The sequence below is a fragment of the Burkholderia sp. Leaf177 genome (genome assembly GCF_001424345.1).
Classification (GTDB): Bacteria; Pseudomonadota; Gammaproteobacteria; order Burkholderiales; family Burkholderiaceae; genus Caballeronia.
In genome coordinates, this window is record NZ_LMPF01000023.1 from 684259 (window position 1) to 741781 (window position 57523).

Below are 57523 nucleotides of genomic sequence, written 5' to 3' on the forward strand. Positions count from 1 at the left end.
CTCGTAGCAACCCGCCGTGTGCGGACTTCCCTGACCTTTGCGCGTAACCGCGCGGCGGCCGCCGGCGTTCGCCTTGAGCGCGGAGCCGAACAATTCGCCCAGGTCGATCTTCAATCCGTGGACGATCTTTTGCAGCACGTCGAAGGTCGGCGACATCAAGCCGTTTTCCACCTTCGATAAAGTCGAACGCGATACGCCGCACACGCGGCTTGCGGCTTCGAGGGTCAGGCTTTGCTGGAGACGCGCAGCTTTGACCCGGCGCCCGAGATCAGTTGATGACTGCTCGGCGGGCCTCAAGAGATTTGTATCCATGGATCGCGGAAAGATAAGCGGAACGGCGCGGGTGTTTCCGATAATACCATCGGCTTAATCGCGCTTTATCAAGCCGTCGAGAATGCGTCTGACACGCCGTTTTAGCGGGGTAATCCTATCAATCCTTGCAATATTGCCAACAAAAAAACGGCATAGTATAGTTTCCGAACTTACAAAAGTTTCGTATCGGAAACTTGGTGAGGATCGAATCCGCTAGCCATTCCTCCTTGGTCTTCCCGTCTTTTGCGTCTGGAGCAAGTCGTGAGTTCAAAAGTCGTTATCGTCGGCGGCGGGGTGATCGGCAGTTCGGTTGCCTATTTCCTGCGCGTGTCGGACCCGAGCGTATCGGTTACCGTCATTGAACGCGACACCACTTACGCCCGGTCATCGTCCGCGCTCTCGGCTGCATCCATTCGACAGCAATTTTCCACGCCCTTGTCCGTGCAAATGTCCTTGTATGGGATCGAGTTCTTGCGCGGGATCGGCGAATTGCTCGAGGTCGATGGTGAGAAACCATCCATCGATTTGCATGAAGGCGGCTATTTGTTCCTTGCCACGCCGCCAGGCGAGTCCACGTTGCGTGAGAACCACGCCATGCAAACGAGCCTTGGCGCGGACATTTCCTTGCTCGACAAGACGTCGTTGAGCGCGAAATTTCCGTGGCTGAATACGCACGATCTGGCCGCGGGCGCATACGGCAATTCGGGCGAAGGCTGGTTCGACGGCTACGGCCTCGTGCAGGCGCTCAAGAAGAAAGCGCAGGCGCTCGGCGCGCGTTATGTCCCTGCGAACGTCACGCAAATGGAAATGGCAGGCAACCGTGTGATGAGCGTGAGCACGCATGCGGGCGAGCGCTTCGAATGCGATACCGTGGTCAACGCCGCGGGCCCGTGGGCGCGCGATATTGCGTTGATGATGGAAATCGATATCCCCGTTCGCGCGCGCCGCCGGAGCATTTTCAACGTGTCGTCGCCGGCTCGGCTGAGCGCGTGTCCGCTGCTCATCGATCCGACAGGCGTCTATTTTCGTCCCGAGGGGAAAACATATATTTGCGGCACGTCGCCGGACGCCGGCAACGATCCCGACGACTTGCCGCTGGATCAAGTTGATCACGCCATTTTCGACGACGTCATCTGGCCGACACTTGCGCATCGCGTGCCGGAATTCGAAGCGTTGCGCGTGGAAAATTGCTGGTCAGGTTATTACGAGTACAACGTGCTGGATCAGAACGCGATCATTGGATACCACCCGCAAATCGACAATTGCGTGTTCGCCAACGGCTTCAGCGGTCATGGCCTCCAGCAAGGACCGGCAACCGGGCGCGGTGTCAGCGAATTGATACTCGGTGGAAAGTACGCCTCGCTGGATTTGTCTTCGCTGGGCTGGTCACGGGTTATTGAAAACCGGCCGATCGTAGAGAAGAATGTAGTTTGAATTTTCCTGTTTGAAGACACACGTAGCGTTTCCTTTGGTGAAAACCAATTGCGCCCGGCTCGATGCCGGGTTTTTTTCGTGCGATGGTTTCAAGAAAATGCGGCTTGATACACCTTTGGCGTGACGCCGGTCTGCTGCTTGAATACACGCGTGAAGTGCGATTGATCCGCGAAACCGGTTCGTGCGCCGACTTCGGCTATCGGCCTTCCGCTGCGCAAAAGCGGCATTGCGCTGCGCACGCGTTCCTGCTGCAAGAACGCGTGTGGGCTGAGGCCGGCTTCGCGGACAAAAGCACGTAAAAGCACGAACGGGGTGACATCGAAATCTCTTGCGAGCGTGGATAACGTCAGTCCCGCATGCAAGTCGTCACGCAGCCGATCCTTGACCGCGCGTACGAGCGCCGGTTCATTGCGAACGATGGGCAACGGGCTGACACGTCCCGCGTGCCGCGCATACAAACCGGTGACGGCGGCGGCCAGGACCTCGCTGCGCTTGAACGCATCGTGGTCCACTTCGGAACACCAGTTCACGCCGTAAAGATGCTGCGACAGCGCGGGATCGGCAATGAAAGGGCTGGGCAGGTCGAACCGCTCGCGCTGCGTGATGCCAAGACGTTCGCAATAGGCGCCGAGCGCGGCCGGTTGAACGTGCGCCACGCGCATTTTCCATTGGCCATCGCCAGCGGCGAGACCGGCGTGGACGAGATCGGCATCGATGACAACCACATCGCCGCGACGGCATAGGCGCCGCTGCTGCCCGACTTCGACTGCGAGCACGCCGCCGGTGATGACGGCGAGGCAATGTGTATCGTGAGAATGAGGTGGATAGCGATGGCCAATAAAGCGGCCTTTCAGCATCACGGCGTCCATGACGTCGGGCGCGTGCCAGAGCTTGATCGATTTGATGGATTTGGTGGGCGCGGTTGCGTTCACGAAATGCGGCCTGTGAAAGAGGCGGAAAACGTCATGATATGCGCTGGCTTTCCAGGCTGCAGGAATGCGCGCAAAGCCCGGGCGTCGCTCAAAAAGAAGCTAGGCAAAAAGCGCAAGTCCGCCGACAAGTTTGCCGACCTTTTTCTTCGGTCCGACCAGACCGACCGCGAGATATTCCAGCGACTCGCCCGGCAGCGAACTGACGGCGCTTAGAAAGGCCGCGTAGTCGGTCGTGGTCTGGCCCTGCACGGGAAAGTCCACGACATCGCAATGCGCGAGCGATTTCTGGCGAAGCGCGCTCAATTGCTCGGCTGTGGCCTTGAGCACCGGAATGCCGATAGGAATGAGGCCCGGGTGCGCGGTTCCATCGAGTTCGCGCAGCGCTTCACCGACCAGATGCGTATGCCGCTGGCCGAGCGTGAACGCGACCACGGCGGCGGCGTTCGATGCCTTGCCCGGCGGCAGCGTTTCATCCACGACGATCACACAACGTTCCGGCTCGGCGGGCGCTTGATCCGCGATCGCGGCGATGGTTTCGTTTTGCGCTAACAAAGCATTTCTCCTGAAGTACACGCAGAAACGACAATGCTAGGGAAACGCCCGCGCAAAGTATTGGACGATTTTGCAGGGAGGTAATTTTTATCCGGCAACCGCCGCGTGCGACGAATCGGCTTTGGCAACTAGTAGGTTTTCGCGCATCCATTGCCGCAAGTCGCAAACCGGTTTTAGCTGCAATCCATAAACGTAAGCAAGTTTTGTTTATCGAGAACAATCCCGCAGATGCATTGAAAAAAACCCGCGCGCGTGTTTAAGTGCCCGCTGACGTCTTTTTTCGCGCTCGAGCAGAGCGCCCGAAAACGACGGTCCCCTGGCCGCCAACGTGAAATTCAATGAACGCCGTCTTCAAGACTTTCCTTGCGCTGATCCGTCTCCCCGGTTATGCCGGAATTTCTCTCGCGATGTTTCTTTCGGGCATTGCGTCGTCTTTCGCAGTGCCGTACACGTCGCTGTTCGGCGCAACCGAAGCACATATGACACCGCTGCGCCTCGGCATCTTCATGACGCTGACGGCCGTGAGCAGCGTCGTGGTCAGCGCGTATCTCGGGCGTATCGCGGATAAACGCAGCGATAAAAAACGCATCGTCCTGCTTTCGATTGCGGGATCGGCGCTCGGTTACGCGCTGCTGTGCGTGACGCGTAACTACATTCTGCTGACCATTTTCGGCTGCGTGTTCCTCAGCATCGGCGCGGCCGTGTTTCCGCAATTGTTCACTTTCAGCAAGGCGCGGCTGCACGCGGAAGGCATCGAAAACACCGAATTGCCGATGGCGACGCTGCGCACCACGCTCTCGTGCGCATGGGTGTTCGGGCCGGCGGCCGGGGCGATCGTGCTGGGCGTATCGGGGTTCAACGGGCTGTTTTTATCGGCGGCGGGCGCGTTTGCGGTAGCCGGCGTGATCGTGTTGTTCATGCGCGAGCCGAAGGTCTACGACGCGCTCGAAGCCGGCGATAAAACCAGCAGCGAGATTCCGCAACAGGGAAAGAACGCGCACGTGTACGCGGCGCTCGTGAGTTTCACGCTGATTGGAATGGGATCGGCAATCGCGACCATCATGCTGCCGGTGTTGATCGTGGACCAGTTGCACGGCACGACGGCGCACGTGGCGCAGATGGTCGGCCTCGGCGCGTTCGCCGAAATCCCGATGATGCTGATGCTCGGCGGTGCGTCACGGCGCATCAACAAGGCGAACATGATCGCGTTTGCATCGCTTTCGCATATTGTTTATTTCGCGGGAATCGCAATCGCCCCAAATCTGTGGGTGCTCGTGCCGCTGCAAATCTTGAACGCGGTCGTGGTCGCCGTGACGTCGTGCCTCGGCATGTCGTATTTTCAGGAAATGATGCCCGGCGCGCTGGCCCGCGCGACCACGCTGTTTTTCAACACGATGCGTACAGGTTCAGTCATGGCGGGCGTGGCGTCGGGGTTTGTCGCGGCGACCTGGGGGTATCGCGCGGTATTCGTGTTTTGCGTGATGCTCGCGACGACTGCATCGGTCGTGCTGTTTATCTTCAACTATCAGCGCGGGGCGAAGGTGTTCATCGATCCCATTGCCGATCTCCCGGCCGAACCGGTGATCGATCCGGTTGCGCCTGGAACAGCGCTCGAAGTCGCTGCGCCCGCGCAACCGGTGAACAACGTCTGACGCTCAGATGCTCAGATCGGATGGCCGTCCGGCGGCGCGTCGGGTTGCTGCGGTTCTTCCGGCCGATGCCCCGGTGACGGCGGCGAAAGCGGATCGGCTTCCGGGTCGCGGTTTGGATCGGCGAGGGGATCGGGAATCGGATTGGTCTGCATCCGGTAGCTTGGGTATTGCATTGTCTGCGTGTTCATGGCTCGCCTCGGTGGTTCAATATCGTCCGTGGATCATGCTGCATCCTTGAGCATAGGCGTATGCAGCGTGAAAGGCAGCCCGGGATGCGCCGCGCCTTGCGTATGAAGTTCGGCAAGTGCAGCGCCAACAATGGTCTCGGCGCGCCCGCCAAAAATTACGCGGTCGATGCTTATTAAAGGAGTGCCGCGTTCACGCGCAATACGCGCAACCGCCGATCCTTCAACGCGCTCGCTCAGGATCAGTCTGGCGTTTCCTATCAAGGCTGCCCGGACTTCGGCTGTGATCGCTCCAGCGAGATACAGCGCGCCGGACTGCATCGCGCCGAGAACCGCGCCGGTGGTTTCGGACTCGCAAGCATCGCCGATGATCGCGATTTGCCAGCCGTCGGCGGCGAGAGTGTCGCCAATATCGGCGAATAGCTGACCGTTGCTGGAGGCGCTTGTATCGTGCGGATCGATCAGGACCAGCCGGTCCGGTTCTATGCCATGAAACGCAAGCAGCGCCGCATAGTCGTTCTCGGGATGCACGACGGGTTCGAAAGCGCAGGCGCCCGAAGCGGAGAGCTCGGCGCTTAAGGGTTCGTCGAACGTCGGGAAGGCGGAAGCGGCAAGCATGGGTCGGCTCCGGAGCGTTGATTCAAGCAGATGGACAGTGCGCATGCACTGCGCGCGCCGGGAGCGTGCAGCATGGTTCATGCCTGTTTTCCGATTTACGCTCAAGCAGCGACCTTTCGCAATCGGATCGGAATTGCCTTGGCGGCTGGCACCTTGCTGCGTTTTGCGTGATGCGACAAGGGAATCAGCCGGTTGCATTCAGGGTAGTAGCCCATCACGCAACCTGCCGGAATGTCGTAGGCGTGAACTTGCAGGCCATCCAGTTCGCGCACGACGTCGTCTTTCGCCACCGTGCTGGCCGTTACCGTGTCGTCCTCGGCGAGCCCGAGGCGGATCATGTCGTCCTTGTTCATCAGCAATACATCGCGCGATTTGGTGATGCCGCGAAAGCGGTCGTCGAGGCCATAAACCGTCGTGTTGAACTGGTTGTCGCCGCGCGTGGTCATCAGGCGCAGCGTGCGTTCGCCATCGAATTGCATGTCGGGGTCCTCACCAAATCCTTCCGGGACGATGAAGTTCGCCTTGCCCGTTTTAGTTTTCCACTCACGCTTCGCGGCAGGAAGCGGCCGATGAAACCCGCCCGGCTGCCCCATGCGCTGATTGAATTCCTTGAACTGTTCCGGGTACGTCTGTTCGATAGCGCCGCGCACCAGCCCGTAATCCGCCACCCACGCGTCCCAGTCGATCATCGGATTCGGCGGCAAAATCGCCTTTGCCAGCGCCGCGACTATCGCCGGTTCGGACAGCAAATGTTCGCTCGCTGGCTCGACCATTCCCTTCGATGCATGAATGCAAGCCGTACTGTCCTCCACCGTGACAGTTTGTTCACCGCTGCTTTGGCGATCGACCTCGATGCGCCCAAGGCACGGCAGCAAATAAGCCGCGCGCCCATGAACGATATGACTGCGGTTCAGCTTGGTCGCGATCTGCACGGTCAACGGCAGTTTCTTCCACGCCGGATCGAGCACGCCTTGATCCGGAATCGCGCGCGCGAAGTTACCTCCAAGTCCGATAAACGCATCGATACCGCCGCTCAGCACCGCCTCGCAGGTATCCACGGTCGTCAGTCCCGTCTCCTTCGGCGGCTCGAACTTGTATAGCTCGGCGAGCTTGTCCATGGGCACGAGTTCGGGCTTTTCCGTGATGCCGACCGTGCGTTGTCCCTGCACGTTCGAGTGGCCGCGAATCGGGCAAATCCCGGCGCCTTTCTTGCCGATATTGCCGCCCAGCAGCATCAAATTCGTAAGCATCTGCACGGCGAGCACGCCCTCGCGATGCTGTGTGATGCCCATGCCGTAAAGAATGATCACGGCCTTGGCGCGAGCATATTCGGTCGCGGCCGCTTCCAGCGCGGAACGCGTCAACGCCGATTCCAGCTCGATATCTTTCCAGTCCGCCGCGCGTATTGCATGGGCGAATGCATCGAAGCCATGCGTATGTTCCGCGATAAAACCCGCGTCCAGCACGCGCGGCGTGTTTGCCGCGATGGCTTTATCGTCGGCTTCGATCAGCGCTTTGCAGATTCCGGTGATCGCTGCAATGTCGCCGCCGATCTTCACCTGGTGATATTGCGTGCTGATACAGGTTTGTTCAGTGGAAAGCATTTCCTTCGGCGATTGCGGGTTGGCGAAACTCACCAGACCCCGTTCGCGCAGCGGATTGAACGTGATGATCTGCGCGTTGCGTTTGCGCGCTTCCTGCAGCGGATGAAGCATGCGCGGCGCGTTCGTGCCGGTGTTGTGGCCGAAGAAAAACATGCAGTCGGTGTGATCGAAATCTTCGAGCGTCACGGTCCCAACCGGCACGCCGATGGTCTCGGGCAATGCCACCGACGTACTTTCATGGCACATGTTCGAGCTGTCCGGCAGGTTGTTGCAGCCGTAAAGCCGGGCCATCAGCGCATACATATATGAGGTTTCGAGCGACGCGCGTCCCGACGCGTAAAACACCACGCGTTTCGGATCATAGCCGCGCAGCTTTTCGCCGATTTCATCGAACGCTTGTTGCCATGGGATCGGCAGATAACGATCGGTCTCGGCGTCGTATCGCATGGGTTCGGTCAGCCGTCCTTGCGATTCCAGTTCCATGTCGCTCCACGCTTCGAGCGCGGCGAGCGTGTGGTGATCGAAGAATTCCGGCGTGGCGCGTTTGGTCGTGATTTCCCAGGCCGTGGCTTTTGCACCGTTCTCGCAAAATTCGAACAAATGCGGGTCGGCGGGTTTTGCCCACGAACAACTCACGCACGCAAAGCCGTCCGGTTTGTTCTGCTTGAAAAGGACGCGGGTTCCGCTGGTGGCGACGTGTTCTTTGAGAAGGATCGACGTGACTGCTTTTACCGATCCCCATCCGCCTGCCGGATGGTCGTACTGCTTGATATTGGGTTGCTTGCTCATGCTTCGAAGCTCCGCGGATGGACAAGAAGCGAACGGCTCAAATGCGTTCGCTGGCGGAGTTTCATTCAGCAAGAAACAGGCTCAAGACGGAATCGGAACGGATTTAGAAAACTGAAAGCCGCCGGCCCGCGATTGCGGAGCGGCGGCTTTCAATATTCGATGCAGGTTTTCGCGGCTCGGTTTAATCGTTGGACCCAATCACCAATATCAGGCTTCTCCAGCTTGTTGACCTTCGGGCGCGGGTTTGAATGCATCGGCGCGGCGGCGGATTTCTTCCACTTCTACCGTCACGAAAGTGCGGTTCTCGGCGGCGAGCGCGCTTTGATACGACGCACCTTCCGGCACGCGATGCAGCAACGCGCGCATTTCGCCCTGCGTGGTCTGTTCGACCGGCTCGAAGTTATACAGGCGCAGCATCAGCTCGGCGCGCTCGTGCAGCAGAAACAGGCACGCTGCGAACACCGCCACAGCGACCACTTCCTGCGCGCCGAAGCTGAAATCGTCCGGGATCGGCGAGAACGGCATCGCTGCAACGGCGATCAGTCCAGCGATGGCCAGCACGACCGTCGCGTACAGAAAAAACTTCGCGCGCCCGACAATTCGATCATGTTCCGTCTTGATTTGGACAGCCGTGCGCGGGATGAGCGCCGTATGGCCATGTTTTTGTTCGCGTTGCTGAAGTGCTGAAAGCGGAAGGGCGGCCATGAAGTCGAGTGCCTTGAAGTTCGGTAAGTTTGTCGCCAGGAATTGGCGCTGTCACCGGGTTAACGCCAAGCTTTCAGGAAAGTTGACGGCGGTTACGTGTTGTTTCAGTCGGGTCTCAAAATGTTTCTGCGTTAGCGGTGCGGAATACTGTTTTTCTGTACAGGTTTCGTTCGTCAACTGTGGTTTGTTCATCGATGCAAATCTCTGTTTTTGCTCGGCTTTTATTGGCTGGATCTTCCTTGGGAATGCCTATTGCTGTGGGCCTTTAGCAACTGTCCGGAGCTTGCCGGACAACGGAAAAGCAAACGGAGAGAAGAACATGATTGGCATTGTCATTCCGGCTCATAACGAAGCAGAGCAGATCGGGGCATGTGTCACAGCAGCAAAACGCGCGGCAAGTCATCATCAATTGCTTGGCGAAGAGGTACGCGTGATCGTGGTCGTCGATCATTGCACTGACGAAACGTCAGCTATTGCCCAGTCGCTCGGGGCCGAGGTGATTGCCGTGAACGCGCGCAATGTCGGCATTGCGCGGGCGGAAGGCGCGCGGCGTGCGTTGTCGCTGGGCGCGAGATGGCTTGCTTTCACCGATGCCGACAGTGTCGTCGCCGATGACTGGCTGGTGCGCCAGCTCGATCTCTGCGCCGATGCGGTGTGCGGCGTCATCGCGATTCACGACTGGTCGCCACATTTGTCGGCCATGCGCGAGCATTTCGCGCGCAACTACACGGACGCCGATGACCACCGGCATATTCATGGCGCAAACATGGGGGTGTCGGCGGCGGCTTATTTGCGCGTCGGCGGATTCGCGCCACTGGAACATAGCGAGGACGTCGCGCTGGTCGAGGCGTTGATTGCCGACGGCGCGTCGATTGCATGGAGCGCAGCGCCGCGCGTGGTGACGAGCGCGCGGACGGACTTCAGGGCGCGCAAAGGGTTTGGCGCCACGCTGGTCGATATGAGCCGGCGGTGTTTTTCGGTATCGACGGATGAGGAAGGGGTATTGGCGGCTTGAGGCGGGCGATGCGCGGTGGCGTTAGCCAATTGGTCAGGTTGTGGAGCATGTGCGTTCCCTCTATGCTGTCTTCACATCATTCGAGCAACCTGAAGCATCATGAGCAAACCAGTCACAATTCGTCACGCGCGGGCCTCAACGTTATCTGCATCCACCGTCTCTGCTTCGACCGAACCCAAGCCGAGGTCGAAACCTCTGCATGCGAAGGTCCGGGATACCGCGATAGTAAAATCCATTTCGGAGCGTTCGAGCGTCAACCTACGTGCAGTTGATCTTGACCGCTTGATTTCAGTTGAGGTCACGCGCCAGCTACTGCAATCCGGCGTTGAGGTCCCGGTACCCGACGCTACTAATCCGCAAGTGCGCGAACTTCGCGACTATGCGTACAAAGTTTTCGGCAATACGGCAAAGGGCGATCGCTGGCTACTGAGGCCATCGACAAAACTGAACGGCGTTCGCCCTATCGATCACCTCGACACACCCGAAAACTCAAATGCCGTCTATTCTGCGCTCGATGCCATAGCGTACGGCTTCCCGGTTTAAGTCATGGTTGTGTACCGATTATGTTCGGCGGCGTTTGCAACTCGGCAGTTGGCTCTGGACGGCGAAGGGGCGGCGTTGCATGGTCAGCGCTGGAATGCACGGGGACAGCGGGCAGCATATTTCGCTTCGTCGCGCGCGTTATGTGCCCTTGAGTACCTCGTACACATTGAAGATGTCGCTGGCGTGCCCGACTTGCGAATGTTGCGACTGGAATTGGCGATCCGTCCAGATTCCTTGCACGATTTCAGCAGCGGCAAAGGCTTGCCACACGCCTGGAAAACAGCCGCAGCGCTCGGCCGATGTCAGAAGTTTGGCGACGGTGTTTTGACACAGACTGACTCGCTCGGATTCAAAATTCCGTCCGCCTTGATTCCAGCGGAATGGAACGTTGTATTGAATCCAAACTTCGCGGCGTTTCGGACATCTATTTTGTCGTTTCGCAGCGAGGGTCGTTTCGTCTACGATCCGCGATTTTTCGAACCCGGCCGACAACGATCTGCAATCGCCGATTGATTCGCGCGGAGAATAGTTGAGGTGAAGGGAAACCACACCTCACCGTTCCAGCAAATCCTCTGGAACATCGACATCGCGTAAGATATTCGCGTCTTCCACATCGATCTTTTCCACCGTCTCCGACACGAATAACGCCCGCGCTCCGGCGTCACCATCGAGCGCGCTGAGCGTCTCAAGATGCATTGCGCCGAATCCCGCCGGATGCCCACGCTGCCCGCGATAAAACGGCGCCACGATCGACGCCCCCGCGTCCAGCGATCGCGCAACCGCTTCCACCGTCCCGGGCTCGATCCACGGCATGTCGCCAAGCGTCACGAGCCAGCTTTCCGCCTCCGGCGTTGCGCGCACGGCTGCGGCGAGCGCGGCGCCCATGCCACGTTCGGCATCGATTGAAAACATCACGTTGCATCCCGCCTCGTTCAGCACCTCGGCGAGCTTCTCCGATCCTGGCCGAACCACGGCGAGTACGCTCGATACCGCCGACAGCAACCGCCGCGCGGACTGGAAGACCACAGGCGTGCCGTCGGGAAGCGTGGCAAGTAGTTTGTTGTGAAGGCCACTCGGGTCGAAGCGGGAGCCATAGCCGGCGGCAAGCAGGATGCCGGTAGCGCTCGATGAATAACTCATGGCCGGCGTCCTGACGAAAGGGAAATAGAAACAAGCGTCGATTTTGACAAGCCGCATTGCGCGCGGCAAGCACGAAAAAAACCGCGCGGCGTTGAAAGCCGCGCGGTTTCCGGAACGACCCACCATCAAACCATCGTTTTCGGCATGACCTTGTCGAGCGTTATCGGCAGATCGCGCACGCGCACGCCGGTTGCGTGATACACGGCATTCGCAATCGCGCCCGCCACGCCCGTAATGCCGATCTCGCCGATACCTCTCACGCCCAGCGAATTGATATGCGGATCGGCCTGGCCGAGCACGGTGATATCGATTGCGTTGATATCGGCGTTCACCGGCACGTGGTATTCCGCGAGATTGGCGTTCGTGTAGCGGCCGTAGCGCGGATCGAGTTCGCTTTTCTCCGTCAGCGCCGAGCCAATGCCCCACACCACGCCGCCCATCAACTGGCTGTGCGCGGTTTTTTCGTTGAGCAGATTGCCGACGTCGTAGACGCTCACCACGCGTGCAACGCGGATTGTGCCGAGATCGGCATCGACGTGCACTTCCGCGAACACCGCGCCGAACGAGTGGAACGCGTACTCCTTTTTCTCGTCGCCGGGCTTGACGGTCGCCGTCGCTTCGATCGGCTTGCCGCCGTTTCTTGCAATGATCGCCGCCGCCGGATCGCGCTTCGACGGATCTGCCCGGCTGATCACCCAGCCGTTGTTGACGGTCACGTCATCGGGCGATGCGCCGCTCAACGGCGAAGCCGAATCCGCAAGGGTCATCGCGATCAACTTGCCGCGAACCTGCGATGCCGCTTCGCGAACCGCCGGCGATACGCTCGCCGCCGATTGCGATCCGCCCGATACCGGCGCTTTCGGCAACGACGAATCGCCGAGCGCGAAGGTCACCATTTCCATCGGAAAGCCGAGGGCATCGGCGGCGACCTGGGTCATCACGGTGAACGTGCCGGTGCCGAGATCCTGCGTGCCCGATGCCGCCATTGCCGTGCCATCCGGCAAGATGCGCACGACCGCCGACGCCTCGCTGCGATTCGCCGGATACGTTGCCGTTGCCATGCCCCAGCCAATCAGCGTGTTGCCCTCGCGCATGGAACGCGGTTTTGGATTGCGCCGCGACCAGCCGAATTTCGCCGCGCCTTTTTCGTAGCATTCGCGCAGCGATTTCTCCGACCACGGCTTTTTCTCTTGCGGTTCCATGTCGGCGTAGTTCTTCAGGCGGAACGCGAGCGGGTCCATGTTCAGCTGGTACGCCATTTCGTCCATCGCGGATTCGAGCGCGAACGAACCGCTCGTTTCGCCCGGCGCGCGCATGAAGGTCGGTGTGCCGACATCGAGTTTCACGAGCCTGTGCGTGGTCGCCTGGTTCGGCGTGGCGTACAACATGCGCGTGAGAATGGCCGAGCTTTCGTTCCAGTCCTCGAACGTCGATGTCGTCGATATCACGTCGTGGCGCATGCCGGTCAACGTGCCGTCATCGCGTGCGGCAACCTGGAAATGCTGTTCGGTGAACGGCCGGTTGCCGACCATGCCGAACATGTGCGGGCGTTCCAGCACGAGTCGCACGGGCCTTCCGGTTTGCTTCGCGGCCATCGCGGCGAGCACGACGTGCGACCAAGCCGATCCTTTGCAGCCAAATCCGCCGCCAACGAAAGGGCAGATCACGCGAACGTTGTCTTCGCTGATGCCGAGCGTTTTCGCCACCGCGCTGCGTTCGCCGGAAACACCCTGGGTTGCATCGTAGAGCGTGAGTTTCGGGCCGTCCCAGCGCGCCAGGGTTGCGTGCGGTTCCATTGGATTGTGATGCTCGTTCGGCGTGGTGTAGACCACATCGAGCCGGGTTGGGCCTTGCCTCAAGCCTGCCGCGACATCGCCGCGTTGTGTATCGATTGGCCGGCCCATCATCTTTTCCGGCCGGTACGCGCTGGATTTCGCGCGCTGGTAGTCGGCGTTGGGCGTTGCGGCTTCGTACTTCACCGATGCCTGCAATTTGCGCGCGCCGTCGGTTGCGCGTTCGAGCGTGTCGGCCACGACGACCGCGATCGGCTCGTTGTTGTAGCGCACTTCGTCCGTCTGCAACAACGATAACCGGCGCACCGCTGGCGGCGACGCATCGGGCTTGCCGCCATTGGGCAAACGCATCGCGGTTTCGTGCGTCATCACGAGCAGCACGCCGGGCATGGACTGCACGCGGGCGGTGTCCATCGATACAACCCGGCCGCGCGCAATCGTGCTCATCACGAGCACCGCATGCGCGAGCTTGGCTTCGGGGTTATCGGCGGAATACCGGGCTTGGCCGGTAACTTTTAGAAGACCGTCGGTGCGATCGAGCGGTTGTCCAAGAACACTCATGCCATACCTCCAGCGGTGGAAACCGCGCGGATGATCGCGCGTTGAGCCAGCTCGATCTTGAAGCTGTTTTCGCGATAACCCCTGGCATCGCGCACGGCGAGCGCCGCGGCACGTTGCAAGGTCTCGTGCGATAAAGGCTTGCCCACGAGCATCTGTTCCGTTGCCATCGCGCGCCAAGGTTTGTGGGCGACGCCGCCCAACGCAATGCGCGCCGTTTTCACCGTGTTGCCGTCCATCTGCAACGCGGCCGCAACCGAAACCAGCGCGAACGCGTAACTCGCGCGGTCGCGCACTTTCAGATAATGCGAATGCTCGGCGAACAAGGGCGGCGGCAGATCCACCGATGTAATCAGTTCGCCCGGTTTCAGCGTGGTATCGACTTCCGGATGTTCCCCTGGCAACCGATGAAACTCCGCGAACGGAATCGCGCGTTCGCCTTGCGGACCATTCACGCGCACGACGGCATCGAGCGCGGCGAGGGCCACGTTCATATCGGAGGGATTCGTCGCGATGCACTGGTCGCTCGCACCGAGAATCGCGTGAATGCGATTGTTGCCTTCCAGCGCCGCGCAACCGCTGCCCGGCGTGCGCTTGTTGCATTGCTGGAAGCCGGTGTCGTAAAAATAATAGCAGCGCGTGCGTTGCATCAGGTTGCCGCCGACGGTTGCCATGTTGCGCAATTGCGCCGATGCACCCGCCAGAAACGCCTCCGACAAAAGCGGATAACGCCCGCGAATCCATGCGTGATTCGCGGCGTCGCTGTTGCGAACCAATGCGCCAATACGCAAGCCGCCATCGGGTAGCGAAGTCACGGCGCCGAGACCGTCGATATGCGTGATATCGACGAGTTTCGACGGCCTTGCAACGCCGCCTTTCATGAGGTCGAGCAGATTTGTTCCGCCGCCGATAAACGCAACGCCCGGCTGCTGGGCAGCCTTGATTGCCGCGCTGACATCGGTGGCGCGTTCGTAGGAAATGGCATCCATGTCGCGCTCCTATGCCTTGGTGATGGAAATGGCTTTCACCGCCGAGACAATGTTCGGATACGCGCCACATCGGCAGATGTTGCCGCTCATGCGTTCGCGGATTTCGTCGTCGGAGAGTTGGGGCGGGCGGAAGCGGACATCGGCGGTGGCGGCGCTGGCATCGCCGGCACGGAATTCATCGAGCAAAGCCGTGGCCGAACACAGTTGCCCGGGCGTACAGAAACCGCACTGAAAGGCATCGTGCTCGATGAAAGCCGCCTGTATGGGGCTCAGCGTTTGCGCCGTTGCCAATCCTTCGACTGTCGTGATCGATTCGCCTTCGTGCATGACGGCAAGCGTGAGGCATGAGTTGATGCGGCGGCCGTTGGCGATCACCGTGCATGCGCCGCATTGCCCGCGGTCGCAGCCTTTTTTTGTTCCGGTGAGGCTCGCGTATTCGCGAAGGGCATCGAGCAGCGTGGTGCGCGCCTCGAGCTGCATTTCGTAAGGATGACCATTGATGATCAGCTTCACGGGCATCAACGGAGCGGCTGCGCTTGGATTGGTAGATGGCACAGGCGCTTCGGCGCTTGCCGGTTGCTGCTGCGCATGTGCCAGCGGAGCGGTGGACACAGCCGCGGCCGCTGCGGCGGATTGCAAGAAGCGGCGCCGTGAAGGTTTGGCGATATCTGGATCTGGAGAAGACGTGGTGCTGTCGGTCGTGTGGGGCATGGCGATGTGAAGCTCCTCGCTGAGTCGGTCGGCGTTGGCTCGACGCACTCAATGTCGTGATGCGTCTGGCTAACAGCGGTGCTGTCCGCATTCGCCTTGCGGCAGGTGGAAGACAAATGGAGACAAAGGCAGTGAGCAAGTCCGGTGCCATCGGCGTGCGCCGCGCTGCGGCGGGGCACGGCTCGAACAATTGCAGGTAAGGGCTACATTCAACGGTAAAACACACGAGGTGTTAACTGGCTGCTTTCCCGGACGACCATCTCGAAAATTGTCTATACTAACCAAGTAGGTTAGTGTGAGCGGATGGAGAAAAGCGTCCCTCACTGCCGGCTTTCTATTGTTTTTGCCCTCATCGAAGCGGGCCAAGTGCGCTCGACCGCGTCCGCGCTTGGCGGCGCTGCAGCGCTGGGCTTCGATTTCGACGAGATGATGCGAGTGGTTAAAGCGTTGATGCCAAGTGACTTCTATAAAAGCATGACGACGTATGCCGATCACCGCGTCTGGCAAGACGTTTATCAACCAACCACATCCGCCGGACCGGTCTATTTGAAACTGACGGTTATCGATGACGTCCTTGTGGTGTCCTTCAAGGAGCTAGGAGCATGAAGTGTCCGGTCTGCGGCGCAGCAGCACTTAAGCGCGACACACGCGATCTGCCGTATTCGTACAAAGGCGAGTCGACAATGATTCCCGACGTAACCGGTGACTTTTGCCCGGCTTGCAGCGAGGCAATTTTCGATTCATCCGAGTCTTCACGGATCAATGCGGCGATGCTGGAGTTCAACAAACAGGTGAACGCGACTATCGTCGATCCAGCGTTTATTGCGAGCGTCCGAAAGAAGCTTGCGCTCGACCAGCGCGAAGCGGCCGAGATATTCGGCGGCGGCGTCAATGCTTTTTCCCGATACGAAAATGGCAAAACAAGGCCGCCATTGGCGCTCGTCAAGCTGCTGAAACTGCTCGATCACCATCCCGATCTTTTAGAAGAAGTCAGAGCGGCATGAGCTGAAACGCAAACTGCCGCCCAAGGGCGGCAGTTCAAAAAATCAACCTCAAGCCAGCTTACAGATCGCTCGGATACGGCGCTTTCAACCACTTCGTGGACAGCTTGTTCAACGTGCCATCGTTCTTGGCTTTCAGCACGGCTGCATCGACTTCCTTCAACAGGCGTGTCTCGCCCTTGTTCACCGCCACATGATCGGGCGAGCTGAATAGCTGGAACTTCTGCTCCGGCGCGATCGGCGGATTACGCGCGATGATCGTTGCGCCGACATCATTACCCACCACCATCAACTGAACCTGGCCCGACAAGAACGCCGAAATTGCGCCGTTGGGGTCATCGAAACGCTTGATGGTCGCATCGGGCGGCGCGACCTTCGTCACGCTCAAGTCTTCCAGCGTGCCGCGTGCAACGGAAATCGTCTTGCCCGCCAGATCCTTTTCGCTCTTGACGGGCAGCGACTTCGGTCCGAACACCGCCAGGTAATACGGCGCATACGGCCGCGAAAAATCGAGGACCTTGTCGCGCTCGGGCGTCTGACCCACGCTCAGCAGAACGTCGGCTTTGCCCGTCGCAATGTACGCCATGCGGTTTTCGCCGGTAATGGGCACGAGCTCGACCTTGACCTTCATCGCTTTCGCCAGATAGTCGGCCATTTCAATGTCATACCCTTGCGGCTTCATATCCGGCCCGATGGACCCGAACGGCGGGTAATCCATGAACACGCCGACCCGTACGACGCCGCTTTTCTGCACGGTATCGAGGGCGTCGGCATAGGCGAACGAGGCAGCGCCGGCGAGCGGCGCGGCGAAAGCGGCGGCCACGAAAATGCGCCGGGCGAGGCGTGAAAGACGAAGGGTCATGATGGTGGCCTTGAGCAGAGGTCGAAAATCTGTTGGATCGCGATTCGAATGATCGCGGACATGAATGGACTGTAGGGAGGCCAAAATCCCGTAACAATCGAAATCTGCTCATGCCAGCCATGACGGCCAAGCATGGCTCGCACTTCACTTCACGAGCGCGAGGACGTCCTTGAAGCGCGGATGACGGCAGCTTTCGAGCCAGCCGAAAATCGCCGTTTCGGCCGTGGTGGGAAACGCGCCTTCGTGCTGTGCTCTTGCTAGCGCGATTGCCTTATTCTCCGGCGCGCGTGAACCGGTGGCATCGGCGATGAGTTCCACCGTGTAGCCGAGTTTCAGCAAACCGCGCACGGTCAGCAGCACGCAGACGTGCGACTCGCAACCGGCCACGAACAGAACCGTGTCCTTCGACGGCAACGCGGCGACGAAATCCGGACAGAGGGTGGCATCGAAGGTATGTTTTTCGATTACACGATGCCGCTCGCCAATCAAGCCGTCCACCGTTGCCCCCAGTCCGCGCGGATTCTGTTCCGTGAAAAGCACGGGGATATCCAGCAAATCCGCGGCGGCGATCAGCGCGGCGCAACGCCGGAACACGTGTTCCGCGCCGTCGATATGTGGCATCAGTTTCGCCTGCATATCGACCACGATCAGCATCTGGTCAGGCTCGCCGTCAGGCTTCACTTTCCATGATCCGGTCGATCAAGCGCGCGTTTTCGCCCGCCGATCCTATGCCTTCGTGCTTCGCCATCGGTATGAAAAAGTGCGTCTTCACGTTCGGCAGGTCGGCGGTTTCGAGCCAGCCGGTCAGATGCTGCGAGAGGCGCCGCGCGGGGACATCGAGTTCCTCGCGCAAGGCTGGCGGCAGTTGCTCCAGATAGCGCGCTTCGGTTTGATACGGCTCGGGCGCGACACACAAAGCGTCGGGGCGCCCGTCCGGATCGGCCGGCAGGCGTTCGAGCGCCTCGCGCAGGAGCGCAACGCCCAGACCTTCGCCGCGCCACGGCTTGCGCACTTCCCATGTGCCGATAAACACCACCCGGTGCGTATTGAACACCGAGCAAAGACGCTCGGGCCCAAGCGCTTCGGTCGCGGCGAGCGCAAGCGACAGCATCTCGCCGGAATACGTGTCCAGCACATAGACGAGGTCGGCGCTGCTTTGAATCGGCGGCACTTTCACGAGTTTCAACTCGACGGCAGCCGCCACGATATCCGTGCCCGCCTCGTGAAAAACGGCGAAAGCGGTGCCGAGGCGTTCGTCGTCGACCTGGGGATATTCATGGCGATACGTCATGGTCAGCAGGAACGGGCCGATCTTTTCCCCGACTTTCTCGCGATAGGCAAGCGGCTTGTCCACGTCGTAATCGCTCGTGCCTTCGAGCCCGTACGGATCGTAATCCTGCGCGGCGGTGTCGCTCGGCGCGCGCAAGGCACCGACGGCAGCGGCAGGCCGACGGGATTTCGGCACGAGGTCTTCGGGCAAACCTTCCCAGCTCAGCCGGAGAAATTCGCGGCCGCCGCGGTAATGCGTTTCGAAAAGCGATGCGACCGGCGCGCTCGAAAACGGCGCGAGAATCCGCTCGGCGGATTCCATTGCACGATCCATGAGCTGGTCGGCTTCGTCCGCGTCGGGCATGTGGCGGATGGTGTCGTCGGCGGATCCGCTTTCTGCCGCGTGTTGCTGCCGCGCCAGTTCGAGCCATTGGTCAGCGGCGCGTTCGGCCAGGAAACCCGCTGCAATCTGGGCGCCGGACAGCACGATCGACTTGCCGGTTTCTCCGAGCGGGAAAACGTACTCGTCGGTCATGACATCCGCGACGCTCACATTTTTGTAATCCGTACGAGGCGAAGGTGCGCCCGCGGTTGGGTCGTATCGTTCATGCGAAAGCACGTGGGCGGCAAGATCCGCGGCGCCGGGTGCAGCGTTGGGACTGGCGGCCGTCGCGAATGCGGAGGCGCCAGTGGGGAGCAGAGCCAGCAGGGAAACGTGCTTCATGAATGCCATCTCCGTCTCGTGAGGGTGTCATCGTAGCAAAACCAGTGCTTTTTGCCGCGGTCGCCTGCGGTTCGGCGCGAGAGTTGCTACATCTGGACCTATTGGTACGACCGTTGTCATTGCCCGGCAAAGTGCCGACCAGCTTACAGGGAGCCGCGATGAACCGCCTTATGAGCAACTCTAATGATGAAGCGCATGACAGGGAAGCGTTGCCGGCCGAACGTGGCGAGCACGGCGAAGCCATTCACGAAGGCGGCTGCGCGTGCGGTGCATGGCGCTTCGTGGTTTCGTCGGAACCCGATCGCATCGGGCTGTGCCATTGCATGACATGCCGCAAGGTGCATGGCTCGGCGTTCGGCGCGTACGCAGTTTATCTCGCGGAGCAAGTCAGCATGTCGGGCGCGACGCGTGCCTGGCAAAGTTCCGCCGATGGCCGCCGCCACTTCTGCGCGGTGTGCGGGTCGGTGGCGTACATGGCGTTTGTAAATAATGACGAGATCGAACTGCCAATCGGCGCTTTCGATGAAACCGGCTTCCTCGAGCCGACTTACGAGCTGTTCTGCGTGCATCGCGAGCCATGGTTATCCGCCGATGGCCGGCGCGAATATCCCGAGGACCGGCCCTGAACCCGTCCTTCCTCAAGCCGGAATTGCCCTCGCATGACGCGTCCTGCGGTTGATCCTTGCCGTGGAAGGCAATCGTTTGCCGCGCCGGAACTGCGGGAACCCTCGCATGTCGGAAGAAAGCTTTCTGCAAATCACGCGCTTCAATTACGCAAAGCCGCATTTCAAGTCATCTCGAACGCCCATTCCCGCGACACGAATTTTGCAACAACAAGGAGCCCGAGCACCATGACCGGTACAACACCCCCTGCAGACCATCCCATTCCTGGCAGCGACAAATCGCAACCCGACGGCGCGCATTGTCTTGGCGCATGTAATCCGGCTGAAAAGATCGAAGTAGTGGTCATGCTTCGGCGGCAGAACGACGGCGAGTTCAAGCAGTTGATGCAGAAGATCAACGAAGGCGCCGCCGATGCCGCGCCGGTTTCCCGCGATGAATTCGGCAAGCGCTTCGGCGCATCGCAAGCGGATGTGACGCGCATCGAAACGTTCGCGAAGGCGCACGGGCTCGATGTCATCCGCGCCGATGCAAACTCGCGCAGCGTGGTTCTGTCCGGCACGATCGCGCAGTTCAGCGCGGCGTTCGCCGTCAAGCTGGAGCGCTTCGAGCACCACGCCATCGGCGAATATCGCGGACGCTCGGGCCCGGTGAACGTGCCATCGGACATGAAGGATATGGTCACCGCAGTGCTCGGCCTCGACAGCCGGCCGCAAGCGCGCCCGCATTTTCGTTTCCGTCCGCCGTTTCAGCCCGCGCGCGGCGGCACGAGCACTTCGTACACGCCGCTCGACCTCGCGCGCCTTTACAACTTTCCCGCCGGCGATGGCAGCGGCCAGTGCGTCGGGATCATCGAGCTGGGCGGCGGTTACGATCAAAGCGATCTCAGCGCGTATTTTTCGAAGCTCGGCGTGGGCAAGCCCGACGTGGTATCGGTTGGCGTCGATCAGGCCAATAACGCGCCGACCGGCAATCCCAACGGCCCGGACGGGGAAGTAACGCTGGATATCGAAATTGTCGGCGCAATTGTGCCGGGCGCGCGCATCGCGGTCTATTTCACGAACAATAGCGACGCGGGTTTCGTCGATGCCGTGAATCGCGCCATCCACGACGATGCCAACAAACCCTCGGTTGTATCCATCAGCTGGGGCGGCCCGGAATCGAACTGGACGGCGCAGTCGCAAAACGCGTTCAACGACGTGCTGCAATCCGCTGCGGCCATGGGCGTGACGATCTGCGTGGCTTCGGGCGACAGCGGCTCGAACGACGGCGTGGCCGATAATCGCGATCACGTCGATTTCCCCGCGTCGAGCCCATATGTGCTCGCGTGCGGCGGAACGCATCTGAGTGCATCGGCAAAAGGAATTGGTAGCGAAGTCGTCTGGAACGACGGCGATCAGGGCGGCGCGGGCGGTGGCGGCGTGAGCGCCGTATTTGCGCTGCCGGTCTGGCAGAGCGGCCTGAGCACGACGCGCACCGAAGGCGGCAAGGCTGCGCTGACAAAACGCGGCGTGCCCGATGTTGCCGGCGACGCGTCGCCGCTTACCGGCTACGACGTGCTAATCGGCGGCACGGAAACGGTCGTGGGCGGCACGAGCGCGGTCGCGCCGCTGTGGGCGGCCTTGATCGCGCGGATCAATGCGGCGGCCGGCAAACCCGCGGGTTTCATCAACCCGAAGTTGTATCGTGCGAAGACGGCGGGGCACGACATCACGCAGGGCAATAACGGGAGCTTCGAGGCATCGGCGGGATGGGATGCATGCACGGGTCTCGGCAGTCCCGATGGCGCAAAAGTCGCGGCGGCGCTTAAATAGGTAAAACGCAAACAAGGTAGAAGGCCAAGAACTCCAACAACAAAACCAGGAGCAATCATGACGAATTCACCGGCGGCAGAGAAGTCTTCCAGTGCGCCTTCCAGCAAGAAAGATCAGCCGTATTTCGATCCGACGCCATACGGCAACGGTCCCGATGACGCCATCGATTCAACCCTCACCGACGAAAGCGCCGCGATCACGCATCACTCGACGACTATCGGCGGGAAGAAGATCGATTACACCGCGACGGCGGGGCATCTGGTGATCGTGGATCCAAGCAGCTCGAAGCCCGCCGCCAAGCTCTTCTACGTTGCGTTCACGCAGGACAACCAGACGGAGGAAGCGCGTCCGCTGACGTTCTTCTATAACGGTGGTCCGGGTTCGTCAGCCGTGTTCGTGTTGTTGGGTTCTTACGCGCCAATGCGCATCAAGACCTCGACGCCGGACTTCACGCCGCCCGCGCCGTACCAGATGGAAGACAACCCGGACAGCTTGCTCGACAAGAGCGATCTGGTGTTTATCAACCCGGTGGGAACGGGATATTCGGCCGCGATCGCGCCGAACAAGAACCGCGATTTCTGGGGCGTTGATCAGGATGCCGATTCAATCAAGCAATTTATCAAGCGCTTCCTGACCAAGAATAATCGATGGAATTCGCCGAAGTTTTTATATGGTGAATCGTATGGCACGGCGCGCAGTTGCGTGCTTGCATACCGTTTGCACGAGGACGGCGTGGACCTGAATGGCGTCACGTTGCAATCGTCCATTCTCGATTACCGGCAGACGGGAAATCCCGTGGGCGCCTTGCCGACCGCCGCCGCCGATGCGTGGTTTCACAAAAAGCTCGGCGTGCATCCGCGACCAACGGACTTGTTGGCATTCTCGGAAGAAGTGGCGCAATTTGCGCGCACGGATTACATCGCGGCGTTGCGCAAGTTTCCGCAAACCGACGACGACACCGTGGAGAAATTATCGGAATACACGGGTATCGATAAAGCCACGCTGATTGCGTGGAGCCTAGACATTGCGTCTTACGACAGCCGCGGCAATTCACTTTTTCTTACGACGCTGCTTAAATCGAGAGGCGTGGCGCTCGGTTCCTACGATGGACGCGTCACCGCCATTTCAACGGGCATTGCGGGCAAGATCGATCCGAATTCCGGCGGCAACGATCCGACCATGACGGCCGTGACCGGCGTGTACACCGCGATGTGGAACCAGTACTTGAACGAGAAACTGAAGTTCACCTCCACGTCGTCGTTCACCGATCTCAACGACCAAGCCTTCCTCAACTGGGACTTCCATCACAAGGACCCGACCGGCGCGGAAAAGGGCATGGACGCCAAGGGCAACATCGTGCTCTACACGGCGGGCGATCTTGCTGCGGTGATGGCGCTGAATATCGACTTGAAGGTGTTGTCGGCGAATGGATTCTATGACTTCGTGACGCCGTTTTATCAGACGGTGCTGGACTTGCAGCAAATGCCGCTCATCGATAAAACCGTGCGCGAAAATCTGACCGCGAAATTTTATCCATCGGGGCACATGATTTATCTCGATGGCGGATCGCGCACGCAATTGAAGGCGGATCTTTCGACCATGTACGAAGCCGCAACCGCGAACCACGAAGCAATGAGCCGCATTCGCGCATTGCAGCAACGCAAGAAAGACTGACGCCTTTGGGCAAAAGGCATTGGCGGGAACACGGTTTGCGGAAGAAGGGCGAGCGCATGTCAGGTGCGTCAGTTCAATTGCAAACCGGAGTTCCCCTCAATGCCTACATCGAAGAAGAATGGAGGCGCAGCAGCGCCTTCACCGACCAGCGCCGTTGCGCGGACACCCTCGCAAAACAACACGAATCCCAAGCTGGACAGCCTCGAACAATTCCGTTCGGACGCCACCAACCAGGCGTTGACGACCAATCAAGGCGTCAAGGTCGCCGATAACCAGAACACACTGAAAGTCGGCCCGCGTGGCCCGTCGTTGCTCGAAGATTTCATCATGCGTGAAAAGATCACGCACTTCGACCACGAGCGCATTCCTGAACGGATCGTGCATGCGCGTGGCTCCGCCGCGCACGGCGTGTTCAAACCATACAAAGCCCATACCGACTTGACGAAAGCCGCGTTCTTGTCGGACCCGAACAAGGAAACGCCGGTCTACGTGCGTTTCTCGACGGTCCAGGGATCGCGCGGTTCCGCCGATACCGTGCGCGACGTGCGCGGTTTCGCCGTCAAGTTCTACACGGACGAAGGCAACTTCGATATGGTCGGCAACAACATGCCGGTCTTTTTTATCCAGGACGCCATCAAGTTCCCGGACTTCGTGCACGCGGTCAAGCCGGAACCGCACAACGAAATGCCGCAGGGCGGATCGGCGCACGACACGTTCTGGGACTTCGTCTCGCTCGTGCCGGAATCCGCGCACATGGTTCTGTGGACCATGTCGGATCGCGCGATCCCGCGCAGTCTTCGCACCATGGAAGGCTTCGGCATCCACACGTTTCGTCTGGTGAATGCAGAAGGCAAAGGACGCTTCGTGAAATTTCACTGGCGTCCGACTATCGGTTCCGCATCGCTTTTGTGGGACGAAGCGCAGAAACTCGCGGGCAAGGACGCGGACTTCCACAGGCGAGATTTGTGGGAAGCCATCGATATGGGCGACTATCCGGAATGGGAACTGGGCGTTCAGATCGTGGAACAGGATCAGGAGCATTGGTTCGACTTCGATATTCTCGATCCGACCAAGATCATCCCCGAAGAAATCGTGCCGATCACCATGCTTGGCAAGCTCACGCTGAACCGGAATCCCGATAACTTCTTCGCTGAAACGGAACAGGTCGCGTTTTGTCCGGGGCACATTGTTCCGGGTATCGACTTCTCGAACGATCCGCTGCTGCAAGGCCGTTTGTTTTCCTATACCGACACGCAGATCAGCCGGCTCGGCGGCCCGAACTTCCACGAGATTCCGATCAACCGCACCATCGCGCCGATGCACAACAACCAGCGCGACGCGAAGCACCGCATGACGGTGAATCGCGGACAAGCTTCGTACGAACCGAATTCCATCGACAGCGGCTGGCCGAAAGAAACGCCGCCGGCGGCAATCGGCGGTGGTTTCGAAACGTATCCGGAACGCGTCGATGCCGTGAAGATCAGGCAACGCAGCGAGTCTTTCGCCGATCATTATTCGCAAGCCACGCTGTTCTGGAAGAGCATGACAAAGCCGGAGCAGGATCACATTGTCGGCGCGTATTCGTTCGAGTTGAGCAAGGTGGAGCGCAAGTTCATTCGCGAACGGCAGCTTGGAATCCTGGCGAATATCGATAGCGAACTGTGTGCGCGCGTGGCCGACAACCTTGGCCTTCCCGCGCCGCAAGCGAACGCTACGCCGGAGCAGCTGGGCAAGTCGTCGCTCGCGGAATCGCCGGCGCTGAGTCTCATCGCGAAGGCGAAACCTTCGGTGAAGACGCGCAAGGTCGCGATTCTCGCCGCGAAGGGCGCGGACGTTGCGAGCATCAAGGCGATCAAGGATGCGCTGACGGCCGAAGGCGCGCATGCGAAAGTCGTTGCGCCGCAACTCGGCACCTTGGGCGAAGGCGTTGAAGTCGATGCAACCATCCTCGCGCTGCCATCGATCATGTTCGACGGCGTAGTTGTTGCCGGCGGCGCGGCGAGCGCGAAGCTTCTGTCCGAATCAGGCGATGCGCGTCATTACGTGCTGGAAGCGTTCAAGCATTTGAAAGCGATTGGCGCAGTGGGCGACGGCGAGGACGTGCTCGCGGCCGCGCACTTGCCAACGGGCGACGAAGGCGTGAGCGTGGGCAGCGACGTTAAGAAAGTCATGAAGGCGTTCATCACGGCATTGTCAGGCCACCGGGTCTGGGCGCGGGCTGAAAAGGCGGAAAGCGTGCCCGCCTGATTCAGCGGTTCAAAACAGGCAGGACGCATGAAATAAAATGGCCGCCGATCTTCGATCGGCGGCCATTTTTCTTAGGCGATTTTGGCTGGAGCTACGCGGGTTTATTGCCCGAAATAAGTCGACCGTGCGCCGTCAGGCTGAGCGACGATCGCTCGCGTTCCCGCTGCGGAAGAACCATTGACGCTCGGTCCGTACGATGTCGCCATCACACCGCGGTTTGTTTCCACGCGCGTCTCCGCCGCTTGCGTTTGTGCGGGGTACGTCGTGTGATCGCCTTCTACGTTATAGCCCGACTGTTCCATCTGGACGAGATCCGCTTTCACGGCCGCGCGCGTGACCGTATCGCTGGACTGCTGCGCATTCGCTAGCGCCGGAGCGCCGATTGCCGCCACCAAAACGATTGCGGGAATGATTGCTTTAAGCATGGTGGTGTCTCCTCGATTGTCCTCGTTGCTTGCTGGCTTCATCGACTACCGGTTGGTTAGCCGGTGTCGCGTGACAGATCCAAGTGTAGGCAAGCAAGGCCGATTCTATTAACGGCGATTTTCGCTAAATATTGTTGTGAGACTCGCAATAATGACCGCATTGCTTCCAGCTTGTTAAACGCTTACGGCTGGACTGTATCGGCTTGAGCGAAGTGATGTTTCACGATCCTGCGTTGGCCTCGCGACGTGAATTTGCGACACTGGCGAACTGCTTGAATCAGGCGTGTATTGCGTCGTTCTTTAGGGAATTGCAATGGCATTACCAAGGACGCTCGTCACGATAAAAATGCCACGCTATTCACGTAGTGCCTGGTCGTTTTGCGCGGCGTTATTATTTTGTTTGCTTTGTGCCTTATGTGTTTCAGCAAATGCCGGGCAATCAAAACCATTGGTGGTGGGCGTTATTCCTGGCGCGTTGCCGCCCATGGAAATGAGTAATCCGAATGATCCGGACAATGCGGTGCGCGGTGTGTCGGCGGATTTTGCGCAACGTATTGCGGGCGCGTTGCAGCGGACGGTTCAATGGCAGGCTTTCGCCGATCGCGCTGCGATGATCGAAGCGTTGCGGCAGCATCGAATAGATGTGGCGACCAGCGCAACGGGAAACGACAGCGGCGGCCCATTGCTTTACAGCAGGCCGTATGTCGCGACCAAGCAGGTCTACGCGGAGCGCCGGGTCGCCGGCACGCGTAATGGCAAGATTGCGTATGTTGAATCGCAGACGTCGCCGCAGCGATTGCAAAACGCGTATCCATCGATGCATCCCGCCGCTTATCGCAATACGTTGAGCGCATTGCTCGCGGTATCGCTGGGCGACGCCGACGCCTTTGTCGGCGACCTGATCACAGCGGGTTACGCGGTCGATCATTTCGATCTGGTCAACCTTACGCTTTCCGGATTTGCTCCGTTCGATGAAGCCGGCTACAGCTTCGCATTTGCCGCCGACGCAACCGGCGAAGCCTTGCGTCGGCGCGTGGATGCGGCACTCGCTGCATTGCCGCCGCGTTTCCTGATGGAAGTGCGTGCGCGCTGGGCCGTCGACGCAGCCGTCACATTCAATCAGCCGCTCAGATTGAACGAAGCCGAGCTAGCCTGGATCGCGGCGCATCCGGTGATCGACTATTCCATGTATGCAAACGCTGCGCCCCTGACGTTCCGCGATTCCAGAGGCAAGCCGGCGGGACTTGCCATCGATATGTTGTCGGCTATCGGCGCGTTGACGGGGCTCACGTTCGAGGGACATTTGCGCGATTCGGTCAAAGCCGTTACCGACGATATCGCCGATGGCAACTCGGCCCTGATTCCGTATGGACTTAGCATGGGGCAGATTCCGCCGCAGTTCGTGCAGGCCAAACCGTATGGCGAAGGCGTGCTCGCAATCGTGACGCGCGCCGGCACCACGCCACTTCACGACGCCCGGGCGCTCGACGGAAAACGCGTTGCGTTATGGCCTAACCATGTGCTGATCAGCATGTTGCGCGAACGCGTGCCGACGGCGCGAATCGTGGAGACATCGCCTATCAATGGCCAGTTCGACGCCGTGCTCAACGGCGACGCGGACGCGACGATCGTCGACATGACCTTCGCGAACTATGCAGTAGGCAATACGTATCGCGGCAAGCTTGCGATCACCGGCGCGTTCATCGATCAACCCGTGCAGCACGGTTTTCTCGTCGCACGCGGAGAACCGATGTTGCTGTCCATCGTGAACAAGGCGATTGCGCACATGCAGCCTGCTGAACTCGATGCAATCCGTCGCCGATGGTTGCTGATCGAACATCCGGAAAGCAAATGGGAACAGCGGCGACCGCAAGTCATTTTCGGCGCACTGCTGGCCGCGACCTTGCTCGCATTGCTCGCGGGATGGGGACTCTCGCTGAAGGACCAGGTCAACCGGCGCCGCATTGCCGAGCAGGCCATGCGGCGTGCGCGAAACGATGCAGAAAGCGCGAACCGTGCAAAGTCGGTATTCCTCGCCGCGATGAGCCACGAAATCCGCACGCCGATGAACGCCGTCCTCGGCCTGCTCGAACTCGAATTGCGGAGCCCAGGCGATCGTGTATCGACGGTCAAGGCGCTCGGCACCGCGCACAATGCCGCGCGTGATCTGCTCGGCATGATCGACGATATCCTCGACATGGCCAAGATCGAAGCCGGGCGTCTCACGTTGACGCCCGCACCGGTCGAGCTCCGGGCGTGGGTGCGGAGCGTCGCCGCGATCTACGAACCGGCGGCGCGCGTGAAAGGTTTGACGCTTCTGGTTCGCGCGAACGGCGAGCGTGGGCAGGGACATGAGCAGGGACATGAGCATGCGTGGGTATCGGCGGACGCGTTGCGCTTGCGGCAGGTGCTGGGGAATTTGTTATCGAACGCGATCAAGTTCACCGATGCCGGCGAGGTCGCGATCGAGTATTCGATCACGCAGACGAACACGCGTTGCGCATTTGTTTTTACCGTCTCCGATACCGGTCTCGGAATCGCGCCCGACCAACAAGCGCTGCTGTTCGCACCGTTCACGCAGGCACGTCAGGAACGGCCGGGAAGGTTCGGCGGCACCGGTCTTGGCTTGACCATCTGCAGGCGGCTCATGACGATGATGAACGGCACTGTATCGTTATCGAGCGTGCCCGGGCAGGGCAGCCGCTTCACCGTCAAGGTGAGCTTCCCACCGGTCGAACCGCCTTTGAACAATGCCGTGTCCGAGCACATCGAAACGCCTGTGCGCGCCGGTCTGCGAGTACTCGTGGTCGACGATCATCCTGCCAACCTGATCCTGCTTGCAAGCCAGTTGAAGAATCTTGGCTGCGAGACCGAAACAGCGTGCGAAGGCGCGGCCGCTTTCGCTCGATGGGACCAGCAGCAGCGCGATGGTTTTCCATTCGATTTGATCCTGACCGACTGCTCGATGCCCGTGATGAGCGGCGAAGATCTCGCCCGCGCAATTCGCAAGCGTGAAGCCGAAGGGCAGGGCGCGCGCATACCCATCGTTGGCGTAACCGCGAATGCGCAGCGTGAGGCTATTGACCACGCGCTTGCGGCCGGCATGACGCAGTGTCTGGTCAAGCCGCTGGGGCTCGACGCGCTGCGCCTTGCGCTCGTGCTCGCTTCGCAAGATGTGGAAGATGCGTCCGCCGCGACGAATGCCGGCCATGAATCGCACGACGCTTATGCACGATTTTTCCCGGTATCCGATGCACCCATTCGTTTGTCGAAGCGCACCGTACGCACTCGAGCTTATGGTCCGGCGCACGCTTTTCCATCGAATACGATTGACCGGCAATCCGTGATGACAGCGCCGTACGCTGCGGACGAAAATCATCAGATGAAATCATTGGCTGTCAATTCACCACGCTTCGACGCAGACCTCCTGAAGAGTTATGGCGACCAGGCGGCGCCTTTGATCGATGCGTTGAAATGGGCGAATCAGATCGATCTCGATGAAACCCGCACCGCGCGCGCCACCGGCGATTTCCGCCGGATGCACGAACTCGTGCATCGCATGAAGGGAGCGGCTTTGGTAATTGGCGCCAGGCCTTTCGCCGATGCGTGCATAGCATTGCAACGCTTGATCGCGCAACGCGAAGAGGGCGGCCAGGCGCCTGACATGGCGGAACTCGACCGCGCTTACACACGTTTCAGCCACGAAGCGATAGCGCTCGATACGGCGTTGGCACAACACGCCGCGCTGACACAAAGCGACGCCTGAAGCGATTACTCGCGCGCAAGTTCGGGTTCACCATTAATGTCCATTGCGATTATCGAGTCGCGCATGTGTTTTAATTAGGCCCTCCTCTCGCTCCGACATTTTGCTGCGCTGTTTCCGGCGCGGCGCGCTCGCCGAATGAATAGAAGGCCTCTTTCGTATCACCGGCATGGTTCGCGTCTGGCGGTTGCGGCCGCGTGGTTGCTGCTGGCTGCGGGAAATGCGGCGCATGCGCAGCGACCTGAGCTGCTGGACCCGCGCGTGAAGCAGACGACCATCGTGGACACGATTTGCCGTCCGGGTTACGCCGACGACGTGCTGCCTCCGTTCGAGACCCTGCAACGGCAAAAAGACCAGTTGCTCAAGCAGCGCAAGGTGGACCCGGCGAACGCGTCGCAATACGCGCTCGATCACCGCATGCCCGTGCTGCTCGGCGGCTCGCCGACGGCTGTCGCGAATCTCGATATACGCCGTTGGGATGGTCGCGCCGGCCAGCGCCGCAAGGAACGGCTCGCGGTGTTCCTGAAGCGCTGCGTGTGCACGGGGGACCTTTCGCTCGCGGCGGCGCAGGCCGCCATGAGCGGCGACTGGTCGAATCAGTTCAGGAACCTGTCGAGTTCGACCTGTACCGGCGGTTGAACGCTGCAGTCATTTTCATTCGATGGTGAACGTGTCGAGCGGCTGATTCGCCTGTGTTTCCCCCGCGAAACGCCGCGCAAGCTGGTCATGAAGCCGACGCGCTTCATCGAGTGTCAGGTCGATCCAGTACGGGTCCCCGGCGCCATCGTTCAGACGGTCGGGTGGAAACTGGATCTCCAGCACAATGCCTTTCTTGTAGCTCATCGCTTCATGCTCCGCTTTGTCGCAAAGAAAGGCATCGAGTCTAACGGCGCCTGCGGCAGACATTGCTTTCGGCGAGGAAACATTTTCTTGCCGCTCAATCGATAACTCCCTGCCCTGCGACAAGACGTCACACGCCGGGCAATGTAGTTCCATCGATCAAATGACTCGCCACGCGCTCGCCCAGCGCCGGCCCGACGCTCATTCCCACTCCGCTGTGCATGAATACGCCCGTGACGTTGGGCGCTGTCCGCAGCACGGAAAACGGTGCATCCGACGTGCCGGTGCGCGCGCCGTAGACGCCTTGCCATCGTTCGATCACGTCGAGCTTGCCGCCGATCGTGCTTTCGGCCAGCCCGAGCAGCATTTCGTCGATACCAGCCGCGTTGAACGGCGACGGATCATCGCCGTAATCATGCGAATCGCCGATGATCAGGTCGCCCGCCGGCGTTGGACTCGCCAGTAAATGGATGCCATGTTCGAGCAGCGCGGGTTCGAGCGCCGCGACTTCTTCATGCAGCGCGGCCGCTTCGGGGAGATCCGAAAATGCGCCGTAATGCAGGCAACTCAGGCCGGTCAGCACCGCGTGATCGAGCGCGAATGGTTCGGCCGGCTTCACGCGCAGCATCTGCAAACGGCAGACACGCGGTTCGATTGCGGCGAGTTCCGGCGCGAGCAGCGACAGATAATCGTGCCCGGCGCACACGACCACTTGTTCGGCGCGCCACTCGCCTGCGGTCGTATCGATAATCCCGCCATCGATATTGCGCACCAAGGTTCCGAAGCGAAAATCCACGCTATGCGCGCGCCGCAAATAGTCGATCAACGCTGGCACCGCCTCGCGCGAAAAAACTTGCAGGTCGGCGCGTCCGTGCATCGCAGCGTGATGTTTGCTGAAGCGGCCATCGTAGAGATCGTTCAGCGCGGCGCGTGACAGCATGGCCGCGTCATAACCTGACTCGCGGGCGCGCGTCTCGGCGAATGCCTCCATGACGCGCGCTTCCGCCGGGCTTCGGGCAAACATCAGCGAGCCGGAACGGCGCATATGCAAGCCGGCATCGCGCGCCCAGCCAAGCCATATTTCCCTGGATTCGCGAGCGAGCGCATGCATTGCGCCCGGTGGCTGGCCGGTGACCAGCACCATGCCGAAGTTGCGGATTGACGCGCCAGTCGGGCTGCCGCTGCGCTCGAAAACCGTCACGCGCAAGCCGCGCCGGGCGAACGCGTGGGCGTGCGCCAAGCCAAGAATGCCGGCGCCGATGATGGCTACATCTGTGTGAGGGGTTGTCGTCATTAGGGTTTATCGAGGCGTTCGGCGTACTACAATACGCGCGGTTTCATGTCTTTTAACCGATGTCCATTTCATTGCCGGCCTGTCCGGTCGCCCCGATGCTCGCCGAACAACGCCACCAATACATCTTGTCCGAGTTGTCGAAGAACGGCGCGTTGTCGGTCGCCGAACTCGTGCGCGCGCTCGACGTATCGCGTGAAACGATTCGCCGCGATCTCAACGCACTTGCGGAACGCGGTCTGATCGCGACCACACATGGCGGTGCATTGTCGAACGACCGGCGCGAGCCGGACCTCGACGTGCGCGAGGCGGCGAACGCATCGGCCAAGCGCGCAATAGGCGAGCGCGCCGCGCAATTCGTGCCCGACGGCGCGTCGGTGATCATCGATTCGGGCAGCACCACGCAAGCCGTGGCGCGCGCGCTCGGCGACCGGCATCGCCTGACGGTCTACACCAATGACTGGCGCATCGCGCTGCTGCTCGGCCGGCGCAACGACAACAAGGTCACGCTGCTCGGCGGCGAACTCTCGGACAACGAGGACGCTACGTTCGGGCTCGACACCGTGCAGCAACTTTCGCAATATCACGTGGATTTCGCGTTCGTGGGCGCGGGCGCGATCACGTCCGACGGCTACCTGACCGACTATTCGCGGCTTGCCGCCGAAGTGCGCAGCAGGATGATCGTGGCGGCGAGCGTCGCCGCCATCGTTGCGGATCATTCGAAGTTCGGCCACGTCACGCCGGTCCGCATTCGCGATTTCGAGAAAGCGCGGTATTTGATCACCGAACTCGCGCCCGATAAAGCGTTGCGAAAGGCCATTGCCGCGCGCGGGCCGGAACTGGTCATCGCCTGACTGCATCGCAGGCATGCGTTACGCCGCGAGCCGCACTTGCAAAGTGTTCAGCGCGCGGCCGATCGCAGCCACCGCGTTATGCATTTCGTTGGCATCGATAGCGCCAATACACCCCACGCGAAACGTCTCCACTTCTGTCAGCTTGCCCGGATAAAGCACGTAACCCGCGTCGCGCACGGCTTCGTAAAAGCGCTTGAAATCGTAGGCCGGATCGCGCGGCGCATGGAACGTGACGATCACGGGCGCCTGCACCGAAGCATCCAGGAAAGGCGTAAATCCGAGCGTTGCCATGCCGTCGATCAACGCCGCGCAATTGCGGCGGTATCGTGCACCACGCGCTGCCTGACCGCCTTCCAGCGTGAACTGATCGAGCGCCGCGCGCAACGCGGCGACCACGTGCGTAGGCGGCGTGAAGCGCCATTGCGTGGTCTTTTGCATGTACGCGTATTGATCGAAGAGATCGAGTGCGAGCGAACGCGAAATGCCTTCCGATGCTTCCAGCAAGCTCTTTCGCACGATCACGAAGCCCATTCCCGGCACGCCTTCGAGACATTTTCCGCTCGCCGAGATCACCGCGTCGATACCACTTTTCGATACATCGATGGGCAACGCGCCGAATGAGCTCATTGCATCGACGATCAGGCGCTTGTCAAACCGAGCGCACGACGCGGCGATGTCATCGAGCGGATTGAGCAATCCCGCGCTCGTTTCCAGATGCACTTGCGCCACGTGCGTGATGCGCGGCTCGCGCAGGAACATTTCTTCGATACGCGCAACGCTTGCCGCCTCGTCGTCGCGCAATTTCAGTTCGATCGCCGATACCCCGAGCCGCTCGAGGATCTTCAGCAAACGCGCGCAGTACGCGCCGTTGTTCGGCACCAGCACGACTGCATTGCGCGGCACGAGCGAGCCGAGCGCGGCTTCGACCGAAAACGTGCCGCTTCCCTGCATGGGCACGCATACAAAATCTTTTTGACCGGAGACGATAGCGAGAAGGTCGCGGCATATTGAATGTGTCATCTGGTTGAAAGCCGCATCCCATGATCCCCAGTCCCGCAGCATTGCCTGACGTGTAGCCGGCGACGTGGTCAGTGGGCCGGGCGTCAGCAAAATCGGGTCACTTCCGTTGATCACGTTCTTCTCCCTTTCAGAATTCTGGTCAGAGGGAAAATAGTTTAAGCCGAATTTTGGCGAAATGTGTTCTTTGTTGTAGAAATGTGGCATCGTCATAGCGCTGTCATGAAGTTCTGTGATGCTTCGATCCGGCTGCTGGTAGTCAGGAATCGACCTCCGCGCCACTGAATCATCGGATGCAAGCGGCCGCAGAAAAACCCGCGCGTCCACCCTCACGCCACCTGGTTATTTTGCCTTCCGGAGAACTTGCAACATGACAAAAAATCGCTTTTCCGCACCTCGTCTTGCTATCAGTGTTGCCGTGACCGCCTTCATGAGCATGCTGAGCGTGCAGGCACATGCCGCCGATGCAGTCGTGCTCTACACGGCCGACGGCCTGGAAAACCTGTACAAGGACGTTCTGCCTGCCTTCGAGAAAAAGGAAGGCGTGAAGGTGAATATCGTCACGGCGGGTAGCGGGGAAGTGGTGAACCGGGCGCAAGTGGAAAAGGATTCGCCGAAGGCGGACGTGCTCGTGACGCTGCCGCCGTTCATCCAGCAGGCATCGCAGAGCGGTTTGCTGCAGCCGTATCAAAGCGTGAACTACACGAACGTGCCGGCGATCGCGAAGGCATCGGATGGCGCGTGGGCGACCTTCGTGAACAACTATTTCTCGTTCGCGATCAACCCGGAAATCACGAAGACCGTACCGAAGACATTTGGCGATTTGTTGCATCCGGACTTCGGCGGCAAGATCGCTTATTCGAATCCCGCGACCGCCGGCGACGGCATGGCCGTGATCATTCTGACAAGCGCGCTGATGGGCGAGGACAAAGCCTTCGACTACCTGAAGGATCTCGAGAAGAGCGCGAAATTCCATACGAAGGGCACGGGTTATCTCGACGTTTTGCTCTCGCGCAACGAGATCTCGTTCGCGAACGGCGACTTGCAGATGGACCTCGATGACGCCACCAATGGCGGGCTTTCGCTCAAGCCGATCTTCCTTTCCGCGAAAGCCGGCGAAGCGCCGACCACGTTCCAGCTTCCCTACGCAATCGGTCTCATCAAGGGCGGACCGAATCAGGCCGAAGGCAAGAAACTGGTGGACTACCTGATGTCGAAGGAAGTGCAGGCGAAGGTGCCGGACATCTACGGCATTCCGGGCCGCACCGACGTTCCGCTGGCCGGCAAGAATGGCGAAGCAGTGAAGCAGGCTATTGCAGGCGTGAAGCTGATTCCGGTGGACTGGAATCAGGTCATGGACAAGAAAGCCGCATGGACCACGCGCTGGAAGAACGACGTGATCGGCAATTCGGGCAAGCAGCTCGACGTGGTCAAGCCGAAGTCTTAAGCGCTTGCGTTCTTATCGAAGCCCTGAACGAAGCCCTGAAGGATGCGAACCGTGAACACTTTGACGCTGGCTCCGGCCACTCGTGAAGCCGCTGCCGCCGATTCACTGAAGCCGGCCCACGGCGGCGTGCATATCGAAGGCCTGAGCGTGCGTTTTGGCGCGCGGACGGTGCTCGACGACCTTTCTCTGACCATCGAGCGTGGCGAACTGCTGACCGTGCTCGGCCGCAGCGGTTGCGGCAAGACCACGTTGTTGCGGTTTATCGCGGGATTCGTGGAGGCGGATGGACTCGCGGGGCGGCTGACCGTGGCCGGGCGCGACCTCACGCACGTGCCGCCGTTCAAGCGCAACCTTGGGCTTCTGTTTCAAAGCTATGCGCTGTTCCCGCATCTTTCAGTGTTCGATAACGTCGCGTTCGGCTTGCGGGCGCGGCGTCTGAAAGCCGGTGAGATTGCGCGGCGCGTGGCCGATGCGCTCAAGCTCGTGCAACTCGGCGATGCCGGTCATGTGATGCCCGCGCAGCTTTCGGGCGGCATGCAGCAACGTGTGGCCCTGGCGCGCGCGCTGGTGATCGAGCCCGACGTATTGCTGCTCGATGAACCCCTTTCCGCACTCGATGCCAACCTGCGTGCGTCGGTTCGTACCGAACTCAAGGCGCTGCACGAGCGCCTGCCGAACCTGACCATAGTCTGCGTCACGCACGATCAGGACGATGCCCTCGTGCTCTCCGATCGCACGCTGCTGATGCGCGACGGCCGGATTGCGCAACTCGGCACGCCGCGCGAACTCTACGACAACCCGAAGGACGCATTCGTCGCGCGTTACCTCGGCGCGGCAAATCTGTTGCCGCCATCGATCATGTTTCCTATTGGCGACGCACGGCACGACGAACGCGACAAGCTCGCGTGCATCCGTCCCGAATGTTTGTCGATAGGGCAGCTCGGCAGCGCGCAATTGCACGGCACGATTGCTTCGGTGGAATGGTATGGCGCGGCGTTGTCGGTTTCGGTAATGCTCGATGCATTGCCCGGCCAGCCCGTGCTCGTCACCATGCAACGCTCGCATGGTCCAATGCCCGAGAAAGGCGCGCGTGTTTCCCTACGCCACGAGGTTGACGATGTCGTCCTTATCAGCGAGTGAACATGTCATTGACGACCGCGCGCACACGGTTGCAAAACGCCGTCGCGAACGGCGTGCGCAGTGGCAGCTCTGGTTCATTCTGGTGGTCGTGCTCGGACCGCTGGTGATTTATCCGCTCGTGCAATTGTTGTGGTTGAGCGTGACCGGCAAGCATGGCTTGAGCTTGCAGGCGTACTCAGCGTTCTTCACCAATCCCGAAACCAGCGGCGTAATCGGCACTACGCTTGGCATCCTTTTCGCGAGTGCAACGCTCGCGTCGTTGCTCGGTGTTTTGCTTGCGTCGATGCTATTTTTCAAGCCCTTCCCGGGCGCCAAACTCGTTACGCGTTTCCTCGAATTGTTCGTCGCATTTCCTTCGTTCCTGGTCGCGTTCACGCTGATCTTTTTGTATGGATCGCAGGGGTCGGTGAGCATCGGTTTGCAGCGCTTGTTCAACTTGCAGAATCCGCCGCTCGACTTTCTGTTTGGCATCGGCGGCGTGATTCTGGCGGAGGTCGTGTTCTACGCGCCGTTCGTCGTGCGGCCGACGCTTGCTTCATTTGCAACACTCGACATGCGTTTGATCGAAGCCGCGAAGAGCCTCGGCGCGAACGGCTGGATGGTCGCGTTCAAGGTCATTCTGCCGCTTGCATGGCCGGGTATCGCGGCAGGAACCATCTTGTGTTTTTTGCTGACGCTCAACGAATTCGGCATCTTGCTCGTCCTTGGGAGCGCGCATCTGATCACATTGCCAATGGCAATCTACAGCTCCGCCACAGTCGACCTCGATCTGCCGACAGCAGCGGCCGGCGCGGTTGTCATGCTGGCGATGTCGCTCTCGTTGTACGCGCTCTACAGACGCGTGAACCGGCGCACGGGAGGCCGCAATGGCAACTGAGTTTTCGCTGCCTGTCAGCACTTCGAAGCCGTTCACGCTGAAGCGGATCGGTGCATGGATCTTCACCTGCCTCGCCGCGCTTTTATGCTTCTGGTTGTTTGTTCTGCCCGTGATCGTGGTCGCGCTTTCGAGCGTTGCGTCGCATTGGTCGGGAACGATTCTCCCCGATGGCTTCAGCATGCGCTGGTTCGAACGCCTGGGTTCAAGTGACTTCGACGCGCTGACAACAAGCCTTGAAGTCGGTTTCGGCGTGGCGGTATTGGGCACGGTTCTGGGTCTCTGGCTGGCGCTCGCACTCGAAGGGCGGGACCACCGCGGCGTGGGCGCATGGGTCGATACGATCGCGATGATGCCCAACGGCGTGCCGAGCGTCGTGCTCGGACTGGCTGTGCTGATCGCGTATCACAAGAAGCCGCTGGATATTTCGGGCTCGGCGGCAATCGTGGTGCTGGTGCAACTGGCGCTGGTGCTGCCGTTTTGTTATCGATGCGCAGCCGCCGCGCTGCGTCCCGAACTCACGATCTTGCGCGAAGCCGCGGCGAGCCTCGGCGCGCCGCCTTCCATGGTCCTTTCACGCGTTGTCCTGCCGCAGCTCGTGCCCGCAATACGCGCGAGCCTCGCGCTTGGATTTGCGCTCTCGCTGGGTGAACTCGGCGCGACGCTGACCGTTTATCCGCCGGGATTTGCAACGGTTCCCATTGTTGTCGTCGGCCAGGTGAATCGCGGTTATTACTTGCCGGCGTCGGCGCTCTCGTTGATCTTGCTGGCCGTATCGCTTGCTGCGCTTTTGTTGATTGCAGCGAAGGTTCCTCGCCGGCGTATCGCCTGATTCAAGCTTTTTCCTGATGTATATCCCGCTTCAACGGGATATTTTCTCACGCCGAAAAATGTGGCAAATATTGGCGTTGTAAGTCAAAATATGGTGATCGCGCCAATTTAAAAAGTGCCGGTTCACGCTCGAAAAGGAACGTCATGTCCATCTCCACTGAAACGTCTGTCGAAGTCAATGGCCGCGCCTACGGTCCGGCACGCGCGCTGACGGTTGTCGTTTGCGTCGACGGTTGCGAGTTCGACTATCTCGAAGCGGCGGTCGCCGCCGGCGTGGCGCCGTTTATCGGAACAATGCTCGACGGCGGCTCCGCCTTTCGCGCTGATTGCGTGATTCCGTCGTTCACGAACCCGAACAACTTGTCTATCGTGACGGGCGTGCCGCCTTCCGTGCACGGCATCTGCGGCAACTACTTCTTCGATCCGGATGCAAACGGCGGCAAGGGCGCCGAGGTCATGATGAACGACCCGGCGTACCTTCGCGCAGGAACAATCCTCGCGGCCGCGGCGCAACGCGGCGACAAGGTCGCGGTGGTCACGGCGAAAGACAAGCTCAGGCGTTTGCTCGGATGGCAACTCGACGGCATATGTTTCTCTGCCGAAAAAGCCGATGCCGCCACGCTCGCGGAAAACGGCATCGACAACGTGCTGGAACTCGTCGGCAAACCCGTTCCCGACGTTTACAGCGCAGGGCTTTCCGAGTTCGTCTTCGCGGCCGGCGTACGGCTTGCAGAGACGCGCGAGATCGACCTGATGTATCTCTCGACGACCGATTACGTGCAGCACAAATTCGCGCCGGGCACGGACGGCGCAAACGCGTTCTACGCCATGATGGACGGCTACCTCGCGCGGTTGAACGCGCTTGGCGCGGTGATTGGGCTTACCGCCGACCACGGCATGAACGCCAAGCACGATCCGGCAACGGGCGAACCCAACGTCGTGTATCTGCAGGACTGGCTGGATGAAACGCTCGACATTCCCAACGCACGCGTGATCCTTCCAATCACCGATCCCTACGTGGTTCATCACGGCGCGCTCGGTTCGTTCGCGACCATCTACCTGCCTCGTTCCGCCGATGCAAAAGCGCTGGCGAAGCGCATTGCCGAATTGCCGGGCGTGGATATCGTGCTCGATAACGCGGCGGCGTGCGAGCGGTTCGAACTGCCGAACGATCGCGTGGGCGATCTCGTGGTCGTGAGCGCGCGCAACACGGCGCTCGGCACGCGTCGCGCGGATCACGATCTTTCAGGGCTTACGGTGCCGCTGCGCTCGCATGGCGGCGTGTCCGAGCAGGAAGTGCCGTTGCTGTTCAATCGAAAAACGGATGGTTTCGAGTCGAAGCGCGATGGCAAGCGGCTGCGCAACTTCGATGTATTCAGCATTGCGCTCAACCATCTGGTGCTGGAATCATGAGCGCCGTTCTTGCGGTCGAACAGCACGCGCTGCGGGTAGAGAAACTGCGCCTGAAGGGTGAACGTGCAGCACGTACGCGTAACCTGGATGTCTTCGATCCCTACACGAATACGCGCGTGGGCACGGTGCCAATGGCGAGTATCGACGACGTGCGCGATGCCTTCGAGTACGCCGCGAACTATCGTGCGACGCTCACGCGCTACGAGCGCTCGCAGATTCTCGAGCGTGCCGCGGCGATCATGCGTGAGCGCACGGAGGAAGCATCGGATCTGATTTCGCTGGAGTCGGGGTTATCGAAACAGGACTCGCGATACGAAATCGGCCGTGTCGCCGACGTGCTGAAATTCGCTTCGATGGAAGCCTTGCGCGACGACGGCCAAAGCTTCTCGTGCGATCTAACACCCCATGGCAAGGCACGCCGCGTGTTTTCGCAACGCGAACCGCTTGCGGGCGTTATCGTCGCGATCACACCGTTCAACCATCCGATGAACCAAGTCGCGCACAAGATCGCGCCCGCGATTGCGACGAACAATCGCGTGATCCTGAAGCCTTCGGAGAAGGTGCCGTTGTCGGCGTATTTCTTCGCCGATGTGCTGTACGAAGCCGGTTTGCCCGCGCAGATGCTGCAGGTCCTGACCGGCGATCCGCGCGAGATCGCCAATGAACTCGTCACGCACCGGCACGCGGAACTGGTCACTTTTACTGGCGGCGTGGCGATTGGCAAAGCGATCGCCGCCAAGGCGGGGTATCGGCGTGTGGTGCTCGAACTCGGCGGCAACGATCCGCTGATCGTGCTCGACGACGCCGATGTCGAACGCGCCGCGACGCTCGCCGTGCAGGGTTCATACAAGAACTCCGGCCAGCGATGCACGGCAGTCAAACGCATGCTGGTGCAAAAGGGAATTGCCGCGCGCTTCACCGAACTCGTGCTCGAAAAAACGCGTGCATGGAGCTACGGCGATCCCTTCGATACCGCCAACCAGATGGGCACGGTGATCGACGCCGCCGCCGCGGAATCGTTCGAGACGCGCGTCAATGAAGCTGTTCGACAAGGCGCGCGCCTGCTCTGCGGCAACCGCCGCAATGGCGCGTTGTACTCGCCGACCGTGCTTGATCGCGTCGATCCGTCCATGACGCTGGTGCGCGAGGAAACCTTCGGGCCGGTCTCGCCGATCATCGAATTCGATACCATCGACGACGCCATTCGCATCAGCAACGGCACCGCATTTGGTTTGTCGTCCGGGGTATGTACCGATCGCGCGGATCTCATCACGCGTTTCGTGAACGAGTTGCGCGTGGGCACGGTCAACGTGTGGGAAGTGCCGGGTTATCGCATAGAACTGACACCTTTCGGCGGTATAAAAGACTCGGGCCTCGGCTACAAGGAAGGCGTCCAGGAAGCCATGAAAAGCTTCACGAGCCTCAAGACCTTTTCACTCCCATGGGAATAACATGGCGCTGACACTGCCGGATATCCGACATCTTTTCGATACTTACGGCTCGATGGCGTACAGCGGCGAACCCGTGACGCAACTACAGCACGCCTTGCAGAGCGCGGCGCTGGCGGAAGACGCGGGCGCAGATGAAGCGCTGGTCGGTGCAGCTTTCCTGCACGATCTCGGTCACTTGTTGAACCTGCAGGGCGAAACACCGACCGCGCGCGGTATCGACGACATGCATCAGTATTTCGCGTTGCCGTTTCTGCGGCCGCTTTTCAGCGACGCCGTGCTCGAACCCATTCGTCTTCATGTCGATGCAAAGCGCTGTTTGTGCTCCATTGATGCGGAATATTTCTCGACGCTCTCGGCCGATTCCGTGCGCAGCCTGAAGCTGCAAGGCGGAATTTTCAGCGACAGAGAAGCGGAAGAATTCCTGCGCAAACCGTTCGCGCAAGACGCGCTTTCCTTGCGCCGCTGGGACGATCTCGCGAAGCAACCTGAGCGCAATACACCTTCGCTCGACCACTATATCAAGCTGATCGAAAGGCTTTCCGGACGTCATTTCGCGACGAAGCAAGCCGTGCAATCACTCAGGAAGCCGAACTAAAAGCAGAGGCGCTGAGGTCGCGGATTTTTATTCCGGAATGACGGAAATGCGACAAACATTCGAACTCACCCAAGCTGTCGCGCATATTCCACGCCTGCCCTGACGCGTCGCACAGGCATTACCAAAAAAATAAAAATAGCGTAATCTGCCTGTTCCCACGGCCCGTCCCGCTTGGGTGTGGCCGACGCAGGCTATGTGCCCGAGGGCTTTGTGCATGAATGCTTTCTGGAGAGTTCGATGACATCCGTCGACCTGGAGTTCGAACAACTCAACAGCACCGTCGATGCGCTCAGGCGCTCCATTTCAAACCGGCTCATGTACGGCGTCGGTAAAGATGCCGTCACCGCCCAGCCGCGAGACTGGCTGCATGCGGTGGAACTGGCGGTCCGCGACCGGCTGGTCGCCCGCTGGATGAAAACCACGCGGCAGCAATACGAGCAAGACGTCAAGCGTGTTTATTACCTGTCGATGGAGTTTTTGATCGGCCGGACCTTCACCAACGCGCTGCTTGCGCTTGGCATTCACGAGGAAGTCCGTGAAGCGCTTGACGGCCTCGGCGTGGATATCAACACCCTCGAAAACCTCGAGCCCGATGCCGCGCTTGGCAACGGCGGCCTCGGGCGCCTTGCGGCCTGTTTCCTCGATTCCATGGCGACCGTGGGCATTCCGGGTTTTGGCTACGGAATCCGCTATGAATACGGCATGTTCAGGCAGACCATCGTGGACGGCAATCAGGTCGAAACGCCCGATTACTGGCTGCGCGCGGGCAACCCGTGGGAATTCCCGCGGCCGGAAGTGAACTACGTGATTCATTTCGGCGGGCGCACCGTTCGTCACGAAGATCGCACCGAATGGATCGATACGGAACACGTGAACGCCATGGCGTACGACACCGTGATCCCGGGTTTTGCCACGACCGCGACCAACACGTTGCGCCTCTGGTCCGCGCGCGCGACCGACGAATTCGATCTTTCCGCGTTCAACCAGGGCGATTACCGTCGTTCTGTCGAAGCAAAAAATACCTCGGAACACGTGTCCCGTCTGCTTTATCCGGACGACTCCACGCAAGCCGGACGCGAATTGCGTTTGCGGCAGGAATACTTCTTTGTGTCGGCGACCATGCAGGACCTGATCCGCCGATATCAACGCACGCACACGCATTTCGGGCGGCTTGCAGAGAAGGTCGCGGTGCATCTGAACGACACCCATCCGGTGCTCGCGATTCCCGAGTTGATGCGCCTGCTCGTGGACACGCATCATCTGCCGTGGGACAAGGCGTGGAAACTCGTGCAACAGATGTTCTCGTACACGAATCACACGCTCATGCCCGAAGCGCTCGAAACGTGGGACGTGGAGATGTTGTCGCGTTTGTTGCCGCGTCACCTTGAAATCATCTTCGACATCAACGCGGATTTCCTCAAGCAAGTAGGCGAGAAGTTTGGCCGCGACATGGAGTTGATCCGCCGCATTTCGCTCGTGGACGAATACGGCCAGCGCCGCGTGCGCATGGCGCATTTGGCGATTGTTGCAAGTCACACGGTGAACGGTGTGTCGAAGCTGCATTCGCAATTGATGACGCAGAATATTTTCTCGGATTTCGCGCGCATGTATCCCGATCGATTCACGAATGTGACGAACGGCATTACACCGCGGCGATGGTTGTCGCAAGCGAGTCCGAGACTCTCTTCGCTTATCGATGAACGGCTTGGACCGCGCTGGCGTACCGACCTGTTCGAACTCGCTCGCTTGCGCGAATGGCGCGACGATCCGGAGTTCATGGCGGCTTTCCACGAAGCGAAGTTCGCTAGCAAGGTGCGGCTCGCCGCGCGCGCGAAGCTTGAAACGGGCGCGATCATCGACCCGAATGCGCTGTTCGATCTCCAGGTCAAGCGCATTCACGAGTACAAGCGGCAGTTGCTGAACATCCTGCATGTGATCGTGCGATACAACCGCATTCGCGAAGCGCCGGAGAAGGCGTGGACGCCGCGCGTGGTGATGTTTGCCGGCAAGGCGGCTTCGGCCTACAAGATGGCGAAAACCATCATCAAGCTGATCAACGACGTGGCAGAGGTCGTCAATAATGATCCGCTGATTGGTGACCGGTTGAAGGTCGGGTTCATTCCGAACTATGGGGTGAGTGTTGCCGAGCTGATCATTCCGGCGGCGGATCTGTCGCAACAAATATCGATGGCCGGCACCGAAGCGTCGGGCACTGGCAACATGAAGCTTGCGTTGAACGGTGCGCTGACTATTGGCACGCTGGATGGCGCGAACATTGAAATCTGCGATGCCGTTGGCCGCGAGAACATGTTTATTTTCGGGCATTCGACCGAGGAGATCGACGCGTTGCGTGCGACGGGTTATCGGCCGCGGCAGATCTACGAGGAGAATCCCGAACTGAAGACGGCGCTCGACCAGATCCGGCTCGGGCACTTTTCGCCGGACCAGCCGCACCGCTTCTACGACATCTTCCACACGCTCGTTGACTGGGGCGATCACTATATGGTGCTCGCCGATTTCGACAGCTTCGATCACGCGCAAGCCGAGGTCGACGCCAAGTTCCTCGACAAAGATGCGTGGACCCGAAGCGCGATTGAAAACGTCGCAGGCATGGGCATTTTCTCGTCGGACCGCACGATTGCCGAATATGCGAAGCACATCTGGCACGTGGAGCCGTTGGTGGTGAACACGTAGGCTTCTTCTCTGCGATGCGAGTTGCGCGGGCTAAGGTCCGCGCAACTTCCGCTTCCTGGCTTCGGCGCAATGCCGCAGCCGGCCTGAATCCAGTGCCTCTAATCAGCAACGCAAGCTGTAGGTCGTGGCGCGTCCAAGCGTCGCCTGCTCGAAGCGCGAAGTGATGATGCCTATCACGTCGCTCAGCGAACGCGACGGCACTTCCACATGAAGCGTAAGGCAGTCATGGCGGCGATCCGTTGCAATGACCTGCATGCGTGCTTCGCCACCCAGCGCCTTTTGCAATATGCGGCGTGGTCCGCTGGAATCGAGGCCCGGAAGGGTGACATCGAAGGCGACTACCGTATGGAGTTTGCGCGTGGCCCGTGCAATCGACTGGACCACTGACAGGGACGGGGAACGGACCGGGGAAGCTACGCTTGCCTGAACAACGCTTGCTTGAACAACGCTTGCCTGAAGCATTGGATGATGCGCCGTCTCGCGACGTGCGGTGGTTGGAACACCACCACTTTAGCGAGCGGCGCATTAACGCGGGACATCGATCAATGATGTCCGCGTAAAGAATGTATTAAAGCGGATTGATTCCTTGAACCGGTTCGGGCGAACTTTTCGCCGCGGTCTGAGCCGCAACCGCTTCGCGCACGAGCGTTGCCACGCGTTGCGCGAACTCCTCGTCTTTTGTAGTGAACACCTCACGCTCGCCGTCCGGCACCGTCACGTACATCCGATAAATCACGTCCTGCGTGATCCACGACAGATATCCGACCACCGCGATCATGATGCCGAGCACCAGCGCCGGGCCCGATCCGAGAAAGCCTCCTATTACTGCAACGATCACGCCAATGACACTCACGGCGATAGGTAATGGCTTTTGTCGCGGGATCATTTTGACGGTTGCATCGCGCAGATCGCGTAGCGGATAAAGCTGGCCCGCAGCGCTCAAACCCGCGCGGGCAAAGGTGATTCCACGTTCGTTAAAGGGCAGGTCGTGTTGCATGTGGCGAAGTCTTCAGCAGAATAAAGGCGCAGATTAACAGACCGGCGGCGCTTTCATGCTCTCGCCCATTGTCGCATCGGGGTGCTTGGCGATTGCCCATGCAGGTTGTGACACAGTTACAAATGAAATTTTTTGAGTTTGCGGTTGATGTCGATTCTGAAGGTTGTCGTTCGTCGTCCAGGTGTAACCCTCACGGAGACAAGGTATGACTACGATATTGAATGAAAGCCGCGCATTCAGCGGGTTTTCGGTGCCGGACCTCGATGCAGCTAAAACTTTCTATGGCGAGACGCTCGGACTCGATGTCACGACCGGTTCCATGGGCGTTTTGGAATTGCATCTGGCGGGTGGCAATCACGTGTTGATCTACCCGAAGGCGAATCATGAGCCGGCGAGCTACACCATGCTCAACTTCCCCGTCGCGAACGTGGAACGTACCGTCGATGAACTCACTGCACGTGGCGTGCGTTTCGAAAAATACAACATGCCTCAGCTGAAGACAGATGCCAAGGGCATTTGCCGCGATCCCCGCGGTCCTGTGATTGCGTGGTTCACGGATCCTGCCGGCAACATTCTCTCGGTGCTGGAACCGGATAAATGAGGCTTGAAGCAACCCTTGAAACAAAGGCGCTAGGCGTGTATTGCCGATTCACTCGATACGAGCCGCAATTCATCCGCGATAGTTGCAATCAACGCTTCGGCGGCAGCACTCAGCGGACGTCGCGGATGACTGATCCGCACGATATGCCGGACGATCCTCGGCGCGAGAATGGGATAGGCGCGCAACGTGCCCCGACGGACCGCGCGTTCCACCACGATGCGCGGGAGGATCGTCGCAAAGCGCGTGCTCTCCACTACTTTCACGAGTGTGCTGAGTACGTCGATTTCGAAACGCGGCGCAAGCAATACGTCCTCGTGCTGGGCGGCGGTATCGAGTACACCTCGAAGGCCGTGACGTTTCGTCGGCAATACGAGTTCGAGATCAGGCAACTGAGCGAGCTCGATTGCATGTGGCAAATCAGGACCGTGCGTGGCGCTCGTCACCAGCACCATTTCTTCATCCAGCAGCGGTTGCGAGTCGAGTGAAAGCCGCGCGCGCGGCTTGTTGATGAGCGCGGCGTCCAGTTGTCCGCCCGAAACCCAGTCGATGAACGTCGCAGTGTAGCCATCGGCAACGGTCACTTCCACATGCGGATAACGCGCGTGAAAACGCGACAGCGAATCGGCGAGCACGCTCTCGGTCACGGACGCAATCAGCCCGATGGAGACATGACCCGTCACGACTTCGTCGCGCTGCACGAGTTGCTGGCGCGCGTGGGCGAGGTCGCGCATGATCGGCAAAAAGAGGCGATACATGAGACGCCCCGCAGCGGTGGGCGCCATGCCATGCGCACCGCGTTCGAAGAGCTGTTGATGCAGTTCGTCTTCAAGTTTCGCAATCTGCATGCTCAGCGCCGGCTGCACGATGTTCAATCGCTTGGCCGCGCGCGTGACGGAACCGTCCTCGAACAAAGCGATGAAGTATTGAATCTGCTTCAGGTCCATTTTTTTCGGTGGCTCGGTGGCGTCGGCCTCGGAATATCAAGGCATCAATAAGTCTAATGAAGCTGCCCATTTTTATCATTACATCTTAGACGAGCATTCATCGCCAAGGCGCACCACATTGATACCCCGTCGTGTTTGGAGTGGCATCGGGGCAAACACGGATATCACCCTGAATGATCGAAGACATCAAAAAACAGTATTAGAAGTTATATCGGCATCTCGTTACCCTTCAAATCAGTAACAAGGAGACGAAAGATGAATCAACGCGAAGCCGCAACGCACGGTGGCGCAACCCACGCAGCAGATAAGCAGGATTTCGACGTGTTGTCGTTGCGCGGCTGGCTGTCGCATCTTTCGGCCACCGGACGCGTGGCCACGATCGGTAAGCGGGTATCGCTGAAACACGAGCTTGCAGCAATCGCAAAACAGCTCGACGGCACGCAGGCGGCAGTGTTCCTCGCGCCCGGAAATCACGCGATTCCGGTCGTCAGCGGTTTCATGTCGAAGCGCGCGTGGATTGCGGAAGCGATGGGTGTGGCCGAGAAAGACCTGTTGAAACGTTTTCGCGATGCCGCCGATAACCCGCTGCCATGGAAGGAAGTCATCTCGCGCGATGCCGCCTGTCAGCAGGTCGTGCATACCGATGGCATCGACCTTCACGCGTTGCTGCCCATTCCCACGCATAGCGAGCACGACAACGGTCCGTACATTACTGCAGGGCTCGTTATTGCGCGCAATCCGCGCACGGGCGTGCAGAACGTCTCCATCAACCGGATCCAGGTTCACGCGCGTGACCGCATGGCAATCCTGCTGTTGCCGCGTCATCTCTACGCGTTTCAGAGGGAGGCGGAAGCCGCGGGCGATGCGCTCGATGTTGCCGTTGCGATCGGCGTCGATCCACTCACCATGCTCGCGTCGCAAGCGATTTCGCCCATCGATTTCGATGAACTCGAAATTGCCGGCGCGTTGCATGGCGCGCCGTTGCCGGTGGTGAAATGCGTCACGAACGATGTACGTGTGCCGGCCTTCGCGGAGATCGTGATCGAAGGGCGCATCCTGCCGAACGTGCGCGAAGCTGAAGGACCGTTCGGCGAGTTTCCGAAGTACTACAGCGCGCAGGAAGCGCGTGAAGTGATTGAAGTTACCGCGGTGACGCATCGCAGGAATCCGATTTATCACACGATTGTTCCTGCCGAAATGGAGCATCTGCTGCTCGGCGCCATCCCTCGTGAGGCAACGCTGTTGTCGCATCTTCAGCGCAGTCATCCCGGCGTGACCGACGTGCATCTTTCGGTTGGCGGCGTATGCCGTTACCACCTCTGGGTGCAGTTTGCGAAGAAGCGCGAGGGCGAGGCGAAGAACGTGATCTTGTGCGCGTTCGGCGCGCATTACGACATCAAGCAGGTGGTGGTCGTGGATACGGATGTCGATATCCATGATCCCGCCGAAATTGAATGGGCCATCGCCACCCGCTTTCAGGCCGATCGCGATCTCGTGCTGATTCCAGGCGCGCAAGGCTCGCCGCTGGACCCGTCGACGACTGTCGGCCAGCCTGACGATGCACCATCGCATCTTCAGGGCATCAGCACGAAGATGGGCCTAGACGCCACGCGTCCAGTCGTTTATGCAGGCCACGTGTTTACCCGCGTGCGTATTCCGGGTCATGACTCTGTCGATCTGGAAACGCTCGTCGCCGCCGATAACGCCGCGTTCAACACCTACCTGAGCCAGTCATGACGAGCACGCAAAAGCTCCAGCGTATCGTCGTCGGCATATCCGGCGCGAGCGGCGCGATGATCGGCGTGCGGCTGCTCGAAGCGCTGCGCCGCATCGGCACGCATGAAACGCATCTGATCGTGTCGGCATCGGGCGCGGTGACGGCGGCGCAAGAGCTGGGTATCGGGCGCCATGACCTCGATGGTCTTGCCGATGTCGTGCACAACGTACGCGACGTCGGGGCATCGGTTGCAAGCGGATCGTTTGTCACGAGCGGCATGGTGATCGCGCCATGCTCGATGAAAACCCTCGCCGCCGTTGCAAATGGTTTTTCGGACAACCTGCTCACGCGCGCTGCCGACGTGATGCTCAAGGAACGCCGCCGGCTTGTCCTCGTGGCGCGCGAAACGCCGCTCAACCTCGCGCATCTTCGCAACATGACGCTCGCCACCGAAATGGGCGCGATCGTGATGCCGCCCGTGCCGGCTTTCTATGCGCACCCGAAGACCATCGACGACGTGGTGAGCCATACGGTAGGGCGTATTCTGGATTTATTCGGTGTCGAGCATCGCGAGATTGAAAATCGCTGGAGCGGTCTTGCCGATGAATTCGGTTCGCGCAGCGACACCGGAGCCGACGAATGAACCAGCGTGAACCAGCCGGCTTTGCTGCAATCAACGCGCACGCTTCTGACGTGGTGGAACCCGCGCACGATACGAGGCCGAAGCGTCATGTCGGGCAGTCAGTCGAGCGCTTCGAAGATCCCGCAATCCTCACGGGTCGCGGCCGCTACGGCGACGACATCGGCATCAAGCCCGGTACATTGCATGCAGCGATTCTCCGCTCGCCGCACGCGCATGCCGAACTCGTTTCGCTGGACACGAGCAACGCGTTGAACGCTGAAGGCGTGCGCGCGGTGTTGACGCGCGATGATCTTCGCGCGTGGTCGCGGCCATTCGTCGTCGGCGTGAAATCGAAGATGGAGCAATGGTCGCTCGCAACGGACCGCGTGCGTTATGTGGGCGAACCGGTGGCGGTCGTGATGGCCGAATCGCGGGCGCTCGCTGAAGACGCGCTCGATCTGATCAAAGTCGAATACCGGACGCTCGATCCGGTGACATCCATTGAAGGTGCATTGAAGGACGATGCATGCGTGCTGCATCCGAGCGTCGAGACGAACGTCATCAGCGATCGCAGTTTTCGATACGGCGAGCCTGAAGCTGCTTTCAATGACGCGCCGCATCGCGTGAAGATCGAAGCGCATTATCCGCGCAACACGTGTGCGCCGATCGAATGCGGCGTGGTTATCGCCGAGTATCTTTCCGGCGATGAAGGCTACGACGTCACGTCGAATTTCATGGGCCCGTTCTCGTTGCATGCCGTCATGGCCCTGGCGTTGAATGTGCCGGCGAACCGCCTTCGTCACAAGGCGCCGCGCGATTCGGGCGGCAGCTTCGGCGTCAAGCAGGCCGTGTTTCCGTATGTGGTGCTGATGTGCCTGGCCTCGCGCAAGGCGAATGCGCCAGTGAAGTATGTCGAGGATCGGCTCGAGCACCTGAGTGCGGCGACATCGGCCACGGCACGCCTTACCACGCTCGAAGCGGCCGTCGAAAACGATGGCCGGATCACCGCGCTGAACTACGATCAGACAGAGGATTGCGGCGGGTATCTGCGCGCGCCGGAACCTGCCACGTTTTATCGGATGCATGGCTGTCTGACGGGCGCCTATGACATTCCGAACCTGCTTGTGCGCAACCGGGTCGTGCTGACGAACAAGACGCCTACGGGCCTCGTACGCGGGTTCGGCGGGCCGCAGGTTTATTTCGCGCTCGAGAGGCTGATGCAACGCATCGCGATCGAACTGAATCTCGACGTGCTCGATGTGTATCGACGCAACTTTGTTCCCGCCCATGCATTCCCCTATCGCGCGGCAGCGGGTGCGTTGCTCGATTCGGGCAACTATCAGGAAGCGTTGCGACGTTCGATTGCCGAAGGCGGCTACGAAGAGCTGAAGGCACGCCGCGATACCGCGCGCAGCGAAGGGCGTTTATACGGCATCGGCTTTGCTGCGATTGTCGAGCCTTCGGTATCGAACATGGGTTACATCACGACCGTGATGCCCGCGGAAGCACGCAAAAAAGCCGGTCCGAAAAGCGGCGCGATTGCGAGCGCAACGGTCAGCGTCGACTTGCTCGGCGGCGTGGTCGTGACGATCGCGTCGACGCCGGCAGGGCAGGGGCATATGACGGTGTGCGCGCAAGTCGTGGCCGACGCGCTGGGTTTGTCGCCGCATGAAATTGTGGTGAACGTGGAGTTCGATACCCATAAGGACGCGTGGTCGGTGGCCGCCGGAAACTATTCGAGCCGCTTCGCGGGCGCGGTCGCGGGCACGGTGCATCTTGCGGCGGTCAAGGTGCGGGACAAGCTTGCGCGGATCGTTTCGTCACAACTGAAATGCCAGCCCGAAGAGATTCGTTTCGAAGGCGGACGAATCTATAGAGACGGCGATGCGGACCGCGCCATGCCCTTCGGCCGCGTGGCGAGCAATGCGCCTCACTGGGCGCCCGCGCTGCTGCCCGCAGGCGAAGAGCCGGGCTTGCGCGAGACGGTCTTCTGGACGCCGCCGAACATGGATGCGCCGGATGAACAGGACCGTATCAACACATCGGCGGCTTATGGTTTTGCATTCGATATGTGCGGCGTGGAAGTGGATCGTGCAACGGGGCGGGTGCGTATCGACCGTTATGTGACCACGCACGATGCCGGCACGTTGCTGAATCCCGCGCTCGCCGACGGGCAGATTCGCGGAGCCTTTGCGCAAGGACTCGGCGCGGCTTTGATGGAAGAGTTCCGCTACGGATCGGACGGCAGTTTTCAGTCGGGGACGCTCGCCGATTACCTGATGCCGACAACATGCGAAGTGCCGGATCCGATCATCGTGCATATGGAAACGCCGTCGCCATTCACGCCGCTGGGCGCGAAAGGTTTGGGCGAAGGCAACAACATGAGTACGCCGCCGTGCGTGGCGAACGCGGTTGCGGATGCACTGGGTGTCGATGACATTCGCTTGCCGCTGACACCGTCGAAAGTGATGGGTCTGATCGGGATCGACGATCCGGAACCCTCGCGGCCCGAATTCCGCGAAGCGCAGCAGAAAAAGCCCGCGTTGCCGGGCGCGAAGGCGCTGACCGCGCAGGGCAGCGTGGACCTGCCGGCATCGCCCGAGGCGATCTTCGCAGTGCTGCTCGACCCGGCGGCGCTCGCCAAAGTGATCCCGGGTTGCCACGCGCTCGAAGCGAAGGGCGAGAACACGTATCGCGCGGATGTGACCGTTGGCGTTGGCATGATCAAGGCGCGTTTTGAGGCGGAGATCGGATTGTCCGATCTCGATCCACCGCATCGTTTGCGGCTTGCCGGCGCAGGGATGTCGTCGCTTGGCAGCGCGCGGGGAAATGGTCTGGTTGAACTTACTCCTATCGATACAGGCACGCGGCTGACGTACGACTACGAGGCGCAAGTCTCGGGCAAGGTCGCGGCGGTCGGCGGCCGCATGCTCGAAGGCGCGGCGAAGGTCGTGCTGCGGCAACTGTTCGAATCGCTCGGGCGGCAGGCCGCAGGAAAACCTGTGAAGGCCGATGGCGGCTCGTGGCTTGGACGTCTGCTTGGCCGTTTCAGGAGACACTCATGAAACCTGCGCCATTCGATTATCTGCGCGCTGCGACCACACACGACGCACTCGACGCTCTTGCGCACTCCGGCGAAGACGCGCGCATTCTGGCAGGCGGCCAGTCGCTGATGGCCGTGCTCAACATGCGGCTTGCGCAGCCACGCGTGTTGATCGATATCTCGCGTACTGCTGACCTGGAAGCGGTGCGGATCGAAAAGGATCATCTGGTCGTTGGCGCGGCAGCCACGCAAGGCAGCGTGGAATGGCGTGCGTCGTTACGCGATGAAGTGCCGCTGCTCGCGCTCGCCTTTCCAAATATCTCGCACTTCCAGATCCGCAATCGCGGCACGGTTTGCGGTTCGATCGCGCATGCCGATCCGAGCGCGGAGTTGCCGCTCGTGCTCTCGTTGCTTGGCGGCGACGTGATGCTGCGATCCAAGAAACGCAAGCGCACGCTGAAAGCAGACGACTTTTTCCAAGGCATGTTGATGACGGCGCGTGAACCCGATGAACTCGTGGAAGCCGTGCGTTTCCCGCTGAAAAAAGCAGGCGAACGATACGGCTTTACGGAATTTTCCGCGCGACATGGCGATTTCGCGATGGTCGGTTGCGCCGCCATCGTCACCGATACCGCCATTCGCATTGCGGTTGGCGGTGTTGCCGACAGACCTGTGGTCGAGCACTGGCCGCGTCTGCAAGGCGACGACTTGCGCGGCGCTTTGAATGACCTGAGCTGGAAGCTGAATGCGCAGGACGACGCTCACGTGAGCGCTACGTACAGACGCCATCTGGTGCGGCAACTTGGATGGCGCGTAATCGAGGAGGCGAAGTGAGCAACTCATCACCAGTCAAGCTGGATCGCGGCCAACACCGCAAGATCGTGCTGACACTCAACGGACGCGAACGCAGCGGGTATTGCGAATCGCGCGACCTGCTGTCGGACTTCGTGCGGCATGAACTGGGCGCCACCGGAACGCATGTTGGTTGCGAGCACGGTGTATGCGGCGCATGCACGGTCCACGTAGATGGAGTCGCGGCGCGCTCGTGCCTGATGCTTGCCGTGCAAGTGGAAGGACGGCGCGTGGATACCGTCGAAGGTCTCGCGCCGGACCAGACGCTTGGCGACTTGCAGCAAGCGTTTCAGCGCCATCACGCATTGCAGTGCGGTTTCTGCACCGCGGGCATCTTGATGTCGTGCGCGGATTATCTCCGACGCGTGCCGGAACCCACTGAAACCGAGGTGCGCGAAATGCTCTCCGGCCATCTGTGCCGATGTACCGGCTATACGCCGATAGTCGCCGCCGTCCTGGATGTTGCCGCCCGGCGAAAGAACAAGGAGCCGGAACATGCTTGATCTCGGCCGGACTTTTTTGCAGAGCGTGGAGCGAAGCCCGGACACACTTGCACTTGTCGATGGCGACGTGCGCCTGACCTACGCGCAGTGGCACGGCATCATTCGCCAGGTTGCAGCCGGCTTGCGGAATGTGGGTATCGAGCGTGGCGATCGCCTGCTCGTGGTGCTGCAAAACCGCTGGGAAATGGCGACGTTGCATTGGGCGTGCCAGTTTTCGGGCATCGTCATGACGCCGTTGAACTGGCGTGCGAAGCCGGATGAACTCGACTATTGCGTGACCGATTCCGGCGCGAAGGCAATCGTGTTCGAACCTGTTTCCGCCGATGCCGTTCATGGCAGTGAAGCTGCGCAGAAGATCCCGCGCATTGCGCTTGACGATGCACGCGGCACCCACTCTCTCGCGACGCTTTTGGGATCGAGCGCGCCAGACATCGCAACCAAAGCCACCGCCGACGATGTCTCGCTGATCCTTTACACATCGGGTACGACCGGCAAGGCCAAAGGCGTGCCGCGCCGTCATCGTCATGAGCGCGCCGCAGCGCTCGCGCACGTCGCGCAAAACTTGTACCGATACAACGAGCGCACGCTCGGCGTCATGCCGCTCTATCACACCATGGGCGTGCGTTCATTGCTCGCCATGGCGCTCGTCGATGGCCTGTTCGTTTGCGTGCGTCGCTGGAACGCGGAACAGGCGCTTGCATCGATCAAAGAATTCAAGCTGACCTGCCTCTATCTCGTGCCGACGCTCTATCACGATCTGCTCGCCGCTCCAGGTTTCGCCGATGCAAACACGCGCTCGGTCACGAAGCTGGGTTTCGCCGGCGCCCCGATGAGCGACGGCTTGCTGAAGCGCTTGTCCGCCGCATTCGAACCGGAGTTGTTCGTGAACCACTACGGCTCGTCCGAGGTGTACACGTTCAGCATCGACCAGGACGCAACGCGCAAGCCGGGCAGCGCGGGACGTGCCGGCATCAATACGCGGCTGCGTGTCGTCAAACTCGACGCCTCCGCGCCAACGGACCTCGCCGCGGTCAACGAGGAAGGTCAGATCATCGCGGACCTGCTTGGCGACGAAGCGTTCGAAGGCTACTGGAATCGCCCGGATGCGAATGCAAAGTCTCTGCGCGACGGCTGGTATTTCACCGGCGACACCGGTTTCTTCGACAAGGACGGCGACCTCTTCGTGAGCGGCCGCGTCGACGACATGATCATCAGCGGTGGTGAAAACATCTCGCCGGTGGACATCGAATCGGTCTTGTCACTGCACCCTGCGGTGGATGAAGTCGCGGTCGCCGGCGTGAAGGACGAACGCTGGGGCCAGCGGGTGGTGGCGTTCATCAAGCGCCGCGATTACGTCGATTCATCGATCCTCGACGCCTGGTGCCGCGAGTCGGATCTCGTGAATTTCAAGCGCCCGCGCGACTATGTTTTCGTCGACGACATTCCTAAATCTCCCGTCGGAAAGATCCTGCGCCGCAAGCTCTCGGCCGGTGAATACGACGTCGATACCTCGATCAACCCTACAGAAACAACGAAGGAGTAAGCAATGACCCAACTGACCCATCGTGGCCAGACGCTGCTGCAGGATCTGGACGGCTTCTCCATTGAAGTCGATGAACAGCGCGAGCGCGCGGACATCATCTTGCATCGTCCGCCGTTAAACGTCATCTCCATGCACGCGCGTGACCAGTTGCGCGCGGCCTTCGAAGCGCTCGATGAAGACGATCGTGTGCGCGTGATCGTCGTGCGCGCGAACGGCGAGCATTTTTCCAGCGGCGGCGATATCAAGGGCTTTCTCGAAGCATCGCCGGAACATGTATCGAAACTTGCGTGGAACATCGCGGCCCCCGCGCGCTGCTCAAAGCCGGTGATCGCGGCGAATCGAGGTTTTTGTTTTGGCGTCGGTTTCGAGTTGTCGCTTGCCTGCGACTTTCGCATTGCAACCGACACCACGTTCTATGCGTTGCCCGAACAGAAGCTCGGGCAGATCCCGGGTTCCGGCGGATCGGCGCGATTGCAGCAGATGGTGGGCGTGGGCAGGACCAAGGACATCGTGATGCGCTCGCGCCGCATTCCGGGCAAGCAGGCATACGAGTGGGGCATTGCGGTGGAATGCGTGGCTGACGCGCAGCTCGAAGCCACGACTGACGCGCTCGTCGATGAACTGCGTGCGTTTTCACCGTTGGCGCAACGCACGGCAAAGAAGCTGCTCAACGATACCGAAGATGCGCCGCTTTCGATCGCTATCGAACTCGAAGGGCATAGCTATAGCCGGCTGCGTACATCGGATGATTTCCGTGAAGGCGTTGAAGCGTTCCACGGCAAACGCAAGCCGGTATTTCGCGGCAGCTGAAGTTAAACCGCAAAAATAAAACGACAAGGGAGCCATTGCATGGAGGCGTTCGACTACGTGATCGTGGGCGGCGGATCGGCGGGATGCGTGTTGGCGCATCGGCTTTCGGCCGTGCCGTCGCTGCGCGTCGCGTTGATCGAAGCGGGCGCGGATACGCCGCCGGGCAATGTGCCCGAAGCGATCCTCGACAGCTATCCCATGCCCGTGTTTTGTGGCGATACCTACATCTGGCCCGGACTGAAAGCACGCGCGACCCGGCAAGCGGCCGAACGTGTCTACGAGCAAGGCCGCGTGATGGGCGGCGGATCGAGCATCAACGTGCAATCGGCGAATCGCGGCCTGCCGCGTGATTACGATGAATGGGCCGCGAACGGTGCCACCGGCTGGTCGTGGGACGACGTGTTGCCGTACTTTAGGAAGCTCGAACGTGACACGACTTTCCCCAATGAGCCGATGCACGGCAAGGACGGTCCAATTGCGATTCGCCGCATCATGCCCGACGAGTGGCCGCCGTTCTGCCACGCGTTTGCAAAGGGCATGAAGAGCAATGGATTTGCAACGCTGCAGGATCAGAACGCGGAATTCGGCGATGGCTTTTTTCCCGGCGCGTTTTCGAACTTCGACGACCGCCGCGTCACCACGGCGACGGCTTACCTCGATGCCGCCACACGCAAGCGTCCAAACCTTTCTATTTTCGCGAACCTGCGGGTTGAACGCATCGTCATGAAAGGCGTTACGGCGAAAGGCGTGCTCGCGGTTGCATCGAATGGCGAGCAGATCAGGTTCGATGCACGCGAAGTGATTTTGGCGGCCGGCGCTTTGCAGTCTCCCGCGATGTTGTTACGCGCGGGCATCGGCGATTCGAACGATCTCGATGCCCTGGGCGTTCGTTGTGCAATCGATTTACCTGGCGTTGGAAGGAACCTTCAGGACCATCCGTCGCTCACGTTTTGCCACTTCCTCGAACCGCGCTTTCGCATGCCGCTCACGCGCCGTCGCGCGAGCATGACGGCTGCGCGATTTACGTCAGGCGTGGAAGGGTGCGATGTCTCGGACATGTATTTGTCGAGCGCCACGCGTGCCGCGTGGCATGCGCTCGGCAATCGACTTGGCTTGTTTTTCCTTTGGTGCAACCGGCCGTATTCCCGTGGCCGTGTGCAACTGGTTTCCCGTGATTCCGCCATTGCTCCACGTGTAGACCTAAATCTCCTCGACGACGAGCGCGATACCGCGCGCCTCGCGGCCGGCGTTCGCATGCTCGTGAAAGTAGTGGAAGCATCAGGCTTGGGCCACGACCAGCGGGACTTTTTTCCCGCTGCGTTTTCGCCGCGTGTCAAGGCGTTGAGCCGGGTGAGCAAGGGCAATGCGATCTTGACGTCGGTGCTCGGCGCGTTGCTCGATACACCCGCGCCGTTGCGCCGAATGTTGATCGAACGTTTCTTTACGCGCGGTCAGGATATGGCTTCATTGCTCGCCAGCGACAACGCGCTGAACGCGTTCATCCACGCGAAT

52 protein-coding genes (2 of these 52 running past the window's edge) are annotated in these 57523 nt (G+C 60.2%); 31 read left to right on the top strand and 21 right to left on the bottom strand.

Features of this window, described 5'->3' with window-relative positions; genetic code table 11:
* Positions 1–312, bottom strand: the 5' portion of a protein-coding gene (locus ASG35_RS24180; RefSeq protein ID WP_056363587.1) for a helix-turn-helix domain-containing protein. It extends 297 nt beyond the left edge of the window; only the first 312 of its 609 coding nucleotides appear in the window; its start codon is at positions 310–312; its stop codon lies beyond the left edge, outside the window.
* Positions 313–573: 261 nt separating this feature from the next.
* Here ASG35_RS24180 and ASG35_RS24185 point away from each other — a divergent pair, with 261 nt between their 5' ends.
* The gene (locus ASG35_RS24185; protein WP_056363589.1) at positions 574–1746 is read left to right on the top strand and encodes an NAD(P)/FAD-dependent oxidoreductase; all 1173 of its coding nucleotides are present in this window, start codon (positions 574–576) and stop codon (positions 1744–1746) included.
* 89 nt (positions 1747–1835) lie between these two features.
* On the opposite strand, the gene ASG35_RS24190 is transcribed toward ASG35_RS24185, so the two are convergent.
* Together ASG35_RS24190 and ASG35_RS24195 are read right to left on the bottom strand one after the other, a co-directional pair.
* Positions 1836–2678: an AraC family transcriptional regulator gene (locus ASG35_RS24190; RefSeq protein WP_056363590.1), complete on the bottom strand. Its 843-nt coding sequence runs from the start codon at positions 2676–2678 to the stop codon at positions 1836–1838.
* A 99-nt stretch (positions 2679–2777) separates the two neighbouring features.
* Positions 2778–3230 (bottom strand): DUF2000 domain-containing protein, encoded by a 453-nt coding sequence (locus ASG35_RS24195; RefSeq protein ID WP_056363592.1) that lies wholly within the window; start codon positions 3228–3230, stop codon positions 2778–2780.
* 338 nt (positions 3231–3568) lie between these two features.
* Here ASG35_RS24195 and ASG35_RS24200 point away from each other — a divergent pair, with 338 nt between their 5' ends.
* Complete coding sequence (locus tag ASG35_RS24200) at positions 3569–4882, top strand: sugar efflux transporter (RefSeq protein WP_056363595.1); 1314 nt, start codon at positions 3569–3571, stop codon at positions 4880–4882.
* A gap of 11 nt (positions 4883–4893) precedes the next feature.
* Here ASG35_RS24200 and ASG35_RS31645 read toward each other — a convergent pair whose 3' ends face one another.
* The 4 genes from ASG35_RS31645 to ASG35_RS24215 all read right to left on the bottom strand — a co-directional run bounded on the left by ASG35_RS31645 (position 4894) and on the right by ASG35_RS24215 (position 8783).
* Positions 4894–5070, bottom strand: coding sequence for a hypothetical protein (locus ASG35_RS31645; protein ID WP_156393333.1), 177 nt, complete (start codon positions 5068–5070; stop codon positions 4894–4896).
* Between the two features lie 33 nt (positions 5071–5103).
* Positions 5104–5685, bottom strand: coding sequence for a hypothetical protein (locus ASG35_RS24205; protein ID WP_056363597.1), 582 nt, complete (start codon positions 5683–5685; stop codon positions 5104–5106).
* 101 nt (positions 5686–5786) lie between these two features.
* Entirely contained in the window at positions 5787–8078 is a 2292-nt protein-coding gene (locus ASG35_RS24210) for an FdhF/YdeP family oxidoreductase (RefSeq protein ID WP_056363599.1), read from the bottom strand.
* 207 nt (positions 8079–8285) lie between these two features.
* Positions 8286–8783 carry a hypothetical protein gene (locus tag ASG35_RS24215; RefSeq protein WP_056363601.1) on the bottom strand — a complete coding sequence of 166 codons (498 nt, stop codon included), beginning with the start codon at positions 8781–8783 and terminating at the stop codon, positions 8286–8288.
* 319 nt (positions 8784–9102) lie between these two features.
* Between ASG35_RS24215 and ASG35_RS24220 the strand changes: the two genes are divergently transcribed.
* The 3 genes from ASG35_RS24220 to ASG35_RS24230 all read left to right on the top strand — a co-directional run bounded on the left by ASG35_RS24220 (position 9103) and on the right by ASG35_RS24230 (position 10854).
* Entirely contained in the window at positions 9103–9798 is a 696-nt protein-coding gene (locus ASG35_RS24220) for a glycosyltransferase (protein ID WP_056363886.1), read from the top strand.
* A gap of 99 nt (positions 9799–9897) precedes the next feature.
* Positions 9898–10341, top strand: a complete 444-nt coding sequence (locus ASG35_RS31080; protein WP_082508573.1) for an MbcA/ParS/Xre antitoxin family protein — start codon at positions 9898–9900, stop codon at positions 10339–10341.
* A gap of 3 nt (positions 10342–10344) precedes the next feature.
* Positions 10345–10854, top strand: a complete 510-nt coding sequence (locus ASG35_RS24230) for an RES family NAD+ phosphorylase (RefSeq protein ID WP_056363605.1) — start codon at positions 10345–10347, stop codon at positions 10852–10854.
* A 39-nt stretch (positions 10855–10893) separates the two neighbouring features.
* On the opposite strand, the gene ASG35_RS24235 is transcribed toward ASG35_RS24230, so the two are convergent.
* The 4 genes from ASG35_RS24235 to ASG35_RS24250 form a co-directional block, all read right to left on the bottom strand.
* Entirely contained in the window at positions 10894–11481 is a 588-nt protein-coding gene (locus tag ASG35_RS24235; protein WP_056363887.1) for a nucleotidyltransferase family protein, read from the bottom strand.
* Positions 11482–11606: 125 nt separating this feature from the next.
* Positions 11607–13835 carry a xanthine dehydrogenase family protein molybdopterin-binding subunit gene (locus tag ASG35_RS24240; protein ID WP_056363607.1) on the bottom strand — a complete coding sequence of 743 codons (2229 nt, stop codon included), beginning with the start codon at positions 13833–13835 and terminating at the stop codon, positions 11607–11609.
* Positions 13832–14821, bottom strand: a complete 990-nt coding sequence (locus ASG35_RS24245) for an FAD binding domain-containing protein (protein WP_056363609.1) — start codon at positions 14819–14821, stop codon at positions 13832–13834. The genes ASG35_RS24240 and ASG35_RS24245 overlap by 4 nt, the downstream gene beginning before the upstream one ends.
* Positions 14822–14830: 9 nt before the next feature.
* Positions 14831–15532 (bottom strand): 2Fe-2S iron-sulfur cluster-binding protein, encoded by a 702-nt coding sequence (locus tag ASG35_RS24250; protein ID WP_056363611.1) that lies wholly within the window; start codon positions 15530–15532, stop codon positions 14831–14833.
* A gap of 303 nt (positions 15533–15835) precedes the next feature.
* Here ASG35_RS24250 and ASG35_RS24255 point away from each other — a divergent pair, with 303 nt between their 5' ends.
* Together ASG35_RS24255 and ASG35_RS24260 are read left to right on the top strand one after the other, a co-directional pair.
* Positions 15836–16138, top strand: coding sequence for a type II toxin-antitoxin system MqsR family toxin (locus ASG35_RS24255; RefSeq protein WP_056363613.1), 303 nt, complete (start codon positions 15836–15838; stop codon positions 16136–16138).
* Positions 16135–16536, top strand: coding sequence for a type II toxin-antitoxin system MqsA family antitoxin (locus ASG35_RS24260; RefSeq protein WP_056363614.1), 402 nt, complete (start codon positions 16135–16137; stop codon positions 16534–16536). Before ASG35_RS24255 ends, ASG35_RS24260 begins: the two co-directional genes overlap by 4 nt.
* A gap of 58 nt (positions 16537–16594) precedes the next feature.
* Here the strand turns inward: ASG35_RS24260 and ASG35_RS24265 are convergent, their stop codons facing one another.
* The 3 genes from ASG35_RS24265 to ASG35_RS24275 form a co-directional block, all read right to left on the bottom strand.
* The gene (locus ASG35_RS24265; protein ID WP_056363616.1) at positions 16595–17395 is read right to left on the bottom strand and encodes a transporter substrate-binding domain-containing protein; all 801 of its coding nucleotides are present in this window, start codon (positions 17393–17395) and stop codon (positions 16595–16597) included.
* Between the two features lie 144 nt (positions 17396–17539).
* A complete protein-coding gene (locus ASG35_RS24270; RefSeq protein WP_235527690.1) occupies positions 17540–18076 on the bottom strand; it encodes an isochorismatase family protein in 537 nt (178 codons plus the stop codon).
* Entirely contained in the window at positions 18066–19388 is a 1323-nt protein-coding gene (locus ASG35_RS24275; RefSeq protein WP_235527692.1) for an inositol monophosphatase, read from the bottom strand. Before ASG35_RS24275 ends, ASG35_RS24270 begins: the two co-directional genes overlap by 11 nt.
* A gap of 170 nt (positions 19389–19558) precedes the next feature.
* Between ASG35_RS24275 and ASG35_RS24280 the strand changes: the two genes are divergently transcribed.
* From ASG35_RS24280 to katE, 4 genes are all read left to right on the top strand, one after another.
* Positions 19559–20014 carry a GFA family protein gene (locus ASG35_RS24280; RefSeq protein ID WP_056363618.1) on the top strand — a complete coding sequence of 152 codons (456 nt, stop codon included), beginning with the start codon at positions 19559–19561 and terminating at the stop codon, positions 20012–20014.
* Between the two features lie 225 nt (positions 20015–20239).
* Positions 20240–21823: a S53 family peptidase gene (locus ASG35_RS24285; RefSeq protein ID WP_056363619.1), complete on the top strand. Its 1584-nt coding sequence runs from the start codon at positions 20240–20242 to the stop codon at positions 21821–21823.
* Positions 21824–21880: 57 nt separating this feature from the next.
* Complete coding sequence (locus tag ASG35_RS24290) at positions 21881–23497, top strand: S10 family peptidase (RefSeq protein WP_056363621.1); 1617 nt, start codon at positions 21881–21883, stop codon at positions 23495–23497.
* Between the two features lie 99 nt (positions 23498–23596).
* On the top strand, positions 23597–25744 hold the full coding sequence (gene katE, locus ASG35_RS24295) for a catalase HPII (protein WP_056363623.1): 2148 nt from the start codon (positions 23597–23599) through the stop codon (positions 25742–25744).
* Positions 25745–25845: 101 nt separating this feature from the next.
* Here the strand turns inward: katE and ASG35_RS24300 are convergent, their stop codons facing one another.
* On the bottom strand, positions 25846–26169 hold the full coding sequence (locus ASG35_RS24300; protein WP_056363625.1) for a DUF4148 domain-containing protein: 324 nt from the start codon (positions 26167–26169) through the stop codon (positions 25846–25848).
* A 346-nt stretch (positions 26170–26515) separates the two neighbouring features.
* Between ASG35_RS24300 and ASG35_RS24305 the strand changes: the two genes are divergently transcribed.
* Both ASG35_RS24305 and ASG35_RS24310 read left to right on the top strand, forming a co-directional pair.
* Positions 26516–29935 carry an ATP-binding protein gene (locus tag ASG35_RS24305; protein ID WP_268761138.1) on the top strand — a complete coding sequence of 1140 codons (3420 nt, stop codon included), beginning with the start codon at positions 26516–26518 and terminating at the stop codon, positions 29933–29935.
* A 135-nt stretch (positions 29936–30070) separates the two neighbouring features.
* Complete coding sequence (locus tag ASG35_RS24310; RefSeq protein ID WP_056363630.1) at positions 30071–30571, top strand: hypothetical protein; 501 nt, start codon at positions 30071–30073, stop codon at positions 30569–30571.
* A 15-nt stretch (positions 30572–30586) separates the two neighbouring features.
* Here the strand turns inward: ASG35_RS24310 and ASG35_RS24315 are convergent, their stop codons facing one another.
* Both ASG35_RS24315 and ASG35_RS24320 read right to left on the bottom strand, forming a co-directional pair.
* Positions 30587–30775 carry a hypothetical protein gene (locus ASG35_RS24315; RefSeq protein ID WP_056363892.1) on the bottom strand — a complete coding sequence of 63 codons (189 nt, stop codon included), beginning with the start codon at positions 30773–30775 and terminating at the stop codon, positions 30587–30589.
* 127 nt (positions 30776–30902) lie between these two features.
* A complete protein-coding gene (locus tag ASG35_RS24320; protein WP_056363632.1) occupies positions 30903–32066 on the bottom strand; it encodes a TIGR03364 family FAD-dependent oxidoreductase in 1164 nt (387 codons plus the stop codon).
* A 95-nt stretch (positions 32067–32161) separates the two neighbouring features.
* Between ASG35_RS24320 and ASG35_RS24325 the strand changes: the two genes are divergently transcribed.
* The gene (locus ASG35_RS24325) at positions 32162–32917 is read left to right on the top strand and encodes a DeoR/GlpR family DNA-binding transcription regulator (protein ID WP_056363634.1); all 756 of its coding nucleotides are present in this window, start codon (positions 32162–32164) and stop codon (positions 32915–32917) included.
* An 18-nt stretch (positions 32918–32935) separates the two neighbouring features.
* Here ASG35_RS24325 and ASG35_RS24330 read toward each other — a convergent pair whose 3' ends face one another.
* Positions 32936–34051: a 2-aminoethylphosphonate--pyruvate transaminase gene (locus tag ASG35_RS24330; RefSeq protein ID WP_056363894.1), complete on the bottom strand. Its 1116-nt coding sequence runs from the start codon at positions 34049–34051 to the stop codon at positions 32936–32938.
* A 253-nt stretch (positions 34052–34304) separates the two neighbouring features.
* Between ASG35_RS24330 and phnS the strand changes: the two genes are divergently transcribed.
* The 8 genes from phnS (at position 34305) to ASG35_RS24370 (ending at position 44379) form a co-directional block, all read left to right on the top strand.
* Positions 34305–35381, top strand: a complete 1077-nt coding sequence (gene phnS, locus ASG35_RS24335) for a 2-aminoethylphosphonate ABC transporter substrate-binding protein (protein WP_056363636.1) — start codon at positions 34305–34307, stop codon at positions 35379–35381.
* 51 nt (positions 35382–35432) lie between these two features.
* Entirely contained in the window at positions 35433–36521 is a 1089-nt protein-coding gene (gene phnT, locus ASG35_RS24340; RefSeq protein WP_442854861.1) for a 2-aminoethylphosphonate ABC transport system ATP-binding subunit PhnT, read from the top strand.
* On the top strand, positions 36499–37398 hold the full coding sequence (locus ASG35_RS24345; RefSeq protein ID WP_056363638.1) for a 2-aminoethylphosphonate ABC transporter permease subunit: 900 nt from the start codon (positions 36499–36501) through the stop codon (positions 37396–37398). Before phnT ends, ASG35_RS24345 begins: the two co-directional genes overlap by 23 nt.
* Entirely contained in the window at positions 37388–38227 is an 840-nt protein-coding gene (gene phnV, locus ASG35_RS24350; RefSeq protein WP_056363640.1) for a 2-aminoethylphosphonate ABC transport system, membrane component PhnV, read from the top strand. Before ASG35_RS24345 ends, phnV begins: the two co-directional genes overlap by 11 nt.
* Before the next feature lie 143 nt (positions 38228–38370).
* Complete coding sequence (phnA, locus tag ASG35_RS24355; protein ID WP_056363642.1) at positions 38371–39639, top strand: phosphonoacetate hydrolase; 1269 nt, start codon at positions 38371–38373, stop codon at positions 39637–39639.
* The gene (phnY, locus tag ASG35_RS24360) at positions 39636–41090 is read left to right on the top strand and encodes a phosphonoacetaldehyde dehydrogenase (RefSeq protein WP_056363644.1); all 1455 of its coding nucleotides are present in this window, start codon (positions 39636–39638) and stop codon (positions 41088–41090) included. Before phnA ends, phnY begins: the two co-directional genes overlap by 4 nt.
* Position 41091: 1 nt before the next feature.
* Positions 41092–41685 (top strand): phosphonate degradation HD-domain oxygenase, encoded by a 594-nt coding sequence (locus tag ASG35_RS24365; protein WP_056363646.1) that lies wholly within the window; start codon positions 41092–41094, stop codon positions 41683–41685.
* Between the two features lie 237 nt (positions 41686–41922).
* Positions 41923–44379 carry a glycogen/starch/alpha-glucan phosphorylase gene (locus ASG35_RS24370; RefSeq protein ID WP_056363898.1) on the top strand — a complete coding sequence of 819 codons (2457 nt, stop codon included), beginning with the start codon at positions 41923–41925 and terminating at the stop codon, positions 44377–44379.
* A 102-nt stretch (positions 44380–44481) separates the two neighbouring features.
* Here the strand turns inward: ASG35_RS24370 and ASG35_RS24375 are convergent, their stop codons facing one another.
* On the bottom strand, positions 44482–44841 hold the full coding sequence (locus ASG35_RS24375) for a hypothetical protein (protein ID WP_235527694.1): 360 nt from the start codon (positions 44839–44841) through the stop codon (positions 44482–44484).
* A 106-nt stretch (positions 44842–44947) separates the two neighbouring features.
* Positions 44948–45376: a DUF6232 family protein gene (locus ASG35_RS24380; RefSeq protein WP_056363650.1), complete on the bottom strand. Its 429-nt coding sequence runs from the start codon at positions 45374–45376 to the stop codon at positions 44948–44950.
* 205 nt (positions 45377–45581) lie between these two features.
* Here ASG35_RS24380 and ASG35_RS24385 point away from each other — a divergent pair, with 205 nt between their 5' ends.
* The gene (locus tag ASG35_RS24385) at positions 45582–45977 is read left to right on the top strand and encodes a VOC family protein (RefSeq protein WP_235527697.1); all 396 of its coding nucleotides are present in this window, start codon (positions 45582–45584) and stop codon (positions 45975–45977) included.
* Positions 45978–46006: 29 nt separating this feature from the next.
* Here ASG35_RS24385 and ASG35_RS24390 read toward each other — a convergent pair whose 3' ends face one another.
* Positions 46007–46921, bottom strand: coding sequence for a LysR family transcriptional regulator (locus ASG35_RS24390; RefSeq protein WP_056363652.1), 915 nt, complete (start codon positions 46919–46921; stop codon positions 46007–46009).
* A gap of 255 nt (positions 46922–47176) precedes the next feature.
* On the opposite strand from ASG35_RS24390, the gene ASG35_RS24395 reads away from it, so the two are divergent.
* The 8 genes in view from ASG35_RS24395 to ASG35_RS24430 are tightly spaced (at most 39 nt apart) and all read left to right on the top strand, a layout consistent with a single transcriptional unit that may run on beyond the window.
* A complete protein-coding gene (locus ASG35_RS24395) occupies positions 47177–48658 on the top strand; it encodes a UbiD family decarboxylase (protein ID WP_056363654.1) in 1482 nt (493 codons plus the stop codon).
* Complete coding sequence (locus ASG35_RS24400; RefSeq protein ID WP_056363656.1) at positions 48655–49281, top strand: UbiX family flavin prenyltransferase; 627 nt, start codon at positions 48655–48657, stop codon at positions 49279–49281. The genes ASG35_RS24395 and ASG35_RS24400 overlap by 4 nt, the downstream gene beginning before the upstream one ends.
* The gene (locus ASG35_RS24405; protein WP_056363658.1) at positions 49278–52325 is read left to right on the top strand and encodes a xanthine dehydrogenase family protein molybdopterin-binding subunit; all 3048 of its coding nucleotides are present in this window, start codon (positions 49278–49280) and stop codon (positions 52323–52325) included. Before ASG35_RS24400 ends, ASG35_RS24405 begins: the two co-directional genes overlap by 4 nt.
* Positions 52322–53137 carry an FAD binding domain-containing protein gene (locus ASG35_RS24410; RefSeq protein WP_056363660.1) on the top strand — a complete coding sequence of 272 codons (816 nt, stop codon included), beginning with the start codon at positions 52322–52324 and terminating at the stop codon, positions 53135–53137. The genes ASG35_RS24405 and ASG35_RS24410 overlap by 4 nt, the downstream gene beginning before the upstream one ends.
* On the top strand, positions 53134–53658 hold the full coding sequence (locus ASG35_RS24415) for a (2Fe-2S)-binding protein (RefSeq protein ID WP_056363662.1): 525 nt from the start codon (positions 53134–53136) through the stop codon (positions 53656–53658). Before ASG35_RS24410 ends, ASG35_RS24415 begins: the two co-directional genes overlap by 4 nt.
* A complete protein-coding gene (locus ASG35_RS24420; RefSeq protein ID WP_056363665.1) occupies positions 53651–55201 on the top strand; it encodes an AMP-binding protein in 1551 nt (516 codons plus the stop codon). The genes ASG35_RS24415 and ASG35_RS24420 overlap by 8 nt, the downstream gene beginning before the upstream one ends.
* A 3-nt stretch (positions 55202–55204) precedes the next feature.
* The gene (locus tag ASG35_RS24425) at positions 55205–56011 is read left to right on the top strand and encodes an enoyl-CoA hydratase/isomerase family protein (RefSeq protein WP_056363667.1); all 807 of its coding nucleotides are present in this window, start codon (positions 55205–55207) and stop codon (positions 56009–56011) included.
* A 39-nt stretch (positions 56012–56050) separates the two neighbouring features.
* Positions 56051–57523, top strand: partial view of a GMC family oxidoreductase gene (locus tag ASG35_RS24430; RefSeq protein WP_056363669.1) — the 5' portion only. 264 nt of this gene lie beyond the right edge of the window; 1473 of the gene's 1737 nt are visible here — the first part of the coding sequence; it begins with the start codon at positions 56051–56053; the stop codon falls past the right edge of the window.

Excerpts from the sequence above, each read along its gene's own strand:
- ASG35_RS24240 (WP_056363607.1), bottom strand. The coding sequence starts at position 13,835 with ATGAGTGTTCTTGGACAACCGCTCGATCGCACCGACGGTCTTCTAAAA.
- ASG35_RS24310 (WP_056363630.1), top strand. The coding sequence starts at position 30,071 with ATGAATAGAAGGCCTCTTTCGTATCACCGGCATGGTTCGCGTCTGGCG.
- ASG35_RS24320 (WP_056363632.1), bottom strand. The coding sequence starts at position 32,066 with ATGACGACAACCCCTCACACAGATGTAGCCATCATCGGCGCCGGCATT.
- phnV (WP_056363640.1), top strand. The coding sequence starts at position 37,388 with ATGGCAACTGAGTTTTCGCTGCCTGTCAGCACTTCGAAGCCGTTCACG.
- ASG35_RS24365 (WP_056363646.1), top strand. The coding sequence starts at position 41,092 with ATGGCGCTGACACTGCCGGATATCCGACATCTTTTCGATACTTACGGC.
- ASG35_RS24410 (WP_056363660.1), top strand. The coding sequence starts at position 52,322 with ATGAAACCTGCGCCATTCGATTATCTGCGCGCTGCGACCACACACGAC.
- ASG35_RS24275 (WP_235527692.1), bottom strand. The coding sequence starts at position 19,388 with ATGAAGCACGTTTCCCTGCTGGCTCTGCTCCCCACTGGCGCCTCCGCA.
- ASG35_RS24290 (WP_056363621.1), top strand. The coding sequence starts at position 21,881 with ATGACGAATTCACCGGCGGCAGAGAAGTCTTCCAGTGCGCCTTCCAGC.
- ASG35_RS24375 (WP_235527694.1), bottom strand. The coding sequence starts at position 44,841 with ATGCTTCAGGCAAGCGTTGTTCAAGCAAGCGTTGTTCAGGCAAGCGTA.
- ASG35_RS24385 (WP_235527697.1), top strand. The coding sequence starts at position 45,582 with ATGACTACGATATTGAATGAAAGCCGCGCATTCAGCGGGTTTTCGGTG.
- ASG35_RS24315 (WP_056363892.1), bottom strand. The coding sequence starts at position 30,775 with ATGAGCTACAAGAAAGGCATTGTGCTGGAGATCCAGTTTCCACCCGAC.
- ASG35_RS24235 (WP_056363887.1), bottom strand. The coding sequence starts at position 11,481 with ATGAGTTATTCATCGAGCGCTACCGGCATCCTGCTTGCCGCCGGCTAT.
- ASG35_RS24285 (WP_056363619.1), top strand. The coding sequence starts at position 20,240 with ATGACCGGTACAACACCCCCTGCAGACCATCCCATTCCTGGCAGCGAC.
- ASG35_RS24425 (WP_056363667.1), top strand. The coding sequence starts at position 55,205 with ATGACCCAACTGACCCATCGTGGCCAGACGCTGCTGCAGGATCTGGAC.
- ASG35_RS24280 (WP_056363618.1), top strand. The coding sequence starts at position 19,559 with ATGAGCAACTCTAATGATGAAGCGCATGACAGGGAAGCGTTGCCGGCC.
- ASG35_RS24265 (WP_056363616.1), bottom strand. The coding sequence starts at position 17,395 with ATGACCCTTCGTCTTTCACGCCTCGCCCGGCGCATTTTCGTGGCCGCC.
- phnY (WP_056363644.1), top strand. The coding sequence starts at position 39,636 with ATGAGCGCCGTTCTTGCGGTCGAACAGCACGCGCTGCGGGTAGAGAAA.
- ASG35_RS24220 (WP_056363886.1), top strand. The coding sequence starts at position 9,103 with ATGATTGGCATTGTCATTCCGGCTCATAACGAAGCAGAGCAGATCGGG.
- ASG35_RS24260 (WP_056363614.1), top strand. The coding sequence starts at position 16,135 with ATGAAGTGTCCGGTCTGCGGCGCAGCAGCACTTAAGCGCGACACACGC.
- katE (WP_056363623.1), top strand. The coding sequence starts at position 23,597 with ATGCCTACATCGAAGAAGAATGGAGGCGCAGCAGCGCCTTCACCGACC.
- ASG35_RS24345 (WP_056363638.1), top strand. The coding sequence starts at position 36,499 with ATGTCGTCCTTATCAGCGAGTGAACATGTCATTGACGACCGCGCGCAC.
- ASG35_RS24200 (WP_056363595.1), top strand. The coding sequence starts at position 3,569 with ATGAACGCCGTCTTCAAGACTTTCCTTGCGCTGATCCGTCTCCCCGGT.
- ASG35_RS24405 (WP_056363658.1), top strand. The coding sequence starts at position 49,278 with ATGAACCAGCGTGAACCAGCCGGCTTTGCTGCAATCAACGCGCACGCT.
- ASG35_RS24325 (WP_056363634.1), top strand. The coding sequence starts at position 32,162 with ATGCTCGCCGAACAACGCCACCAATACATCTTGTCCGAGTTGTCGAAG.
- ASG35_RS24305 (WP_268761138.1), top strand. The coding sequence starts at position 26,516 with ATGCCACGCTATTCACGTAGTGCCTGGTCGTTTTGCGCGGCGTTATTA.
- ASG35_RS24250 (WP_056363611.1), bottom strand. The coding sequence starts at position 15,532 with ATGCCCCACACGACCGACAGCACCACGTCTTCTCCAGATCCAGATATC.
- ASG35_RS24245 (WP_056363609.1), bottom strand. The coding sequence starts at position 14,821 with ATGGATGCCATTTCCTACGAACGCGCCACCGATGTCAGCGCGGCAATC.
- phnS (WP_056363636.1), top strand. The coding sequence starts at position 34,305 with ATGACAAAAAATCGCTTTTCCGCACCTCGTCTTGCTATCAGTGTTGCC.
- ASG35_RS24300 (WP_056363625.1), bottom strand. The coding sequence starts at position 26,169 with ATGCTTAAAGCAATCATTCCCGCAATCGTTTTGGTGGCGGCAATCGGC.
- phnA (WP_056363642.1), top strand. The coding sequence starts at position 38,371 with ATGTCCATCTCCACTGAAACGTCTGTCGAAGTCAATGGCCGCGCCTAC.
- ASG35_RS24370 (WP_056363898.1), top strand. The coding sequence starts at position 41,923 with ATGACATCCGTCGACCTGGAGTTCGAACAACTCAACAGCACCGTCGAT.
- ASG35_RS24210 (WP_056363599.1), bottom strand. The coding sequence starts at position 8,078 with ATGAGCAAGCAACCCAATATCAAGCAGTACGACCATCCGGCAGGCGGA.
- ASG35_RS24230 (WP_056363605.1), top strand. The coding sequence starts at position 10,345 with ATGGTTGTGTACCGATTATGTTCGGCGGCGTTTGCAACTCGGCAGTTG.
- ASG35_RS24255 (WP_056363613.1), top strand. The coding sequence starts at position 15,836 with ATGGAGAAAAGCGTCCCTCACTGCCGGCTTTCTATTGTTTTTGCCCTC.
- ASG35_RS24205 (WP_056363597.1), bottom strand. The coding sequence starts at position 5,685 with ATGCTTGCCGCTTCCGCCTTCCCGACGTTCGACGAACCCTTAAGCGCC.
- ASG35_RS24380 (WP_056363650.1), bottom strand. The coding sequence starts at position 45,376 with ATGCAACACGACCTGCCCTTTAACGAACGTGGAATCACCTTTGCCCGC.
- ASG35_RS31080 (WP_082508573.1), top strand. The coding sequence starts at position 9,898 with ATGAGCAAACCAGTCACAATTCGTCACGCGCGGGCCTCAACGTTATCT.
- ASG35_RS24420 (WP_056363665.1), top strand. The coding sequence starts at position 53,651 with ATGCTTGATCTCGGCCGGACTTTTTTGCAGAGCGTGGAGCGAAGCCCG.
- ASG35_RS24400 (WP_056363656.1), top strand. The coding sequence starts at position 48,655 with ATGACGAGCACGCAAAAGCTCCAGCGTATCGTCGTCGGCATATCCGGC.
- ASG35_RS31645 (WP_156393333.1), bottom strand. The coding sequence starts at position 5,070 with ATGAACACGCAGACAATGCAATACCCAAGCTACCGGATGCAGACCAAT.
- ASG35_RS24215 (WP_056363601.1), bottom strand. The coding sequence starts at position 8,783 with ATGGCCGCCCTTCCGCTTTCAGCACTTCAGCAACGCGAACAAAAACAT.
- ASG35_RS24395 (WP_056363654.1), top strand. The coding sequence starts at position 47,177 with ATGAATCAACGCGAAGCCGCAACGCACGGTGGCGCAACCCACGCAGCA.
- ASG35_RS24390 (WP_056363652.1), bottom strand. The coding sequence starts at position 46,921 with ATGGACCTGAAGCAGATTCAATACTTCATCGCTTTGTTCGAGGACGGT.